The 56018-nt window shown below is 69.4% G+C and carries 51 protein-coding genes (2 of these 51 only partly in view); 27 read left to right on the top strand and 24 right to left on the bottom strand.

The annotated features are described in order from the left end of the window. On the bottom strand, window positions 1-297 hold the 5' portion of the coding sequence (locus ACFFII_RS09875) for an alpha-D-ribose 1-methylphosphonate 5-triphosphate diphosphatase (protein ID WP_377698712.1). It extends 843 nt beyond the left edge of the window; 297 of the gene's 1140 nt are visible here — the first part of the coding sequence; the start codon lies at window positions 295-297; its stop codon lies beyond the left edge, outside the window. A 76-nt stretch (window positions 298-373) separates the two neighbouring features. Between ACFFII_RS09875 and ACFFII_RS09870 the strand changes: the two genes are divergently transcribed. After that, complete coding sequence (locus ACFFII_RS09870) at window positions 374-1054, top strand: DUF1045 domain-containing protein (RefSeq protein ID WP_377698711.1); 681 nt, start codon at window positions 374-376, stop codon at window positions 1052-1054. Here the strand turns inward: ACFFII_RS09870 and phnN are convergent. Next, window positions 1030-1557 carry a phosphonate metabolism protein/1,5-bisphosphokinase (PRPP-forming) PhnN gene (gene phnN, locus ACFFII_RS09865; RefSeq protein ID WP_377698710.1) on the bottom strand — a complete coding sequence of 176 codons (528 nt, stop codon included), beginning with the start codon at window positions 1555-1557 and terminating at the stop codon, window positions 1030-1032. The genes ACFFII_RS09870 and phnN overlap by 25 nt on opposite strands. A 152-nt stretch (window positions 1558-1709) precedes the next feature. Here phnN and ACFFII_RS09860 point away from each other — a divergent pair, with 152 nt between their 5' ends. The 3 genes from ACFFII_RS09860 (at window position 1710) to ACFFII_RS09850 (ending at window position 3656) form a co-directional block, all read left to right on the top strand. After that, on the top strand, window positions 1710-2543 hold the full coding sequence (locus ACFFII_RS09860) for an alpha/beta fold hydrolase (RefSeq protein ID WP_377698709.1): 834 nt from the start codon (window positions 1710-1712) through the stop codon (window positions 2541-2543). A gap of 260 nt (window positions 2544-2803) precedes the next feature. Next, on the top strand, window positions 2804-3178 hold the full coding sequence (locus ACFFII_RS09855; protein WP_377698708.1) for a DUF6152 family protein: 375 nt from the start codon (window positions 2804-2806) through the stop codon (window positions 3176-3178). Window positions 3179-3182: 4 nt separating this feature from the next. Then, a complete protein-coding gene (locus ACFFII_RS09850; RefSeq protein ID WP_377698707.1) occupies window positions 3183-3656 on the top strand; it encodes a DUF2214 domain-containing protein in 474 nt (157 codons plus the stop codon). Window positions 3657-3847: 191 nt separating this feature from the next. On the opposite strand, the gene thyX is transcribed toward ACFFII_RS09850, so the two are convergent. Beyond that, on the bottom strand, window positions 3848-4753 hold the full coding sequence (gene thyX, locus ACFFII_RS09845) for an FAD-dependent thymidylate synthase (protein WP_377698706.1): 906 nt from the start codon (window positions 4751-4753) through the stop codon (window positions 3848-3850). An 88-nt stretch (window positions 4754-4841) separates the two neighbouring features. Between thyX and ACFFII_RS09840 the strand changes: the two genes are divergently transcribed. After that, window positions 4842-5264, top strand: a complete 423-nt coding sequence (locus tag ACFFII_RS09840) for a VOC family protein (RefSeq protein ID WP_377698705.1) — start codon at window positions 4842-4844, stop codon at window positions 5262-5264. 4 nt (window positions 5265-5268) lie between these two features. Here the strand turns inward: ACFFII_RS09840 and ACFFII_RS09835 are convergent, their stop codons facing one another. Continuing rightward, window positions 5269-5670, bottom strand: coding sequence for a winged helix DNA-binding protein (locus ACFFII_RS09835; protein ID WP_245688636.1), 402 nt, complete (start codon window positions 5668-5670; stop codon window positions 5269-5271). Between the two features lie 178 nt (window positions 5671-5848). After that, window positions 5849-6139 (bottom strand): FAD assembly factor SdhE, encoded by a 291-nt coding sequence (locus tag ACFFII_RS09830; protein WP_377698704.1) that lies wholly within the window; start codon window positions 6137-6139, stop codon window positions 5849-5851. A gap of 78 nt (window positions 6140-6217) precedes the next feature. Between ACFFII_RS09830 and ACFFII_RS09825 the strand changes: the two genes are divergently transcribed. Genes ACFFII_RS09825 through ACFFII_RS09815 form a run of 3 tightly spaced genes read left to right on the top strand, consistent with a single transcriptional unit; the run spans window position 6218 to window position 9438 of the window. Then, window positions 6218-7432 carry a pyridoxal phosphate-dependent aminotransferase gene (locus ACFFII_RS09825; RefSeq protein ID WP_377698703.1) on the top strand — a complete coding sequence of 405 codons (1215 nt, stop codon included), beginning with the start codon at window positions 6218-6220 and terminating at the stop codon, window positions 7430-7432. Between the two features lie 44 nt (window positions 7433-7476). After that, window positions 7477-7860 carry a host attachment family protein gene (locus ACFFII_RS09820; RefSeq protein ID WP_377698702.1) on the top strand — a complete coding sequence of 128 codons (384 nt, stop codon included), beginning with the start codon at window positions 7477-7479 and terminating at the stop codon, window positions 7858-7860. A gap of 45 nt (window positions 7861-7905) precedes the next feature. Next, complete coding sequence (locus ACFFII_RS09815) at window positions 7906-9438, top strand: phospholipase D family protein (protein ID WP_377698701.1); 1533 nt, start codon at window positions 7906-7908, stop codon at window positions 9436-9438. On the opposite strand, the gene ACFFII_RS09810 is transcribed toward ACFFII_RS09815, so the two are convergent. Next, on the bottom strand, window positions 9435-11561 hold the full coding sequence (locus tag ACFFII_RS09810; RefSeq protein ID WP_377698700.1) for a malate synthase G: 2127 nt from the start codon (window positions 11559-11561) through the stop codon (window positions 9435-9437). The two genes, ACFFII_RS09815 and ACFFII_RS09810, sit on opposite strands and share 4 nt — an antisense overlap. A gap of 102 nt (window positions 11562-11663) precedes the next feature. Here ACFFII_RS09810 and ACFFII_RS09805 point away from each other — a divergent pair, with 102 nt between their 5' ends. Next, window positions 11664-12443 carry an IclR family transcriptional regulator gene (locus ACFFII_RS09805; RefSeq protein WP_377698699.1) on the top strand — a complete coding sequence of 260 codons (780 nt, stop codon included), beginning with the start codon at window positions 11664-11666 and terminating at the stop codon, window positions 12441-12443. An 11-nt stretch (window positions 12444-12454) separates the two neighbouring features. Here the strand turns inward: ACFFII_RS09805 and ACFFII_RS09800 are convergent, their stop codons facing one another. From ACFFII_RS09800 to ACFFII_RS09785, 4 genes are all read right to left on the bottom strand, one after another. Continuing rightward, complete coding sequence (locus ACFFII_RS09800; RefSeq protein ID WP_377698698.1) at window positions 12455-13267, bottom strand: NAD-dependent epimerase/dehydratase family protein; 813 nt, start codon at window positions 13265-13267, stop codon at window positions 12455-12457. Next, window positions 13264-14091 carry a glycosyltransferase gene (locus ACFFII_RS09795; protein WP_377698697.1) on the bottom strand — a complete coding sequence of 276 codons (828 nt, stop codon included), beginning with the start codon at window positions 14089-14091 and terminating at the stop codon, window positions 13264-13266. The genes ACFFII_RS09800 and ACFFII_RS09795 overlap by 4 nt, the downstream gene beginning before the upstream one ends. Then, window positions 14091-15305, bottom strand: coding sequence for an NAD-dependent epimerase/dehydratase family protein (locus ACFFII_RS09790; RefSeq protein ID WP_377698695.1), 1215 nt, complete (start codon window positions 15303-15305; stop codon window positions 14091-14093). The genes ACFFII_RS09795 and ACFFII_RS09790 overlap by 1 nt, the downstream gene beginning before the upstream one ends. Before the next feature lie 124 nt (window positions 15306-15429). Further along, window positions 15430-16389, bottom strand: a complete 960-nt coding sequence (locus ACFFII_RS09785) for a GntR family transcriptional regulator (protein WP_377698694.1) — start codon at window positions 16387-16389, stop codon at window positions 15430-15432. 118 nt (window positions 16390-16507) lie between these two features. Between ACFFII_RS09785 and ACFFII_RS09780 the strand changes: the two genes are divergently transcribed. The 8 genes from ACFFII_RS09780 (at window position 16508) to ACFFII_RS09745 (ending at window position 23756) form a co-directional block, all read left to right on the top strand. Next, window positions 16508-17584, top strand: coding sequence for an Ldh family oxidoreductase (locus tag ACFFII_RS09780; protein ID WP_377698693.1), 1077 nt, complete (start codon window positions 16508-16510; stop codon window positions 17582-17584). A 123-nt stretch (window positions 17585-17707) separates the two neighbouring features. Then, window positions 17708-18394, top strand: coding sequence for a FadR/GntR family transcriptional regulator (locus ACFFII_RS09775; protein WP_090751575.1), 687 nt, complete (start codon window positions 17708-17710; stop codon window positions 18392-18394). Window positions 18395-18458: 64 nt separating this feature from the next. Further along, a complete protein-coding gene (locus tag ACFFII_RS09770; protein WP_377698692.1) occupies window positions 18459-19433 on the top strand; it encodes a sialic acid TRAP transporter substrate-binding protein SiaP in 975 nt (324 codons plus the stop codon). A gap of 70 nt (window positions 19434-19503) precedes the next feature. Continuing rightward, window positions 19504-20079, top strand: a complete 576-nt coding sequence (locus tag ACFFII_RS09765; RefSeq protein ID WP_377698691.1) for a TRAP transporter small permease — start codon at window positions 19504-19506, stop codon at window positions 20077-20079. Between the two features lie 3 nt (window positions 20080-20082). Beyond that, window positions 20083-21489: a TRAP transporter large permease gene (locus ACFFII_RS09760; protein WP_377698690.1), complete on the top strand. Its 1407-nt coding sequence runs from the start codon at window positions 20083-20085 to the stop codon at window positions 21487-21489. 11 nt (window positions 21490-21500) lie between these two features. After that, the gene (locus tag ACFFII_RS09755; protein WP_377698689.1) at window positions 21501-22544 is read left to right on the top strand and encodes an L-idonate 5-dehydrogenase; all 1044 of its coding nucleotides are present in this window, start codon (window positions 21501-21503) and stop codon (window positions 22542-22544) included. Between the two features lie 37 nt (window positions 22545-22581). Beyond that, entirely contained in the window at window positions 22582-22749 is a 168-nt protein-coding gene (locus tag ACFFII_RS09750) for a hypothetical protein (protein ID WP_377698688.1), read from the top strand. Beyond that, window positions 22746-23756, top strand: a complete 1011-nt coding sequence (locus ACFFII_RS09745; protein WP_377698687.1) for a zinc-binding alcohol dehydrogenase family protein — start codon at window positions 22746-22748, stop codon at window positions 23754-23756. The genes ACFFII_RS09750 and ACFFII_RS09745 overlap by 4 nt, the downstream gene beginning before the upstream one ends. A gap of 15 nt (window positions 23757-23771) precedes the next feature. Here ACFFII_RS09745 and ACFFII_RS09740 read toward each other — a convergent pair whose 3' ends face one another. From ACFFII_RS09740 to ACFFII_RS09710, 7 genes are all read right to left on the bottom strand, one after another. Next, window positions 23772-25439: an alpha-D-glucose phosphate-specific phosphoglucomutase gene (locus ACFFII_RS09740; RefSeq protein ID WP_377698686.1), complete on the bottom strand. Its 1668-nt coding sequence runs from the start codon at window positions 25437-25439 to the stop codon at window positions 23772-23774. Window positions 25440-25696: 257 nt separating this feature from the next. Further along, on the bottom strand, window positions 25697-26800 hold the full coding sequence (locus tag ACFFII_RS09735; RefSeq protein ID WP_377698685.1) for a flagellar basal body P-ring protein FlgI: 1104 nt from the start codon (window positions 26798-26800) through the stop codon (window positions 25697-25699). Beyond that, complete coding sequence (locus tag ACFFII_RS09730; protein WP_377698684.1) at window positions 26800-27813, bottom strand: flagellin; 1014 nt, start codon at window positions 27811-27813, stop codon at window positions 26800-26802. Before ACFFII_RS09730 ends, ACFFII_RS09735 begins: the two co-directional genes overlap by 1 nt. Continuing rightward, a complete protein-coding gene (locus ACFFII_RS09725) occupies window positions 27810-29255 on the bottom strand; it encodes a FlgK family flagellar hook-associated protein (RefSeq protein ID WP_377698683.1) in 1446 nt (481 codons plus the stop codon). Before ACFFII_RS09725 ends, ACFFII_RS09730 begins: the two co-directional genes overlap by 4 nt. Window positions 29256-29286: 31 nt before the next feature. Next, window positions 29287-30603: a flagellar hook protein FlgE gene (locus ACFFII_RS09720; protein ID WP_377698682.1), complete on the bottom strand. Its 1317-nt coding sequence runs from the start codon at window positions 30601-30603 to the stop codon at window positions 29287-29289. Between the two features lie 87 nt (window positions 30604-30690). Then, on the bottom strand, window positions 30691-31455 hold the full coding sequence (locus ACFFII_RS09715) for a flagellar motor protein MotB (protein ID WP_377698681.1): 765 nt from the start codon (window positions 31453-31455) through the stop codon (window positions 30691-30693). A 61-nt stretch (window positions 31456-31516) separates the two neighbouring features. Next, window positions 31517-33106 carry a GMC family oxidoreductase gene (locus tag ACFFII_RS09710; RefSeq protein WP_377698680.1) on the bottom strand — a complete coding sequence of 530 codons (1590 nt, stop codon included), beginning with the start codon at window positions 33104-33106 and terminating at the stop codon, window positions 31517-31519. Between the two features lie 107 nt (window positions 33107-33213). Between ACFFII_RS09710 and ACFFII_RS09705 the strand changes: the two genes are divergently transcribed. Genes ACFFII_RS09705 through ACFFII_RS09690 form a run of 4 tightly spaced genes read left to right on the top strand, consistent with a single transcriptional unit; the run spans window position 33214 to window position 37735 of the window. After that, window positions 33214-33951 (top strand): paraquat-inducible protein A, encoded by a 738-nt coding sequence (locus ACFFII_RS09705; protein WP_377698679.1) that lies wholly within the window; start codon window positions 33214-33216, stop codon window positions 33949-33951. Beyond that, the gene (locus ACFFII_RS09700) at window positions 33948-34622 is read left to right on the top strand and encodes a paraquat-inducible protein A (RefSeq protein WP_377698678.1); all 675 of its coding nucleotides are present in this window, start codon (window positions 33948-33950) and stop codon (window positions 34620-34622) included. Before ACFFII_RS09705 ends, ACFFII_RS09700 begins: the two co-directional genes overlap by 4 nt. Continuing rightward, window positions 34619-37006, top strand: coding sequence for a PqiB family protein (locus ACFFII_RS09695; RefSeq protein WP_377698677.1), 2388 nt, complete (start codon window positions 34619-34621; stop codon window positions 37004-37006). The genes ACFFII_RS09700 and ACFFII_RS09695 overlap by 4 nt, the downstream gene beginning before the upstream one ends. Before the next feature lie 3 nt (window positions 37007-37009). Next, window positions 37010-37735, top strand: coding sequence for a PqiC family protein (locus ACFFII_RS09690; RefSeq protein WP_377698676.1), 726 nt, complete (start codon window positions 37010-37012; stop codon window positions 37733-37735). Between the two features lie 3 nt (window positions 37736-37738). Here ACFFII_RS09690 and ferA read toward each other — a convergent pair whose 3' ends face one another. From ferA to ACFFII_RS09670, 4 genes are all read right to left on the bottom strand, one after another. Further along, window positions 37739-38284 (bottom strand): flavin reductase FerA, encoded by a 546-nt coding sequence (gene ferA, locus ACFFII_RS09685; protein ID WP_377698675.1) that lies wholly within the window; start codon window positions 38282-38284, stop codon window positions 37739-37741. Further along, window positions 38281-39102, bottom strand: coding sequence for a 3'(2'),5'-bisphosphate nucleotidase CysQ (locus ACFFII_RS09680; RefSeq protein ID WP_377698674.1), 822 nt, complete (start codon window positions 39100-39102; stop codon window positions 38281-38283). The genes ferA and ACFFII_RS09680 overlap by 4 nt, the downstream gene beginning before the upstream one ends. Further along, window positions 39089-40447 (bottom strand): TldD/PmbA family protein, encoded by a 1359-nt coding sequence (locus ACFFII_RS09675; RefSeq protein ID WP_377698673.1) that lies wholly within the window; start codon window positions 40445-40447, stop codon window positions 39089-39091. The genes ACFFII_RS09680 and ACFFII_RS09675 overlap by 14 nt, the downstream gene beginning before the upstream one ends. A gap of 74 nt (window positions 40448-40521) precedes the next feature. Then, window positions 40522-42180 (bottom strand): DUF2125 domain-containing protein, encoded by a 1659-nt coding sequence (locus ACFFII_RS09670; RefSeq protein WP_377698672.1) that lies wholly within the window; start codon window positions 42178-42180, stop codon window positions 40522-40524. Window positions 42181-42266: 86 nt separating this feature from the next. On the opposite strand from ACFFII_RS09670, the gene ACFFII_RS09665 reads away from it, so the two are divergent. Then, window positions 42267-42887: an enoyl-CoA hydratase/isomerase family protein gene (locus ACFFII_RS09665; RefSeq protein WP_377698671.1), complete on the top strand. Its 621-nt coding sequence runs from the start codon at window positions 42267-42269 to the stop codon at window positions 42885-42887. A gap of 4 nt (window positions 42888-42891) precedes the next feature. Here the strand turns inward: ACFFII_RS09665 and ACFFII_RS09660 are convergent, their stop codons facing one another. From ACFFII_RS09660 to ACFFII_RS09650, 3 genes are all read right to left on the bottom strand, one after another. Beyond that, entirely contained in the window at window positions 42892-43254 is a 363-nt protein-coding gene (locus tag ACFFII_RS09660; RefSeq protein ID WP_377698670.1) for a YbaN family protein, read from the bottom strand. Further along, window positions 43254-44657: an adenosylhomocysteinase gene (gene ahcY, locus ACFFII_RS09655; RefSeq protein ID WP_090751627.1), complete on the bottom strand. Its 1404-nt coding sequence runs from the start codon at window positions 44655-44657 to the stop codon at window positions 43254-43256. Before ahcY ends, ACFFII_RS09660 begins: the two co-directional genes overlap by 1 nt. A gap of 93 nt (window positions 44658-44750) precedes the next feature. Continuing rightward, window positions 44751-45176: a hypothetical protein gene (locus ACFFII_RS09650; RefSeq protein ID WP_090751630.1), complete on the bottom strand. Its 426-nt coding sequence runs from the start codon at window positions 45174-45176 to the stop codon at window positions 44751-44753. Window positions 45177-45428: 252 nt separating this feature from the next. On the opposite strand from ACFFII_RS09650, the gene ACFFII_RS09645 reads away from it, so the two are divergent. The 5 genes from ACFFII_RS09645 to ACFFII_RS09625 form a co-directional block, all read left to right on the top strand. Further along, a complete protein-coding gene (locus tag ACFFII_RS09645; RefSeq protein WP_377698669.1) occupies window positions 45429-47321 on the top strand; it encodes an autotransporter assembly complex protein TamA in 1893 nt (630 codons plus the stop codon). Further along, window positions 47321-52162 (top strand): translocation/assembly module TamB domain-containing protein, encoded by a 4842-nt coding sequence (locus ACFFII_RS09640; RefSeq protein ID WP_377698668.1) that lies wholly within the window; start codon window positions 47321-47323, stop codon window positions 52160-52162. The genes ACFFII_RS09645 and ACFFII_RS09640 overlap by 1 nt, the downstream gene beginning before the upstream one ends. Before the next feature lie 118 nt (window positions 52163-52280). Then, window positions 52281-53831, top strand: coding sequence for an OpgD/OpgG family glucan biosynthesis protein (locus tag ACFFII_RS09635; protein ID WP_377698667.1), 1551 nt, complete (start codon window positions 52281-52283; stop codon window positions 53829-53831). Between the two features lie 4 nt (window positions 53832-53835). Further along, entirely contained in the window at window positions 53836-55995 is a 2160-nt protein-coding gene (gene mdoH, locus ACFFII_RS09630; protein ID WP_377698665.1) for a glucans biosynthesis glucosyltransferase MdoH, read from the top strand. After that, on the top strand, window positions 55992-56018 hold the 5' portion of the coding sequence (locus ACFFII_RS09625) for an OpgC domain-containing protein (protein WP_377698664.1). Its footprint extends 1092 nt past the window's final position; 27 of the gene's 1119 nt are visible here — the first part of the coding sequence; the start codon lies at window positions 55992-55994; its stop codon lies off the right edge, out of view. The genes mdoH and ACFFII_RS09625 overlap by 4 nt, the downstream gene beginning before the upstream one ends.

Here is a 56018-nt window from a genome sequence, read left to right as displayed (position 1 = left end):
CAGCGCGTCGAAGACCGTGGTGATCCCGACACTGGCCAGTTCCGCGTCGTGGGCGATGATCGCGGCCTGGTGCGGCCAATCCACGCGCGGGCGCGGCTGGATATGGCGTTCCAGGTTGTCGGTGTGCAGCTCGACCAGCCCCGGCATGACCAGGTCGCCCTCGCAGTCGATGGCGCCCTGCGGGACGCCCGCGCCTTCGGCGATCTCGGCGATCCGGCCCCCGGACAGCCGGACCTGGCCGCGCAGGGTCTCGGTCGGCAGGACCAGGGTGGCATTGGCGAGGATCGTGTCGGTCATCGGGCAGTCCTGTCTTGCGGATGCGGAACGCCCCCGTCATGCGGGCCGTTCAGGGTCAGCATCCCGGGAGGTATGGATGAAACGCTTTGCCGTCTATTACGCGCCGCGCCAAGGAGAGTTTGCGTCCCGCACCGCCGCCTGGCTGGGCTGGGATCCCGAAGCGGGACGCGAGGTGGCGCAGCCCGACCTGCCCGGCCTGCCCCGCCCGGCGGTGGAACTCACGCGCGATCCGCGGAAATACGGCTTCCACGGCACGATCCGTGCGCCCTTCCGTTTGGGTGAAGGCGTCAGCCCTGACGATGCTGTGGCGGCGGTCGAGGCGCTGGCGGTCCGGCTTGCCCCCGTGACCTGCGAGGGGCTGCGAATGGTGGACCTGCATGGCTTCCTCGCGCTGCTCCCGGAAGCGTGCGACGACGCGCTGCAGGCCCTTGCCGCGGCCGTGGTCGAGGGCACGAACCCGCTGCGCGCGCCGCTGACGCAAGAGGAAATCGCTCGCCGCAAGCCCGAGCAGCTGTCGCCGCGCCAGCGCGAGCTGCTCGACCGCTGGGGCTATCCCTTCATCATGGAGGAGTTCCAGTTCCACCTGACCCTGACAGACAAGCTGTCCGAGGACCAGCGCGCCCCGGTCATGGCAGCCCTTCGGGACCACCTGTCCCCCGTCCTGCCGCGCCCCTTCGTGATCGAGGACCTGTGCCTTTTCGGCGAGGATACAGGGGGCCGCTTCCACCTGCTTCACCGCGCCGCTCTGTCCGGCTGAAGCGCCGCCAGCAGCCGCGCCACGCCGTCTTCCACCGCGCCGTCGTTCATGACCACCGTGGCGCAGGTGCCGGGCGGCAGGTCAAAAGAGGCGCGCCCGAGCCGCTCGCGGATGTCGGCCTCGCTTTCGCGGCCCCGCGCGGCAAGGCGGGCGGCCAGCACGGGGGGCGATGCGGTGACGAGGATCACCCGCAATCCGGGGAACAGCGCCTGCGCGGCGGGCAGAGCGGCACGGCTTCCGTTGAAGATCACGTCCCCTCCCTGCAGCTGGTCTTGGGGGATGCCGTAGCACAGGCCATGCGCCTTCCAGTCCAGCGCGAACTCGCCCCGCGCCTTGCGGGCGGCGAATTCCGCAGGCGTGACGCCCTCGAAATCCTCGCCTCCGGCCTCGGTTGGGCGGGTGATGACGCGGCGGGCAAGCCGCAGGTCGGGCCGACGCTGCAGGGCGCCTGCAATCAGCGTGTCCTTGCCCGCACCAGAGGGACCGACAACGGCGAAGATCATGCCCCTGCACCCCTTTGCAAAGCCGCCGCCGCGCCGCTGATCCCCTTTCCCTGCATCCGGCGGATGTGCCCCCGGCGGTCGCGCGGGTCAACCCGCTGTTGCCCCCGCCGGGCGCGCGCGTCAGGATGCCCGCCAGATCAGGGGGACGGTTCATGGACGTGCAGCATTTCACCGCCGCGGATGGCGCGCGGATCGCCTATCGGGACGAGGGCGAGGGGCTGCCGGTCCTGTGCCTCGCGGGACTGACGCGCAGCATGGACGACTTCGACTATCTCGCGCCGACGCTGGCCGACTGCTGGATGATCCGCATGGACTATCGCGGGCGCGGGCAGTCCGACTGGACGGGCGCCGCCACCTATACCGTCCCGCAGGAAGGCGCGGACGCGCTGGCGCTGCTGGATCACCTCGGGATTCAGAAAGCGGCCATCGTCGGCACCTCGCGCGGGGGGCTGATCGCCATGTACCTGGCAGCCGTCGCCAAGGACCGGCTGCTGGGCGTCTGCCTGAACGACGTCGGCCCCCAGCTTCGGCGCGAGGGGCTGGAGGCGATCATGGACTATGTCGGCCGCCGCCCCACGGCCCGGACGCTGGCCGAGGTGGCCGAGCGCCTGCCCCGCACGCTGCGCGGCTTCGGCGAGGTCCCCGAGGGCCGGTGGGAGGAGGAGGCCGCCCGCCTCTACCGCCAGGTCGAGGACGGCGTGAACCTGACCTACGACCCCGCCCTGCGCGAGGCCTTCCTTGCCGCCTTCAAGAACCCCGACGCCACCGCCTGGCCCCTGTTCGATGCGCTGGAGGGCCTGCCGATCGCGCTGATCCACGGCGAGGGCTCGGACCTGCTGGGCGAGGACGCGGTCGAGGAGATGCGCCGGAGGCGGCCGGACATGATCTACGGCAAGGTGCCGGGGCGCGGGCATATCCCTTGGCTGGATGAGGGGGAGAGTGTGCGGGTGGTCAGGGCGTGGGTGGCAAAGGTTCGAAGAACGTAGCCTGCGTGCTCTGCGGGGGTGGTGCATGCAGACCACGCGCCCTGGCCTTGGCCGGCGAGGACGTGGCAACGGAGATGCGGCGATTGCACGTGATCCATGGAAGGGCGCGCGGGCGGGCGGAGAGCATGCCCCGAGATGAAGGCTGTCGCTGGCCGTCGCGAAATGGGTTCGCCGCATGACCCGCGCGCCTCTCGCACCGATGTGAGCGCGGCGTTGCACCCAAGCGGCTAAGCTGAAGTCCAGAACGCGCGGAGGAGCTGATGATTCGCACGACCTGCCTTGCCGCCGCCACTGCTTTCGTGACGACAGCCGCGCTCGCGCATCACGGCTGGTCCTGGGCCGAGGACCAGCTTAGCCGCCTGACCGGGACCATCACCGAAATCACCATCGCGCCGCCCCACCCCACGCTGCTGGTCGAGGACGCGCAGGGCACGGTCTGGACGGTCGAACTGGGCAACCCGGGCCGCACCCGGCGGGCGGGTTTCGTGGAAGGGACCGCCGCGCCCGGCACCCGGGTCGAGGTCCTGGGGAACCGCGACCAGGACGCCTCGAAGGCGCTGATCAAGGCGGTGCGGATCACGATCGACGGCCGCGACTTCGACTTCTACCCCGAGCGCATCCCGCCCGGCGTCTGACCGGATGCAGGCACTCGCCGACCTGCTGACCTCCCTGCCCTTCGTCGGTCCGCTGCGCCGCTCGGTCTGGGCCTATGCGCTGGTGAACGCGGCCCATATCCTCGGCATCGGCCTGCTGCTGGGGGCGATCCTGCCCTTGGACCTGCGGCTGATGGGCTGGCGCCACGGCCCGCCGCTGTCCACGCTGGCCGCCTTCCTCAGCCGGATCGCGGCTGCGGGGCTGGCGCTGGCTGTCGTGACCGGAGCGGTGCTGCTGTCGGTCCAGCCGATGGAGTACCTGCCGATGCCGGTCTTCCGCACCAAGATGCTGCTGATCGCGCTGGCGCTGCTCAACCTGTCGGTCCTGCACCGGGCAAGATCATGGCGGACGGTGCAGGACGGCGGCGCAGTCACAAGCCGGGTGCGCTGGGCCGCGGGAATCTCGGCGCTGTGCTGGCTGGGGGTGCTGGTCGCTGGGCGGATGATCGGGTTTTTTTGAGAGGGTGCGCTGGAGGGACCTGCCCGTCGTGGTACCCGTGGTGGGGACTCGGACCTGCTGGAGGAGGGCGCGGTCGAGCAGGTGCGCCACCGCCGCTCGGAGATGATCTTGAGATCCGTAGGGTGCGTGCTTTGCACGCGCCATTTGGGATCGTCGGATGGCGCGTGCAAAGCACGCACCCTACGCTCCCTTCACCCCCACACCCCTTCAAACTCCCGCCATTCGCCCTTGCTCATCCCGCTGGTCTCCTGCGTGACCGTCTCGCCGGACAGCCGCCGCTTCAGCACCTCCACGGCTTTCCCGGACAAGGACACCCCCCCTAGCCGGTAGTCCTCGAAGGCGGCGTAGGCGAGCGGGACCCAGTCGGCCACGATGCGGCACATGGCCTCGGCATAGACGCGGATCTCGTATTGCGCGTGGGCGTCGGCGCGCAGGCGCAGGAAGTGGAACAGGTTGTGGAGGTCGGTCTTCCAGTACCACTGGGTATAGATGTTCGCGGGCAGGTTCATCCGCGCGAGTTCCCGGGCGAGGCCCTGCTGGCCCTCCTGGCTCAGCATGTCCTCGTAATGGTCATAAGACCGCGTGGCGTCCTCGCGCAGGATGTCCAGCACGCGCTGCGCCTCCTCCCCCGACAGCACCACGCCGCGGCCCTGGTTGTTCACCGTAGACTGGGCGGCAAGCTGCTCGGGTGCGGGAATGTAGAACTCGCGGTCGAGGATCGAGTAGCGGGCGGAATATTCGTTCACGTTCGCGGTCCGGTGGCGGATCCACTGGCGGGCGACGAAGACCGGCAGCTTGACGTGGAACTTGACCTCACACATCTCGAAGGGCGTCGAGTGCCAGTGCCGCATCAGGTAGCGGATCAACCCCTCGTCGTTCGACACGGCCTTGGTGCCGCGGCCATAGCTGACGCGCGCCGCCTGCACGATGGCGGAATCGTCGCCCATGTAGTCGATGACGCGCAGAAGCCCGTGGTCCAGCACGGGATGGGCCACATACAGGTGCCGCTCCATCCCCTCGCTGACGGCGCGCAGCGTCTGGCGCGGGGTGGCGCGGGCCTCGTCGATCTCGGCTTGCTGCTCGGGGGTCAGGGGCATGGCGTCCTCTCGGCTTCTCTTTCCCTGTCTCTAGCGATCCGCACCGCCGCGTGCCACCATTGCCGCCGCACCAAACGGGAGAAGCACGATGCGTTATCTGCACACCATGGTCCGCGTGAAGGATCTGGAGGCCAGCATGGCCTTCTATCGCCTGCTGGGGCTGGAGGAGATCCGGCGGGTGGAAAGCGAGCAGGGCCGCTTCACGCTGGTCTTCATGGCCCCGCCCGGCCAGCCGGAAACTCCGGTCGAACTGACGTACAACTGGGACGGCGACGAGGGCCTGCCCTCGGACAGCCGCCATTTCGGGCACCTGGCCTATGAGGTGGACGACATCTATGCCGCGTGCCAGCACCTGATGGACAATGGCGTGACGATCAACCGCCCGCCGCGCGATGGCCACATGGCCTTTGTCCGCAGCCCCGACAACGTCTCGATCGAACTGCTGCAGAAGGGCGGTTCCCTGCCGCCGCAGGAGCCTTGGGCCAGCATGGGCAACACCGGCCACTGGTAAGGGGTCAATAGATGTAGCGGATCTGATCGGCCCAGAAACGCTCGACCCGCCGCCATTGCAGGTTCACCTGCGGAAGCGGCGGGTCGTCCAGCACGCCCGAGGCCTGCAGACCCGCCGCGTGGCGCAGGAACATCTGCCCGATGATCTCGCGCACCTCCTCGCCGCGCGGGGTCAGGCGGACGCGGACCGAGCGGCGGTCCATTTCCGAGCGCTGATGGTGGACATAGCCCATCTGCACCAGCTTCTTGAGGTTGTAGCTGACGTTCGAGCCCTGATACATCCCGCGCGACCGCAGTTCGCCCGCCGAAACCTCGGCATTGCCGAGGTTGAACAGCAAAAGCGCCTGCACCGGCGTCAGGTCCTCGTGCCGCAGGCGCTCGAACTCGTCCTTGATCAGGTCCAGCATCAGCCGGTGCAGCCGGTCGAGGATCTGCAGGCTTTCGAGATAAGGCTCCAGCACCTCGGGCAGGTCGTCGGCAGGAGGCACAGGCGTCGCGGAGGGGCGCAGCACGGCAAGTCGGGTCATGACAGGCATCCGTTTGGCGTCTTTCCCGCCACCCTGACACCGACGTCCCAAGATTCGGTTAAGCGCCGCGGATTTCCCTCAGCCGGCCTTGGGCATGGGCCGCGATGCGGTCCAGCATGGGCGCATGGACCTGCGGTCCTGCCGTTCCGCCGCCCAGCCGCGCCGTGATCCAGGGGTAGAGGTCCTGGTCGTTTTCCTCCAGCAGCCGCTCGTAGGCGTCAAGGCTTTCGGCATCCATCGCGGCCAACTCGGCTTCTGCGAAGGGGCCGAGGATCAGGTCCATCTCGCGCGTGCCGCGCCGCCAGCTGCGCATGACGATCCGCTTCAGCCGGGCCTTGTGATCATCCATTCGCATTCCTCCTGCGCTTGCGACGGTGCCGCCCCGCGCCTATCACCACCCCGTCCCCCATGGTTCCGGAGCGCGCCGATGAGCTTTCTGTCGCAGACCCTGTCCCGCGTCAAACCCTCGCCTACCATCGCCATGACGAACCTGGCGCGCGAACTGGCGGCAGAGGGCCGAGACATCATCAGCCTGTCGGCCGGAGAGCCGGATTTCGACACCCCTGCCCATATCCGCGAGGCCGGCAAGGCCGCCATCGACGCGGGCCACACCCGCTATACCGCCGTGGACGGCATCCCGGAGCTGAAGCGCGCGGTCGCCGACAAGTTCCGGCGCGAGAACGGGCTGGACTATTCGCCCCGGCAGATCACCGTGGGCACAGGCGGCAAGCAGATCCTCTACAACGCGCTGATGGCGACGCTGAACCCCGGCGACGAGGTCATCATCCCCGCACCCTACTGGGTCAGCTATCCCGACATGGTGAGCTTGGGCGGCGGCACGCCCGTGATCGTCACCGGCAGCTTGGAAAACGGCTACCGCATCACGCCCGAGCAGCTTGAGGCGGCGATCACGCCGCAGACGAAATGGGTCATCCTGAACTCGCCCTCGAACCCCACCGGCGCGGGCTATGGCCAAGAGCACATGCGCGCCCTGACGGACGTTCTGCTGCGGCATCCCCATGTCTGGGTGCTGGCCGACGACATCTACGAACATCTCGTCTATGACGATTTCCGCTTCGTGACGCCGGCGCAGGTGGAACCGCGGCTGATCGACCGCACGCTGACCATGAACGGCGTCAGCAAGGCCTATGCGATGACCGGCTGGCGGATCGGTTATGGCGCGGGGCCGGTCGAACTGATCAGGGCGATGGCGAACGTGCAGGGGCAATCGACCTCGAACCCTTGCTCGATCAGCCAATATGCGGCGCTGGCCGCGCTGACCGGGCCGCAGGACTACATCACGGAAAGCCGAGCGGCCTTCCAGCGCCGTCGCGACCTGGTCGTCTCGGGCCTGAACCAGTGCGAGGGGATCGACTGCCCCACCCCGCAGGGGGCCTTCTACGTCTATCCCTCGATCGCGCGCCTGATCGGCCGCCGCACGCCCGGGGGCACGGTCATCGCCGACGACCGCACCTTCGCGATGGAGCTGCTGAACGCGACCGGCGTCGCCGTCGTCTTCGGCGAGGCCTTCGGCCTCTCGCCGCATTTCCGCATCAGCTATGCCGCCTCGGACGAGCAGCTGGCCGATGCCATCGCCCGTATCCGCGGCTTCTGTGGCAACCTGCGGCAGGAACCGGCGTGACAGGGGGGCGTTCTGGTCGGGAATAAACCCGAAAGGACAAGAACATGCTGTCTCGTGATGCGCTGGTCGTCGTTGCCGACGGGAAAAAGGCCGTGCTGTTCCGCAACACCGGCAAGTTCAGGATCGAGCTTGAGGAGGTCGAGCGGATCGGCCCTGCCAACCTGCAGGACGAAAGCCAAGGCCGGCAGCCCGACGACACGCCCCCCCGCGACGAGGACGAGGCGACCTTCGCCAAGCAGCTGACCGAGCGGCTGAACCTCATGGTTCTGCAGAACAAGGTGCAGGAACTGGCGATCATCGCCGATCCGAACACGCTGGGCGTCATGCGGAAGAACTATCACAAGATGCTGGAGCAGAAGGTGGTGAAGGAGGTCGCCAAGACCCTGACCGCTGCCAGTGCCGACGAGATCGCCCGCGCGCTGGCCTGACCGGGAGAATCGTCAGAACAGGGCGCCGCGGCGCGGATCATCCCCATGGAGCTTGCGGCCCTTTTCGTCATCGTCCCGGCGCTCGTCCTGGCGATCCTGCGGCTGTATTACCGCCCGCCCTCGCTGAGGAACCGCACGGTCAGCGAGGCGGTGCACCTGTCCGACGCCACCACGATCGGCCGCGCGGTCCTGGCGCATGGGGGCGCGCGGTCCAGCGTCAGCGGGGTCGTGGCGCTGCATGACGGGCTGGACGCCTTCGGCGCGCGCATTTCGCTGATCCGCGAGGCCGAGGTGGCGCTGGACGTCCAGTATTACATCTGGCAGCGCGACATGACCGGGCTCGTCCTGCTGGACGAATTGCGTCAGGCGGCGGAACGCGGCGTGCGCGTCCGGCTGCTTCTGGACGACAACGGCATCTCGGGGCTGGACGCCGATCTGGCCGCGCTGAACGCGCATCCGAATGTCGAGGTGCGGCTGTTCAATCCCTTCATCCTGCGCCGCCCCAAGCTGCTGGGCTATCTTTTCGATTTCCGCCGCCTGAACCGGCGGATGCACAACAAGCTGATGGTCGCGGATGGCGCGGCGGCGATCCTCGGCGGGCGCAACATCGGTGACATCTATTTCGCCTATGGCGAGGGGCCGCATTACCTCGACACCGACGTGCTGGCGATGGGCCGGGTGGCGGTGGACGCGGGCGAGGACTTCGACCGCTACTGGGCCAGCGGCTCGGCCTATCCAGCCGAGCTGATCCTGCCCGCCCCGGGCGAAACCAGCGCCCGCAGCGACCTGGACGTGCTGCTGGCGGACGACCGGGCGCTGGCCTACCGGCAGACCGTGGTGACGCGGCCCCTGGTGCAGGACATGGTGCAGGGGCGGCTGGCGCTGGACTGGACGCCGGTCACGCTGATCAGCGACGATCCCGCCAAGGGATTGGGCCGGCACCGCAACCGCGACCTGATGTTCGCGCGGCTGATGCGGATGATCGCCAGCCCAGAGGACTCGGTGGACATCATCTCGGCCTATTTCGTGCCCGGCAAGCGTTTCACCCAGCGTCTGGCGCGGCTGGTCGCCGAAGGGCGGCAGGTCCGCATCCTCACGAACTCGCAGGAGGCGACGGACGTGCTGGTCGTCCATTCAGCCTATGTGAAATACCGCCCGCGGCTGATCGACACTGGCGTGCGCCTGTACGAGCTGCGCGCCAACCGCGGCATGCCGCCCGAGCCGCGCACCCCCGGCACCTCGACCCGCGCGAGCCTGCATTCCAAGACGGTCTGCGTGGACCACGAGCGGATCTTCATCGGCTCGTTCAATTTCGATCCCCGCTCGATCATCTTCAACACCGAGATGGGGGTGATGATCGACAGTCCCCGCTTGGCTTCCGAGGTCAGCCGGGGACTGGACGAGGTGCTGCCGCTGGTCAGCTACGGCCCGCGCCGGGACAAGGGCGGGCGGCTGGTCTGGCACGAGCCTGCGGTGGACGACGCCGAGATCGTCCACCGCCGAGAGCCGGGCACCAATTTCGCCCAGCGCGCGTTGTTGTGGCTGATCGGCAGGTTGCCGATCGAGTGGCTGCTTTAGGCCCGGGCCTTGGCCGCCCGGCGCGCGGCGTGCAGCAGCGGCTCGGTATAGCCCGAGGGCTGTTCGGCCCCCTTCAGGATCAGGTCGCGCGCGGCGTTGAAGGCCGGGCCGTCCAGCGCCGGTGCCATCGGCTGGTACAGCGGATCGCCCGCGTTCTGGCGGTCCACCTTCTCGGCCATGCGCGCCAGCGAATCCTGCACCTGCGCTTCGGTGATGATCCCGTGCTTCAGCCAGTTCGCCAGATGCTGGGCCGAGATCCGCAGCGTCGCCCGGTCCTCCATCAGCGCCACGTCCTCGTAGTCGGGCACCTTGGAACAGCCGATGCCCTGGTCCACCCAGCGCACGACATAGCCCAGGATCGACTGGCAGGAGTTGTCGATCTCATAGGCGACCTCGTCGGGCGAGAGGTTCGCGCCCCCCAGCAGCGGCGGCGTCAGCAATGCGTCAAGCGAGGGCTTTTCGCGCGAGCGCAGCCCTTCCTGCACCTCGTGGACGGACACCTGGTGGTAATGCGTCGCGTGCAGCGTGGCGGCGGTGGGCGACGGCACCCAGGCGGTGTTGGCGCCCGCCTGCGGATGGCCGATCTTGGCCTTCAGCATGTCGGCCATGTCGTCGGGCTTGGCCCACATGCCCTTGCCGATCTGGCCCCGGCCCGCCAGACCCAGCGCAAGGCCGGTGTCCACGTTTCCGGCCTCGTAGGCCCCCAGCCACGCCTGATCCTTCATGCGCGCTTTCGGCACCATCGGCCCGGCTTCCATCGAGGTGTGGATCTCGTCGCCCGTGCGGTCGAGGAAGCCCGTGTTGATGAACACGACGCGGTCCTTCACCTGCGCGAGGCAGGCCGCGAGGTTGGCCGAGGTCCGGCGTTCCTCGTCCATCACGCCCAGCTTCACGGTGTTGGCGGGCAGGCCGAGAATACGCTCGACGCCGGCATAAAGCCGTTCTGCAAAGGCGACCTCGTCAGGGCCATGCATCTTCGGCTTCACGACATAGATCGAGCCGGTGCGCGAGTTCCGCCTGGCGGGCAGGTCATGCATGGCGCCGGCGACGGTCATCAGGGCGTCCATGATGCCCTCGGGCGTTTCCTGCCCGTCCAGCAGCACGGCGTCGGTGGTCATCAGGTGGCCGACGTTGCGGACCAGCAGCACGGCGCGGCCGGGATGGGTGACCTCGTTCCCCTGCGGGTCGGTATAGGTCACGTCCTCGGCCAGACGGCGCGTCATCTGCCGCCCGCCCTTCTCGAAGGTGTCGGTCAGGTCGCCGCGCATCAGGCCCAGCCAGTTGCGGTAGTTGGCGACCTTGTCCTCGGCATCGACGGCGGCGACCGAGTCCTCGAAGTCCTGGATCGCCGTCAGGGCGCTTTCCAGGATGACGTCCGAGATGCCCGCCTTGTCGTCGCGGCCGATGGGCGTGCTGCGGTCCACCTTCAGCCGGATCAGCAGGCCGTTCACGCGCAGGAACACGTCCTCGCCGCTGGTGCCCGCAAATTGGGCCGTATCGGCAAGGCCGGTCTCGCCCGCGCCCGTGGTCAGGACCAGACGGCCGCCCTCGGCCTTCATGCCCGTGATGTCGGCCCAGGAGGCGCCGTCCAGCGGCGCCACGGAATCGAGGTGCTTGCGCGCCCAGGCGATCACCTGCGCGCCGCGCCCGGCATCATAGCCGCCCGGAGCGGCTTTCCCCGGCAGCGCGTCGGTGCCGTAAAGCGCGTCATACAGCGAGCCCCAGCGCGCGTTCGCCGCGTTCAGGGCAAAGCGGGCGTTGCTGATCGGAACGACAAGCTGCGGGCCCGCGACCTGCGCCAGTTCCGGGTCCACGTTGGTCGTGCCGATGGTGAAGGGCGCGGGCTCGTCCACCAGATAGCCGATCTCGCGCAGGAAGGCGCGATAGGCTTCGGCGTCATGGGGCTGGCCGCGGCGGGTGCGGTGCCAGTCGTCGATCTGCGCCTGCAACTCGTCGCGGCGCTTCAGCAAGGCCCGGTTCTCGGGGGCAAGCTCGCGCAGCAGCGCGGCATAGCCGTCCCAGAAGGCTTGGGGCGTGACGCCGCCGGTCAGCAGGTCCTTTTCGACCAACTCGGCCAAGGGGGCTGCCACCTGCAAACCTGCGCGCTCAACGTGATCGGTCATCTTCAACCCTCCATCAGTGCAGCCGGTTGGATAGCAGGCGGGCGAAGCAAAGGTGACAATGCCGCCGGATTTTTCCATGATGCGGCAAACGGAGGAAGACCTATGGCGGAGAACGGGGTCCAGTCGGTCAGCCGCGCGCTGACGCTGCTGCGGCTGCTGGCGCAGGGGGACGGCAGTCGGCTCAGCGATCTTGCGCGGGGGGCGGGGCTGCCGGTGTCCACCGCGCATCGCCTGCTGACGACGATGGAGCAGCAGGGCTTCGCGCAGTTCGAGCCCGCATCGTCCGCCTGGCACGTCGGGCGCGACGCCTTTTCGGTCGGCATGGCCTATGGGCGCAGGCTCAGCTTCGTGGCCCCTGCCCTGCCGCTGCTGCGGCGGCTGCGCGACGCCACGCGCGAGACAGCGAACCTCGGCATTCTGGACGACGATCACCTGGTGACGGTCAGCCAGGTCGAAAGCCGTGAAATCCGGCGGGCGCTGTCCCCTCCCGGTCGCCGGGTGCCGGTGTTTTCCTCGGCCATGGGCAAGGCGATCCTGGCGACCTGGCGCGACGAGGACGTGCTGGCGCTGGCCGACCGCGCCGGTCTGCCGCCGCTGACCTCGAAAAGCCTGCGCACCCGCGACGCGGCCCTGGCCGACATCGAGCGCACCCGCGCACGCGGCTGGGCGCTGGACGACGAAGAGTTCAACCTCGGCATGCGCTGCCTTGCCGCCGTGGTCTGGTCGCCGCAGGGCGAGGCCGCCTGCGCCATCTCGATCTCGGGCGCGGCAGGGCGCCTGACGGATGACCGGATCGCGCCGCTGGGCACGCTGGTGGCGCAGGCAGCCGAGGAGCTGACGGCGCTGCTGGGCGGGGTGGCGCCAGAGGGCGGTGCTGGCTGATCTTCAGATGGTCAGGAACTGCGGGCAAGCATCGCAGGCAGGTTGTTCTGCAGCCTGGTCCAGCCTCCGGGTTGCCAGCCATGGGCAGACAGGCGCTCGCAGCTCATCACGGAAACCGGACTGTCTGCGCGAGGCGGCGGCGGGTGCGGGCATCCGGTCAGCCGCTGCACCTCGGTCAGCAGGTCATGGCGGTCGATCAGCAGATCCGAGGCGTTGAAAGCCCCTCGTGCGCCATTCCGCAGGATCAGAAGGATCGCGGCGGCGAGATCGTCGCCGTGCAGTTCCGTGGCAACGCGCGGCGCAATGGGACGGCCCGCGAGGTAATCGGCAAAGAGGCCGGTCCACTTGTGGCCCTCGCCGGGGCCATAGATGCCGGTGGCGCGGATGCTGGCCGTGGCGAAGCCGGGCCCATCCAACGCGGCAAGCCCCGCCTCGGCCTCGGCCTTCACCCGGCCATAAAGGCTTGCAGGCGCGACCGGGGTGCCGTCGGGCAGAGGCGTTCCTGCGGGCAACCCGTCATAGACCGCACGCGAGGACAGGAAGACCACTTGCCCCACCCTCGCTGCCTTCGCCTGCTCGAACAGCCGCAACGAACCGTCTCGGTTCAGCGCCACGAAACGCTCGGGATCGTCGCCCTCGCCGCCGCGATACTTGCCCGGCACATGGGCGAAGGCGGCGTGGACCAGCGCCTCGGAGCCCTCCAGCGGCGCGGGCTGGCCCAAGCGCCAGCCGGGCAGAGTCTCGACCTGATGGCCCTCGGCTTGGAAGGCGCTCAGGAGGAAGCGCCCGACCAGACCGCTCGCGCCGGTGAGGGCGATCCTCATGCAGGATCGGGCAGGCTGCGCGGGTCCGGCACCGGGCCGTCTCCGGCATAGGCGCGCCAGAGGTCGATCAGCGGGCGCACCCGGTCGGCCTTGGCGTGGTCCTGCCACGGCTTCTCATACTGGAAATGCAGGATCTTCACGTCCTGCCAGCGCCACAGTTCGGGCATGGCGAACCAGACATATTGCAGCATGTTGAAGAACACCGGCAGCCCGTGCCAGTCGGGGAAGTAGTGTTCCAGAAAAGTCTGGTCGGTCCTCCGCCAGAACACGCCCGGCACGTCCAGCTTCGCCAGCATGTCAGCGAATGTCGCCGGGTCGGGCCGCGCCGTGAAGACGCCCGAGTTCATCCGGTGAAAGTCCGCGAGGCTTTCATAGACATTCGGCGCCGCGCAGAACTGCGGATAGTCGAACAGCTTGTCCACGTTCTGCAGGACTAGTGCATCCGCGTCGATGAAGACCACCCGCTCATAATCCAGTTGCCACAGCCGCAGCTTGGCGAAGTTGTCCAAGGGCGTGTGGAAGGGCGGCTTCTCGCCCTTGGTGAAGGCGGCGCGGCCATGCAGCGCAGCCTTCGCATGAGTCGCGTTGAACTCGGGCGAGGTCGGCAGCAACTCGCAGCGGACCAGCCGTGCGCCGAGGGCCGACAGCGGCGCAAGATGCGCCTCCGCCACGTCGGTGTGCAGGACGCAGATGTCGGCCTGCGTTCCCGACAGCACGATGGACCGCACCAGCGCCTTGGCGCCCAGCGCGTAATCGGCATTTGTCACCAGCGTGACAAAGGCGCGGTCGGACCGCGCGGGGCGGTCCGGCGTCAGTCCCTGCATCAGACCGCCTTGAGCTTCTTGCCCTCGGGGTCGTGATCGACGCGCTTGGCGATGTCCTTGGTCCAGGCCGAGACGGCGGGCACGCGCGAGCGGTCGATGCGGTGGGCGTATTTCTTCGCCACGTCCACGACCTCGGCCAGCAGGCCCTCCTGCAGGGTGATCGGGTTCAGTCCCAGCGACAGGAACTGGTCGTTCTTCACGATCAGGTCGTTCTCGTCGGCCTCTTTGCGCGGGTTCGGCAGCATCCGAACCTCGGCCCCGGTCATCCGGGCGACCAGATGGGCCAGGTCGCGGACGCGGTGCGTCTCGGTCATCTGGTTGAATATCTTCACCCGCTCGCCCGCCTTGGGCGCATCCGACAGCGCCAGCTCGATGCAGCGCACGCAATCTTGGATGTGGATGAAGGCGCGGGTCTGGCCGCCCGTGCCGTGGACCGTCAGCGGATAACCGATCGCCGCCTGGATCAGGAAGCGGTTCAGCACCGTGCCATAGTCCCCGTCATAGTCGAAGCGGTTGATCAGCTGCTCGTGCCGGCGGGTCTGGTCGGTGTGGGTTCCCCAGACGATTCCCTGGTGCAGGTCGGTGATCCGCAGCCCGTCGTTCTGGGCGTAGAACTGGAACAGGATCTGATCGAGGCTCTTCGTCATGTGATAGACCGAGCCGGGGCGGGTGGGGTACAGGATCTCCATCCCCTTCTTGCCCGAGGGCGTGTCGATCTCGACGTCCAGATAGCCCTCCGGGATCGGCGCCCCGACCGAAGAATAGCCGTAGACGCCCATGGTCCCGAGATGGACCAGATGCGCATCGATGCCGGTTTCCACCAGGGCCGCCAGCAGGTTGTGGGTGGCGTTGACGTTGTTGTCGACGGTGTAGACCTTGTGGCGGTCCGTCTTCATCGAATAGGGCGCGGCGCGCTGCTCGGCGAAATGGATCACCGCGTCGGGCTTGTGGTCCGACAGCCACTGCTTCAGCCGCTCGTATTCCTTGGCGAGGTTCAGCAGGTGGAAGTGGATCGTGTTGCCGCTTTCCTGCTTCCAGATGCGGCAGCGTTCCTGGATCGAGTCCATCGGCGTCAGGGACTGAACGCCCAGTTCCGTGTCGATCCAGCGGCGCGACAGGTTGTCGACAATATGGACCTCGTGGCCCAGGTTGGACAGGTGCAGCGAGGTGGGCCAGCCCACGAAACCGTCACCGCCGAGAACCGCGATCCGCATGATCCATTTCCTTCTGTCCATCTGCGTCGCGCGCCGATTACCCCGGCGGCAGGCCGCTGTCGAATGAACATATGGCGACAGATGACGGCTTCGTGAAGCCCCGCCCCTGTTCGGGTGTCTTGGCTCAGGCGGGTTCCAGCCGCACCAGGTAGGGCAAGGGCTCGGGCTGGATCAGGTCGCGGACCGCCTCGACCCGCAGCATCGCCCGCCGGCGCGAAATCCGCAGATGCGCGACCAGCGCATCCCTGGCCCCCGCGACATCGCCCCCCTCCAGCCGCGAGACGATCTCGAGATGCTCGGTCAGGAAGGGCTCGGTTCCGAACAGGTCCAGCGTCCAGCGGTAAAGGACGTGATGGGCGACCAGCAGCGACTGCGCGAGGTTCATCGCCTGCATCAGCGCGGCATTGGCGCAATGGGACAGCAGATCGACATGCAATTGCTGTTCCAGCCGGTCCAGCACGGCGCTGTCGCGCAGCGCGCCTTCGGCCATCGCGGCCTGCAGGTCGTCCTTCAGCCCGGCGAGATAGCCCGGCGGCAGGCGGGGCGCGGCCTTTTCCAGCGCCACGGGTTCGAGCACCCAGCGCAGCTCGTAAAGCTCGTCGGTGTAGTCGGGCGTCAGCCCCGGCGCGATCCAGCGGCCCGAACCGTCCTTGCGCAGGATGCCGCGCTGGTGCAGCCGGGCCACCACCTCGCGCGCGACGGTGCGGCTGACGCCGTGGTGGCGGGCCAGTTCAGCCTCGTTCACCCGCCAGCCGCCCAAGGGCGTGCGGGACATGATGGCAAGCTCGATGTCGGGATAAAGCCGCTCCCATCCCGCAGGAACGGTCAGTTGCCGGGGCGCGGGGGTCCGGGGGGCGCGGGGGGCGCCTTCCACGGGGGCCACAGCCTCGCCTTCGATCAGCCCGGCCTCGCGCAGCCGGTCCAATGCGCGGCGCGCGGGCGTGCGGCTGACTCCAAATCGGCGCGCGACCGCTGTGGGGCTGAGAGCCGTGCCCGGCGGCAGGACGCCGCGCGCGATCTCGTCGGCCAGCGCCTCGGCGGCGGCCTGCCACAGATGCGTGGGGCTGGGCGATGCTCCGGGCAAGGCACTCTCCGTCATCCTGCGCCCAAGGGGGCCTTTTGTGGAATAGCACGCCTCGGCCATTGCCAGCGAGCATGACGTGGTGAACAGTGTATGCAGAAAACTGGCAAGGACCATCCCCATGACCGCCGAAACGCCGCGACCGAAGCTGCCCCTGGCCGAACTGGACCGCTTCTGCCGAGAGGCCTTCCGGGCGGTGGGCGCGGATGAGCAGACGGCAGACGCGGCGACCCGCGGCATGATGCACGCGACCGAGCTGGGTGTGGACAGCCACGGCGTCCGCCTGCTGCCGCATTACCTGCGCGCGCTGGAAGGCGGGCGGCTGAACCGCAATCCGCAGCTGCGCAAGACCGGCGGCTTCGGTGCGGTCGAGGTGATCGACGCCGATCACGCCCAGGGCGCGGTCGGGGCCTTCCACGGCATGGACCGGGCTGTCGAACTGGCCCGGCAGTTCGGCCTCGGCGCGGTTGCAGTCCGCAACAGCTCGCATTTCGGGCCGGCGGGCGCCTATGCGCTGGCGGCGGCGCGGCAGGGCTTCATCGGCATGGCCTTCTGCAATTCGGACAGCCTTGTGCGGCTGCACGACGGGGCCGCGCGCATCCATGGCACGAACCCCATCGCCGTGGGCGTGCCCGTCGCGGGCGAAGAGCCGTGGGTGCTGGACATGGCAACCAGCGCCATCCCCTACAACCGCGTGCTGCTGTATCGCAGCCTGGGGATCGAACTGCCGCAGGGCGTGGCCTCGGACACAAGCGGGCACGACACGCGCGACGCCATGCAGGCCGAGATGCTGGCGCCGCTGGGAGGTGAGTTCGGCTTCAAGGGCGCCGCGCTGGCGGGCGTGGCCGAGATCCTGAGCGCGGTGCTGACGGGCATGAAGCTCAGCTTCGACATCCCCTCGATGGAGGGGCCGGATTTCAGCACGCCGCGCCACCTGGGCGCCTTCGTGCTGGCGCTGAACCCTGACGCCTTCCTGGACCGCGGGAGCTTCGACGCGGGAATGCGCCGCTACCTGGACACGCTGCGCAGCTCGCGCCCCGTCGCGGGCAGCCGCGTCATGGCGCCGGGCGACCGCGAATGGCGCGTCGCGGCCGAGCGGCGGCAGGAGGGCGTGGCCCTCGACCCCGCGACCGAAACCGCTTTTGCCGAGATTGCCGCGCGCTTCGGCCTGCCCCTGCCTGCGGCGACCCAAAGGTGAGGGGCGAAGAAATCGCTTGACCGGTCCGGCACCGCTGCGGCTAATGCCAGAAGTGGTCTGACCACTTGCCCGGATCACCGCGAGAGGAGCGCGGCCCGGGAGCAGGGAAGAGGAGAAGCAGCCTTGCAGGGCGACAAGCCGCGCCGGCCTTATCGGGTGATCGCCGACCAGATTCTGGATCTGGTGGCCGACAACGGGCTTGCGCCCGGCGACCGCCTGCCGGCCGAGCGCGACCTGGCGGAACGCTTCGGTGTCTCGCGCCCCTCGCTGCGCGAGGCGCTGATCGCGCTTGAGGTCGAGGGGCGGCTCGAGATCCGCATGGGCTCGGGCATCTATGTCGGCGCCTGCCCTCGGGCCGGGGCGATCGAGGGCGAAAGCCCCTTCGAGGTGCTGCAGGCCCGCGCCATCGTCGAAAGCGCCATCGCCGAGGAAGCCGCGCGGCGCTGCGACCCCAAGGCCGTGGCCGCGATGGACCGCATCCTGTCCCGGATGGCCGAGGCAACGGGCGATCCCGCGCGCTCGCTGGATCTGGACGGGGCGTTCCACATCGCGGTGGCAATGGGAACGGGCAACGGCCTGCTGGCCGACATGACGGCCGACATCTACCGGCTCCGGCTGTCGCCCTTCTTCAGCCGCCTGGCCGCCCATTTCGAGGGACCGGGCACCTGGCGGCTGGCGCTGGCGGAACATGGCGCGATCCGTGACGCCATCGCGGCCGGTGACACGGGCGCCGCACGCGAGGCAATGCGCCATCACCTGACCGAATCCCAGCGCCGCTTCTGCGGCGCCTTCGCGGCCGACGCCGCATGACCGCCTTGCCCCCGCCGCCTGCGGCCGGGGCCAATGACGACCGCATGCAAACGGGAGGAAAAGCATGACGTTCACGATCCGCGGGTGGCTGGGTGCGGCCGCCTTCATCATGGCCGGCACGGTGGCCGCGCAGGCGCAGACCACGCTGAAATGGGCCCATGTCTACGAGGCGTCCGAGCCGTTCCACACCGAATCCGTCTGGGCCGCCGAGGAAATCGCCAAGCGCACCGAGGGACGCTACAAGATCGACGTCTTTCCGGCCTCGCAGCTGGGCAAGGAAACCGACCTGAACCAGGGACTCAAGCTCGGGACGGTGGACATCATCATCTCGGGGGCCAGCTACGCGGCCCGCGACTATCCGCGTATCGGGATCAGCTATTATCCCTACATCTTCCGCGACCCCTCGCACCTGCTGTCTTACGCGAAAAGCGATGTCTTCAAGCAGCTGGCGCAGGGCTACGAGGAAGCCACCGGCAACCACATCACCGCCATGACCTATTACGGCACGCGGCACACGACGGCGAACAAGGACATCAAGGCCTGCGCCGACATGCAGGGCCTGAAGATGCGCGTGCCGGACGTGCCCGCCTATCTGGCGATGCCCCGCGCCTGCGGCGCCAACACCACGCCCATCGCCTTTGCCGAGGTCTACCTGGCGCTGCAGAACGGCACGGTCGAGGCGCAGGAAAACCCGCTGACCGCCATCGACGCCAAGAAGTTCTACGAGGTGCAATCGCATATCTCGCTGACGGGCCACATCGTCGATGCGCTGAACACGATCGTGTCGAAGAACGTTTGGTCGCAGCTTTCGGACGAGGACAAGCAGATCTTCACCGAGGTCATGCTGGAAGCCGCCGAGCGGGGCACCCGCATCGTCGAGGAACGCGAGGCGGCGCTGGTCGAGGACTTCCGTTCGCGCGGGCTGACCGTGACCGAGCCTGACCGCGCCGACTTCGAGCGCGCCGTGCTGGACAAGGTGCCGCTGTCGGACTTCGGCTACGAACAGGCCGACTACGACGCGATCCGCGCCCTGCAGTAAGCCCAAGCCCGTGCCGGTGCCCTGGGGGGCGCCGGCCCCCACCTTTCCCCAAAATCCAAGGTTGCGGCCGATGACCCATGACCCCGTCACGCCGATCAGCGTGGAAGAGATGGCGCATGCCTTCGAGGACGACGAGGCCCATGAGGTGGACCTGTCCATCTACGCCGTCGAGGACTGGCTGGTGCTGGCGCTGTTCTGGGGCATGGCGCTCTGCGTCTTCCTGCAGTTCTTCACCCGCTACGCGCTGAACAACAGCCTTGCCTGGACCGAGGAGATCGCGGCCAACCTGCTGGTCGTCATCGTCTTCGTGGGCGCGGCCATGTGTGTGCGGCTGGGTCGCCACATCGCGGTGGACCTGCTTTACCGCTTTCTCAGCCGCCCTGTGCGCCGCGTGCTGCAGGTGATCGTGGACCTGATCTCGATCGTCTTCTTCGCCTACATGTCTTGGCTTCTGTGGCGCTATGTCGGGATTGTCGGCTCCGAGCGGATGGTGACGGTCGACCTGCCGCGCGGCCTTGTCTTCTATTCCGTCCTTGCGGGCTTCGTCCTGATGACGCTGCGCGCATTGCAGAACTTTGCCCGCGACCTTCGCAGCCGCCGCACCGTACGCGAGCAGGCCGAAGACCTTGGCCCCACCGGAGTCTGACCCATGCTGCTGCTGATCGGTTCCTTTCTGCTGCTGATGGTCATCGGCGCGCCCGTCGCGGTGGCGATGGCTGCGGCCTCGCTGCTTTACCTCGGCATCTACGACGTGGCCCCCGACATCATCGCGGCCCAGCGGATGATCGCGGGCGTCGAAAGCTTTCCGCTGATCGCCGTGCCCTTCTTCATCCTGGCGGGCAACCTGATGAACATCGCGGGCGTGACCGGCCGCATCTATCACTTCGCCCTGTCGCTGGTCGGCTGGATGAAGGGGGGCCTCGCGCAGGTCAACATCATCGGCTCGGTCGTCTTCTCGGGGATGTCGGGAACCGCGCTGGCCGACGCCGCCGGCATCGGCACCATCGAGATCAAGGCGATGAAGGACCACGGCTACCCGGTCGAGGCCGCCGTGGGCGTCACCGCCGCCTCGGCCACGCTGGGGCCGATCTTCCCGCCGTCCCTGCCCTTCGTGATCTACGGAATGATGGCCAATGCCTCGATTGGGGCGCTGTTCATGGCGGGCATCATCCCGGGTATCGTGATGACCTCGCTGATGATGCTGACGGTCTGGATCTTCGCCCGCCGCTACGGCTGGGGCTCGGACACGCCCTTCGACCTGCGCGAACTGCTGGGCGCCTTCCTCGAGGTCGTGATCGTCCTCTGCTTCCCGCTGTCGGTCTGGCTGCTGATCCAGGCGGGCCTGTCGATCAACATCGCCGTCTTTCTGGCGCTGGGCGCGCTGATCGCGCTGGACTGGTATTTCGACTGGCACGCGGTCATGGCCCTGATGGCGCCGGTGCTGCTGATCGGCGGCATGACCATGGGCTGGTTCACGCCCACCGAGGCCGCCGTCGCCGCCGTCCTGTGGTCGCTGTTCTTGGGGCTCGTGCGCTATCGCACCATGACCTTCCGCACGCTGGCCAAGGCGTCCTTCGACACGATCGAGACGACCGCCTCGGTGCTGTTCATCGTCACCGCCGCCTCGATCTTCGCCTGGCTGCTGACGGTCAGCCAGGCGGCGCAGCTGTTTTCCGACTTCATGTTCGGGCTGACGGACAATTGGTGGACCTTCCTGATCGTGGTCAACATCCTGCTGCTGATCGTGGGGGCGTTCCTGGACACGATCGCCGCGATCTCGATCCTGGTGCCGATCCTGATGCCGGTGGCCGCGCGCTACGGCATCGACCCGGTGCATCTGGGACTGATCCTGACGCTGAACCTGATGATCGGGCTGCTGACGCCGCCGGTGGGGATGGTGCTGTTCGTGCTGTCGCGAATCGCCAAGATGTCGGTGGAACGGACGGCGCTGGCGATCCTGCCCTGGATGATCCCGCTGTTCGTGGCGCTGCTGCTGATCACCTTCATTCCGGCGATCACCCTGTGGCTGCCGACGCAACTCGGCCTGATCCGATGAAAGGGAACCCCATGCGCAGCCGCGTCGCCCGCCTGTACGCCGCCCACGACCTGCGGGTCGAGGAGGACGAGGTCCCCGCCCCCGGCCCGGGCGAGGTCCTGCTGCGCATGGCCGCGGGCGGGATCTGCGGGTCGGACCTGCATTACTACCACGACGGCGGCTTCGGCCCCGTGCGGGTGCGCGAGCCGATCATCTCGGGGCACGAGGCCTCGGGCCGGGTCGCGGCTCTGGGGGAAGGCGTAAAGGGTCCGGCACCCGGCACGCTGGTCGCCGTCAGCCCCTCGCAGCCCTGCGGCGATTGCGAATACTGCCGTGCGGGCCAGCCGATCCACTGCCTGTCCATGCGCTTCATGGGCAGCGCCATGCGCCTGCCGCATGAACAGGGGATGTTCCGCGACCTGCTGGTGGTCCCTGCCGCGCAGGTCCACGCCTTTCCCGACACGATTACTCCGGCTGAGGCGGCCTGCGCCGAGCCGCTGGCCGTCTGCCTTCATGCCGCGGCACAGGCGGGTGGGCTCGCAGGCAAGCGCGTCCTGATCACCGGCGCGGGTCCCATCGGGCTTCTGGTGCTGGCCGCCGCGCGCCATGCGGGCGCCACCGACATCACCGTCACCGACCTGACCGACGCGGCGCTGGAGCGTGCGCGCGAGATGGGCGCCAGCCAGGCGATCAACGTGGCAACCGACGCGGACGCGCTGGCGCCGCTGACAAGGGACAAGGGCCAGATCGACATCGCCTTCGACTGCTCGGCCGCCGGATCCGCGCTGCGCAACGCATTCGCCGCGCTGCGCCCGCGCGGCACGCTGGTGCAGGTCGGCGTGACCGGGGATGTCACGATCCCGCTGAACGCGCTGGTCGGGAAGGAAATCACCTGGCGCGGCTCTCAGCGCTTCCACCCCGAGTTTGCCGAGGCCGTACGCCTGATAGGCCAGCGCGCCATCGACGTGCGCCCGATCATCAGCCACTCCCTGCCGCTGGAACGCGCGGCCGAGGCCTTTGATCTCGCCTCGGACCGCAGCCTCGCCTGCAAGGTCCAGCTGAGCTTCGCCGGATGAGGCTGGGTGCGCAGATGACCCGCACCGGGACGAACTGATGGCGGCCGCCGAAACCATGACCGGCGACCAGCCCTCGACCCCTTTCCTGGCGCTGGAGGCGCTGTTTCCCGCGATCCTCGCCATCAATGCCGAATGGCGCGCCCCCGTCGACGACGCGATCCGCGCCGACCTCGCGCGCACCCAGCCAGCCGGAGCCACGCCATGAAAGCCCTTGTCTGCGACGAACCCGGCCGCCTGAGCCTTGCCGAACGGCCCGAACCCGTGCGCGCAAGTGGCGAAGTTCTGGTCCGCATCCGCCACGTCGGCATCTGCGGCACGGACTTCCACATCTTCGGCGGCAAGCACCCCTTCCTCGAATACCCTCGCGTCATGGGGCACGAACTGTCGGGCACCGTTGAGGAAGCCCCGCCCGGCAGCGTGCTGAAGCCGGGCGATTCGGTCTACATCGTCCCCTACCTGTCCTGCGGCACCTGCCAGGCCTGCCGGATCGGGCTGACCAACGCCTGCTGCAACATCCGCGTGCTGGGCGTCCATTGCGACGGCGGCATGGCCGAGCTCGTCTCGGTCCCCGAACCCAACGTGATCCCGACCGGCGACATCCCCTTGGCGGATGCCGCGATGATCGAGTTTCTTGCCATCGGCGCCCATGGCATCAGACGCGGCGGCGTCACCGCCCGCGACCGCGTGCTTGTGACCGGCGCCGGACCCATCGGCATGGCGGCGCTGCTGTTCGCCAAGGCGCGCGGCGCCGGGGTGACGGTGATGGACACCCGCGAGGATCGCCTTGCCTTTGCCCGCGACCGCTTGGGCGCGGACGCCGTCCTGCTGGCCGATGCGGATGCCGAGGATAACGCCCGCAGCCTCACCGGGTCAGACTGGTTCGACGTGGTTGTGGACGCCACCGGCGCCGCGCCCCCGATTGAGCGCGGCTTCGGCTTCCTCGCCCACGGCGCGCGCTATGTCCTGCTGTCGGTCGTGCGCGACCGCATCTCCTTCTCGGACCCCGAGTTCCACAAGCGTGAGGCCACGCTGCTGGCCAGCCGTAATGCCCAGGCCGACGACTTCGCCGAGGTTGTCTGCCAGATGCAGGCCGGCCGCGTCCCGACGCGGGCGCTGAACACCCACCGCGGGCAACTGGCCGACGCGGTGGAGCTGTTCGGCGAATGGTCGCGGCCCGAGGCGGGGGTGATCAAGGCGATCCTCGACCTTTGAGGATCGCCCCCTTGCTCAGGTGGTGACGTCGGGCCGGTCGCGGCCGGTATGCTCGCGGATCAGCGCCAGTTCCTCGGCCGCCGCGATCACGGGGGCCAGCGCCGTTTCCGGGTCAAGGTCATGCGGCTGGCCCGCGCCGGCATAGCGTTCCAGATAGACGCGCAGGGTCGCGCCCTCGGTCCCCGTTCCCGACAGGCGCAGCACGACGCGGCTGCCATCCTCGAACATCACGCGGATGCCCTGACGGGCCGAAGTCGAGCCATCCACCGGGTCGAGATAGGCGAAGTCATCCGCCGCCTGCACCCGAAGCTGCCCGACGGTCTGCCCCGGCAGCGTGTCCAGCATCCCCCGCAGCCGGTCCACCAGAGCATTGGCGCGATCCGAGGCCACCGCTTCGTAATCGTGGCGGCTGTAATAGTTGCGCCCGTACTCGGCCCAATGCGCCCTCATGATCTCGGCCACCGACTGCCGGCGGACGGCCAGGATGTTCAGCCACAGCAGCACCGCCCAGAGCCCGTCCTTTTCGCGGACATGGTCCGAGCCGGTGCCTGCGCTTTCCTCGCCGCAGATGGTGACGCGGCCGGCGTCCAGCAGATTGCCAAAGAACTTCCAGCCGGTCGGCGTCTCGTGCATCTCGATGCCCAGGGCCTCGGCCACCCGGTCGGCGGCGCGGCTGGTCGGCATCGACCGTGCGATCCCGCTGATGCCCTTCGCATAGGCAGGCGCGAGATGCGCGTTCGCGGCCAGCACCGCAAGGCTGTCCGAGGGCGTGACATAGATCCCGCGGCCCAGGATCATGTTGCGGTCCCCGTCCCCGTCCGAAGCGGCGGCGAAGTCCGAGGCATCCGCTCCCATCATCAGATCGACGAGTTCCTTCGCCCAGACCGGGTTCGGGTCGGGATGGCCGCCGCCGAAATCGGGTTGCGGCACGGCATTGACGACGGTTCCCGGCGCGGCGCCCAGGCGGCGCTCGATGATCTCGCGCGCGTAAGGCCCCGTGACCGCGTGCATGGCGTCGAAGCGCATGGAAAAGCCCGATGCGAAGAGCGACCGGATCGCACCGAAGTCGAACAGCCGCTCCATCAGCGCGGAATAGTCGGCCACGGGGTCGATCACCTCGACCGCCATTCCGCCCAGTTGACGCTCACCCAAAGCCGAGAGATCAACGTCGGGCGTGTCGAGCGTGCGGTATTCCGCGATCTCGCCCGTCCGCGCGAAAATCGCGTCGGTGACGCTTTCAGGCGCGGGACCGCCATTCGGTCCGTTGAACTTCATGCCGAAGTCCTCATCCTCCCCGCCGGGGTTGTGGCTGGCCGACAGGACGATCCCGCCATCAGCGCGGCGGATGCGGATCAGGTTCGAGGCGGCGGGGGTGGAAAGGATTCCCCCCTGCCCCACGATCACCCGCGCCGCGCCATTGGCTGCGGCCATGCGCATGATGACCTGGATCGCGCGGTCGTTGAAGAAGCGCCCGTCGCCCCCCAGCACCAGCACCTTGCCCGCGATCCCTCCGATCGCGTCGAACAGCGACTGGGTGAAGTTCTCCAGATACCCCGGCTGCATGAAGACGCGGGTCTTCTTGCGCAGGCCCGAGGTGCCGGGCTTCTGCCCCTCGAAAGGCCGGGTCGGCACGGTGCGGATGTCGAGGGTCACGGGAAATTCGGTGTCGGAAAGCGCGGTCATCGGGAGCAAATCCTTGCGGCATTCAAGCTGACAAAGGTGCAATAGCGCAGTTGCGGGGGACACGACAGAGGCCGCGGGGACGAGGGCGGGACCTGCCGTCTCGTGCCAAAGTCGCCGAGCGTCCGGCCCGGCGGTTCGTTGCCAGAAGCTGAGGCCAAGATGGCCCTCATCCTGCGGCCCGAAGCAGCGATGCGCCCCCCTCGCTTCATTGCATGGCTGATCGGCAGCCTGGCAAGACCCGTGGCAAATCTCCTCCCTCAGTTCACGATGAACTCGGCATGCAGCGCGCCTGCGGCATGGACCGCCTTGAGGATGTCGATCAACTCGCGCGGCCGGACCCCCAGCGCGTTCAGGCCCGCGACCACGTCGGAAAGCGAGGACTCGCCGCTGACCTCGGCAAAGCCGATCCCCGGTTCCTGCGTGATCTCGGCGTCCGTGCGGGGCACGACCACCGTCTCGCCGGGCGAGAAGGGATTGGGTTGCGACACCATGGGCGTCTCGCGCACCCGCAGCGTCAGGTTGCCCTGCGAGACCGCGACCCGCGAGATCCGCACCTCCTCGCCCATCACGATGGTGCCCGAGCGGTGATCGACCACGACACGGGCGCGGCTTTCCGGCTCGACCGAGATGTTCTCGATGCGACCCACCAGTCGCGCCGGGTTCACCGTGCCGAGGCTGGTGGAATCAATCGAGATCGTTGTCGCATCCAGCAGCGTCGCCACGCCGTCGCCCAGGTCATCGTTGATCGCCTTCTCGATCCGCGCCGCCGTCGTGAAGTCCGCCGAGCGCAGCGCCAAGCGAAAGCTCGACATCTGGCTGAAGTCGAAATCGACTTCGCGCTCGACCCGCGCGCCCGAGGGGATGTGCCCCGAGGTCGGCACCCCCTGGACGACCGAGGCGGCATCCCCCTCGGCCGAGGCGCCCCCCGCGATGATCGAGCCCTGCGCTACCGCATAGACCTCGCCATCTGCGGCATTCAGCGGCGTCATGATCAGCGTGCCCCCTAGCAGGCTTTTCGCGTCCCCAATGGCCGAAACCGTGACATCGATCTGCCCGCCTGCGCGGGCAAAGGGCGGCAGCGTGCCCGTCACCATGACGGCCGCGACGTTCTTGGGCCGGAAGCTCTCGCCCGTGACGTTGACGCCCAGCCGTTCCAGCAGGCTGCCCAGCATTTCCTCGGTGTAAGGCGTGTTGCGCAGGCTGTCGCCGGTGCCATTCAAGCCGATCACAAGTCCATAGCCCAGAAGGTCGTTCCCCCGGACGCCATCCACGGTGGCCAGGTCCTTGATCCGGACCGGGGCCGCCCAGGCAAGGCAGGGCAGCAGCAGGACAAGCGTGAAAAGCCGTGCGAATGCCGCCATCAGAGGTAATCCGTCAGCGAAAGGCGCGACAGCCGCGCCGTCAGGGCGTAAAGGTTCTGCAGGCTGGCCTCGGCCTGGGTCAGGGCCGTGGCGGTCTCATAGGGATCGGCGGTCAGGATGTCGGACCGCGCCAGCGACATCGCCGTGGTTTCGGCCGCGTTCCGTGTCGAGGCGCGCTCGACCGTTTCCTCCAGCAGGCCCACCTCGGCGCGGCGCGCCGTCAGCGCGGTCCCTGCGCCGCTCACCTGCCTCCCTCCCTCGGCCAGCAGCGCCGCCTTGCCGTCCCGCGTCATGCCAAGGTCCGCGTCATCCGCGAGCGCCGCCATTGCCAGCCCCTTCAGAAGCCCACGAAAGGATGGATCGAGTGCCCCGAGATCCTGCCGGACCGTCGTGTCAGGCGAGACCGCAACCTCACGCGGGTCCGTGTTTCCATGAAACCGGCTGTCCGCGAACCCGCCTGCCCCGGCCGGCGCATCGAACCACGCCGCGATTGCCGAGGCGATGTCGGCAGGCGAGGTCAGCCCGGCCACCTGCGCCTTCGCGGCGGCAAGGATCTCCTCGGGTCCCGAGAGAGGCGGTTTGTCCACGGCCGTCCCCGACAGCAGGTAGCGGCCGCCGACATCGGCGTTGAGCAGGCGGACAGCCGACCGGAAATCCTGCCCTGCCTCCTTGGCCCGGAGCGAAAGGCTCGTGTCGTCCCCCATCGTGCCTGCCGTCTGCAGGCCCGGCCCCATCTCGACGGCGATCGCCTCAAGCCCCCCCATCGCGACCTGCAGCCCGCCCAGTTCGGCCTGCGCGAGTGCCGCGTTCCGGCCATGGGCCGACAGTGCCGACAGGCGTGCCTGCACCTGCGCCAACCGCCCCATCTGTCCGTTCGTCGCGGCAGGCACGTCGGCCTTGAGACCCATGGCCGCCTCCTTCGTCAGTGTCGCCAACTGCGACTTGAGTTGTCCGCTTGCCTGGCGAAGAAGCGTGGTGCGGGCCAGATCGCCCACCGAAACAGGATTGCTCATGTCAGCCTCAGCATTGTCTGGAGCATCTCGTCGACGGCCTGCAGCACCTTGGCGTTCGAGGCATAAGCCCGTTCCAGTGCCAGCAGCGTCTCCATCTCGCGGTCGCTGTCCACGCCGTCCTGCTGGCGCATCGTCTCGAAGGTCGAGGATTGCGCGGTCGCGCCGCCCAGCACGCGCTCGGCCTCGATCCGCCCGGAGGCCGCCCAGGAACTGAGATCGGCGACCAGAGTCGCGGCGGTTCGAGGCGCCGACACCATTCCAGCCAGCGAGGAAGGTCGCAGGGCACCCAGCGTTTCCTGCATCCCGAGCAGCAGGCCGGCGTTGCCGACCGGTCCGGGCGCGACCGCCTGAAGGCCGTCGCGCAACCGCCAGAGCGCGCCACCCCCGGCAGGATCGGCGGCGGCGTTGATCGTCAGGCGCTGGGCCAGGCCCGGCACGGCGATCGCCGTGCCGCCGGCGTCGGTGAACAGGCCTGGCGCTCCTGCCGGAAGCGTGGGGTCGGTGCCCCCAAAGCGGTCGTGCAGATCGCGAGCTGCGGCATCAAGGCTTGCCTGCGCACCCGGCCCGTCGAGGTCGCGGATCTGGAAGTTGGCGGCCAGCCGACCTCCGGCGAAGCGGCCCATCTGGGCGGGCGGAATCTCCTGGCCGTTCAGCCTCAGCAGGCCGAGTGCGGGTGCGCCCACTGCCTCGGCGGTCATCACCGCGACCGCAGAGAACTCGAACCGCGCGGGCGTCGTGCCGTCCAGAAGCGTGCCGCCAGTGGCCGTGAACAGCGCGACCTTCCCATTGTCGCGCGGCAACTCCTTGATCGGCACGATCTCGGACAGGCCGTCGATGATCCGCTGGCGCTCGTCCAGAAGCGCATTGGCGTCGTCGCCACCGCTCATCTGGATGGCGATCTGCCGGTTGAGATCCGCGACCCGCGCCAGCCCCGTGTTCAGCCGATCGACGTCGGCTGCAATGGCGCGGTCTGCGGCGCTCCGTGCCTCCTGCACCTGGACGCCCAAGGCGTTGTAGGTTCCCGCAAGCGTACGGGCGGCCGAGATGACGCGCCCGAGGCCCGTCTCGCTTTCGGGCCGCGCCGCGGCCGCCACCAGCGCGCCGTCGAGATCCGACAGCGCCGTGGCCAACGCCCCCGCCTCTCCCGGAACGCCGACCGCGTCGGACAGGGTCTTGTGGAACGCCGCGAGCGTTCCGGCCCGCGCCGTCTCGGCCCCCGCCAGGCGGCCCTGCGCCACGACAGAGTTGCGCAGGACGCGGGTCACGCCTTCGACCTGGACCCCGCCCCCGCCTGCCACCACGGGGCGCGAGGTCAACTGCAACTCGCGCCGGGCGAAGCCGGGCGTCATGGCGTTGGCAAGGTTCGAGGCCACGACCTCGGTCCCGCGCGAGGCGGCGGCAAGGCCGGAAAGGGCATTGGACAGGGCGTTCGACAGGCTCATCTTCGGTCAACCCGCTGCATTGCGCGGCCCCTCAGCGCTTGATGTTGGTGGTTTCCTGCAGCATCTCGTCCACGGTCTGGATGACCTTGGCGTTCGAGGAATAGGCGCGCTGGGTCTGGATCAGGTCGGTCAGTTCGGCCGCGACGTCGGTGGTCGAACCCTCGCGCGCATAGCCCGCGATCGCGCCCGTCGGCCCGTCGCCCGCATCCCACAGGAAGAACGACCCCGAGGTGGTCGACACCTGGTAGGTCTGGTTGTTCAGCGCAGTCAGCCCGTTCAGGTTCGGGACATCGACCAGCGGGATCTGGTACAGCGTGCGGATGAAGCCCGTGTCGTAGGTCGCCCGCAGCATTCCCTGCTCGTCGATCTCGACCGTCGCAAGGTTGCCCACCGGAGAGCCGTTCTTGGTAATGTTGGTCGGCGCGAAATCGGCCGCGAACTGCGTCAGCCCGTTGCGGTCCCCCAGCCGGCCGATGCCGATCGTCATCGGCCCGCCCTGAACCTGCAGCGGAAGCTCACCCGTTGCCGGATCATAGGCCGGGCCCGTGAGCGTCGTCACCGAGGCCAGGGTGCCGCTGCTCGGTGGCTGGTCGTTGAAGACAAGCGCATAGCTGCCGATCAGGTTGGACGCAGGGTCCATCGCGGCGTCCCTGATCTCCATCGTCCAGCCGTTGGAGGCCAGCGCGCCGGTCGCGGGCGTGGGGGTGAAGGTGACCAGCAGATTCTCGGAGGTGCCGAGATTGCCGAAATACTCGATCGAGCTGGTTTCGGGCGTAGGGGCCGCACCCGGCCGCGTGGCCCCGGCCGGCAGGTTGATCCCCAGCGACATGCGCGTGGTCGGGTCGGCTGAGGTCTGGTTGGCGTTCAGGACGACCGGCCGCAGCCCGCCCACCGCGTCGCGGGTCTGGACCGGGATCGTCCCGTCCGCGTTCGCGGGCCAGCCCATCAGGACCAGCCCCGAGTCGGTCCTGAGCACTCCTTCCGCATCGGGCCGGAAAGACCCGGTCGAGGTCATCATCATGGGCCGGTCGCCCATCCCCACGTCCAGAAGGACCGAAGGCATGACCGGCAGCATCCCGCGCCCTGTGGTGGCGATGTCCAGCGCGTTGGAGGACGTGACCAGCGCGCCCTTTTCGTCGATCAGCCGCGTGCTCATTCCCCGGACGCCGCCTGCCGAGTAAAGCCCAGCCCCGCGGGCCTGGCTGATGACCATGCTTTCGAATTCGGTGTTCACCCGCTTGTAGCCGTAGGTGCCAGAGTTCGCGATGTTGTCCGAAATGCCGGCCAGCCGCGTCGCATTCGCGGCGAGGCCGGCGATTCCGGCATTGAGGGACGAGGAAATCGACATTCGGATCACCTTGGTTGTGAGTCGCCGTTGAAGCGCAGGATGCAGGCAAGGGTTTAATTTCCCGCTAACGCGGGCGGCCGAAGCCGGTCATCTGAGCAGGATCACCTCGATCCGGTTGTTGGCCGGATCCATGACGTTGGAGTTGCGGGGCTTCTTGTCGCCGAAGGCTGTGACGCGCTGGATCCGGCCTTCGTCCAGGCGGCCCCGCACCAGCAGCTCGCGCACCGCATGGGCGCGCTGGTCGGACAGGGGCCAGACCGGATTGTCGATCATCATCCGGGGAAAGGCCCGGACATGGCCCGTGATCGCCACCTGGTTCCTGGCCCGCCCCAGGACCGAGGCAAGGATCGCCGTCAGCTCGCGCAGGGCGGGGGTGGGCTCGGCCGTCTCGCCCTCGAACAGGGGCTCGTCCACGACGTCGCCCAGTTCGATCACCAGCCCCTCGTCGGTCATGCGGGTGACGACATGGCGCAACAGGTTCACCCGCTGCATCGATTCGCCGCCGCGCGCCGTCAGCGCGTCCTGCAAGGCGCGGGCAAGCTCCTGCATCTCGGCCTCGCTTGCCGAAGCAGGAACGGATTGGTCCGCCGGAGGGTCGAGCGACCTTCCTCCGTCCACTCCCTGCGCTCCGCCCGACCGGGCATGCGAGATCGTGGGGTCGAAATACTCGGCCAGGCCCTGCCGCTGTTTTTCGGTTGTGGCGTTCAGCAGCCACATCAGCAGGAAGAACGCCATCATCGCGGTCACGAAATCCGCATAGGCCACCTTCCATGCGCCGCCATGGTGGCCGGTCTCGCCCCCGCCCTGCACGCGCTTGATGATGATCGGCGAAGCAGTCCTGTCAGCCGGCATCGGCACCCCCGTTTCCTGGGGAAAGCCTTAGCAGGAGGGGACTTGCGCGGGAGTTAACGGATCAAATGCCGCGCATTTCCTCGGCCATCATCACGGCCGCCTTTTCCGCGATCATGATCGTCGGCGCATTGGTGTTGCCGGAGGTGATCACGGGCATGATCGAGGCATCCACGACCCGCAGCCCTTCCACCCCGCGCACGCGCAGGCGCGGGTCCACCACCGCGCCCTCGTCCGCGCCCATGCGCGCGGTGCCCACGGGATGGAAGATGGTCGAGCCGACCACCCCGGCCGCATGGGCCAGTTCCTCATCACTCTGGTATTCGGGGCCGGGCTTGAACTCCTCGGGGCGGTATTTCGCCAAGGGCTGCTGCGCCATGATCCGGCGCGTCAGGCGGATCGCGCGGGCAGCGGTCAGGCGGTCCCCTGGCGTGGACAGGTAATGCGGCGAGATCACCGGCGGCCGCATCGGATCGGGCGAGCCGATCCGCACATGACCCCGGCTTTCCGGCCGCAGGTGGCAGACGCTGGCCGTGATGGCCGCGAAGTCGTGCAGCGGTTGCCCGAATGCCTCGAGGCTCAGTGGCTGCACGTGCCATTCCAGATCGGGCGTCGCGACGTCGGGCGACGAGCGGGCAAAGGCGCCAAGCTGGCTGGGGGCCATGCTCATCGGGCCGGTGCGGCGCAGGAGATATTCCGCGCCGATCATCCCCTTGCCCCACCAGCGGCGGGCCAACTGGTTCAGCGTCCGCGCCTCGGACACCTTCCAGCTGCAGCGCAGTTGCAGGTGATCCTGCAGGTTCTCGCCCACGGGCGCATCCCGCAGGACCGGAATCCCCATCTCCTGCAAAAGCGCACCGGGGCCGATGCCGGACAGCTGCAGGATCTGCGGCGTGTTGATGGCACCCGCGCTCAGCACGATCTGGCCGCCGCGCACCACCTCGGCCCGTCCGTCGGCGTAAAGCTCGAGGCCCACGGCGCGGGTGCCCTCGAAGACCACGCGGCGGACATGGCGGCCGGTCAGGACCGTCAGGTTCGGGCGCCGCATCGCGGGGCGCAGGAAGGCGCGGGCGGCCGAGACGCGGAAGCCCGACTTCTGGCTGACCTTGAAGTAACCCACGCCCTCGTTGTCGCCGGTGTTGAAGTCGTCGGTTGCGGGGATGCCGACCTCGTTCGCGGCCTTCGCCCAGTCGTCGAGGATGTCCCAGCGCAGGCGCTGCCGCTCGATCCGCCACGGGCCGCCCGCGCCGTGATGCTCGGAAGGGCCCTCGAAGTAATCCTCGGATTTCAGGAACAGGGGCTTCACGTCGTCCCAGCCCCAGCCGGTGCAGCCCATCTGCCGCCAGCCGTCGTAATCGGCGGCCTGCCCGCGCAGGTACAGCATCCCGTTGATGGAACTGCAGCCGCCCAGCACCCGCCCCCGCGGATAGATCAACTGCCGCCCGTGCAGCCCCGGGTCGGGCGCCGTCTTGTACATCCAGTCGGTGCGCGGGTTGCCGATGCAGTAAAGATAGCCGATCGGGATGTGGATCCAGGGATAACGGTCACTGTCGCCCGCCTCGATCAGCAGGACGCGCAGGCGCGGGTCCTCGGACAGCCGGGCGGCCAGCACGCAGCCGGCGCTGCCCGCCCCTGCAATGACGACATCGTGCATCCTGGCACCCCTCTCCCCCTCGTGGCGGGTGATGCTAGCAGGGCCGCCAGCCGGAGCAAGCGCAGCGGCGCGCTTGCGCGGCGGCGCGCCCGGCTTATCTTGGGCTCATGATCGAGGCGGGGCAGTATGACATGCGGACCGGCGCGGGGCTGATCGCCTGTCCGCGCTGCGACGCGCTGCATGTGGAAACCGAGCTGCTTGACGGCGAAAAGGCGGCCTGCATCCGCTGCGGCCATGTGCTGGCCCGCCCGCGCGAGGGCGCCTTCACCCAGATCGTGGCGCTGTCTTTCACCTCGCTGGTGCTGATGGTGGCGGCAGTGTTCTTTCCCTTCCTCGAGATCTCGCGGATGGGGCTGGGGAACGCGACCTCGCTCTTCGGGGTGGCGATGGCCTTCTCGCAGGGCTGGCTGATGCCGCTGACGGTGGCCATGCTGGCCTTCATCGTGGGCCTGCCGGCGCTGCGCGCCGCGCTGCTGGTCTATGTGCTGCTGCCGATGCGCGGCCAGGGACGGCCGGCGCGCCACGCGGGCCAGGCCTTCCGGCTTTCGGAGCTGCTGCGGCCCTGGTCGATGGCGGAGATCTTCGTGATCGGCACCTCGGTCGCCCTGGTCAAGGTCGCGGGACTGGCGACGGTCAGCCTGGGTCCCGCCTTCTGGGCCTTCTGCGCGCTAATCATCGTGGGCGCGGCCAGCGACGTCTTCACCTGCGCGGCCACGATCTGGGACACGCTGGAGGACCGCGGCGCCTTCACCGACGGGCGCGAGGTCGTGCCCGATGCCGACGCCGCCGCCCGCGAGCGCCGGATCGCCGAAGGCGCCCCCCCTGCCCCGGACAGCGCCGGATGAGCGGTCCCGACGGGCTATCCGATCACGCCCCGGTCCTGACCGCGCATCGCGCGGGGCTGGTGGGTTGCCGCGGCTGCGGGCGCGTCTGGCCCGAGCACGCGGAGGTCTGCGGCCGCTGCGGCGCGCGGCTGGCCTCGCCCGACCGGCGCAGCCTGCAGGCGGTCTGGGCCTGGTGGCTGGCCGGGCTGATCTTCTACATCCCCGCGAACCTGTGGCCGATGCTGCGGACCCAGTCCTTCCTGGGGCTGGCCGGGAACACCGAAGCCACCATCCTGGGCGGTGTGGTGGACCTGATGCATTACGGCAACTACGGCATCGCCGCGATCGTCTTCGTGGCCTCGATCGTGGTGCCCATCGGCAAGTTCGTCGTCATCGCCTGGCTGGCGCGCGTGGCGGGCAAGCCCGCCAGCGTCGAGGCCGCCCACACCCGCCTGCGCGCGCTGGAGGCTGTCGAGTTCATCGGCCGCTGGTCGATGATCGACGTCTTCGTGGTGGCGATCCTGTCGGCACTGGTACAGCTGGGCTTCGTCGCCTCGATACACCCCGGCCCCGCCGCCGTCAGCTTTGCGCTGTCGGTTGCCTTCACCATGCTTTCGGCGCTTAGCTTCGACCCGCGGCTGATCTGGCGCGGATTGCCGCTTCGCACGCGCAGGGACAGAACAGCCGAATGACCGACACGCCTCCGACCGACGACAGGTCCCGCGCGGACGCCGCACCCCTGCGTCCTGCCAGCCCCGTCCGCCGCACCGCCGCCCGGGCCGCCCGCGCGGGCGTGTCAGTCATCTGGGCCGTGCCGATCATCGCGCTTCTGGTCACGATGGCGCTGGCCTGGAACGCCTATGCCGGGCGCGGCACGCTGGTCTCGGTCGCCTTCAACGACGCGACCGGCATCACTCCCGGCGAGACCGAGCTGCGCTTCCGCGAGATCCCCGTGGGCCGGGTCGAGGCCGTGCGCTTCACCCACGACCTGCAGCGGGTGATCGTGGACATGCGGGTGGACAAGGACATCGCCCAGTTCATCGACGACGATGCCGAGTTCTGGATCGTCCGCCCCGAGGTCTCGGCCCAGGGCATCTCGCGCCTCGACACGGTGCTGACCGGCGCCTTCATTGAGGGCTGGTGGGACAACGAGCCCGGCGGCGCCGATCTAGTGGTGCACGAGGGGCTCGAGCGCGCGCCCCTGACGCGCAGCAACGAACGGGGCACCTGGGTCACGCTGACCGCCAACGATGCCTCGGGGATGACCGAGGGCGCGCCGATCTTCTATCGCGGGCTCACGGTCGGGCGGATGCAGAACCTGCGCCTGGCCGAGGGCGCCGAGTCGGTCGTGGCCGACGTCTTCATCGAAGCGCCGCACGACCAGCAGCTGACCACGACCACCGTCTTCTGGGACACCTCGGGCTTTTCGGTTTCGCTGGGGACCAACGGCATCTCGCTGGACGTGGCCTCGGTCTCGTCGCTGCTGCAGGGGGGTGCCGAGTTCGCCACGCTGTCCTCGGGCGGCCAGCCCGTGCAGCCGGGCCATGTGTTCCAGCTTCAGCCCGACCGGCAGACGGCGCAGAACAGCCTCTTCGCGGCCTCGCCGCAGGACGAGCTGCGCCTGACCATGCTGATGACCGAAGCGGTGCGCGGGCTGACCGAGGGCGCCGAGGTCCAGTTCCAGGGCCTGACCGTGGGCCGGGTCACCGGCCTGTCGGTGCGCGTCGTGCCCGGCCCCGAGGGCCAGCCGGGCCAGGTGCTGCAGGACATCACGCTGGCGGTTTCGCCCCAGCGCATGGGGCTGCCCGAGGATGCCGGCCCCGACGAGGCACTGGCCTTCCTGTCCCGCGGCGTCGAGGAAGGCCTGCGCGCCCGCATCACCGGCGCAGGGTTCTTCGGCACCTCGCTGATGGTCGAACTGGTGGACCTGCCCGGCGCGGCGCCTGCGCGGATCGTCGCGGATGCCCAGCCCTATCCGGTCATCCCCTCGGCCCCGCCGGACCTGTCGGACATCTCGACTACGGCGCAGGGCTTCATGGCGCGGATCGGCAACCTCAAGCTTGAGGAACTGCTGAAATCCGCGACCGACATGCTGAACAGCGTCACGGCCATCGCCAGCTCGCAGGACACCCGGGCGATCCCGGAATCGCTGCGCCGCACCATTGACGAAGCCAATGTCACAATGACCGAACTGCGCGAGGCCACGCAGGAGCTGCGCGCCTCGGGCGTGGTGGAGAACGTGGCGGGCGCGACTGCTGCCGCCAACGAGATCGCGGGCAAGCTGAACGGCGTGGCCGACCGGCTGCCGCGCATCGCCGAGAACGTGGAAACCGCCACGACCTCGATCCGGGACGTGGATTTTGACGGCATCGGCGATCAGATCACCCAGGCGCTGGCCGACATCCGGGGCGTTCTGGGAACGGAAGCCGCGCGCAGCCTGCCCGACCGGCTGGGCAATGCCGTGGATAGCCTGGGCTCGGCGGCGGGCGACGTGGGCGCCATCGCCTCGGACCTGCGCGGGCAGAACCTCGGGCCGCGCGTGGGCCAGTTCATGGACGAAGCCTCTGCCGCCGCGACGGCGGTGCGCGAGGCCGCCGCCGACGTGCCCGAGATGGTCCTCCAGGTGGACGAGGCCGCGGCCTCGGTGGACGAGTTCGACTTCGCCGGGGTCAGCGCCTCGGCCCGCGGGCTGATCGAGGATCTGCGCGCCATGCTGGGGACCGAGGATGCCGAGCAGCTTCCGCGCAACCTTTCGGACACGCTGCAGGCGGCCTCGGGGCTGCTGAACGACCTGCGCGAAGGGGGCGCGGCCGGCAACCTGAACGCAGCCCTGCAATCGGCGCGCCGCGCGATGGACCAGGTGGCGCAGGCGGCCACTACCCTGCCGGGCCTGTCGCAGCGCTTCCAGGCGCTGGCCGCCCGCGCCGAGGCCGTGATCGCCGCTTATGGCGACCGCGGGACCTTCAACACCGAGACCATCAACACCATGCGCAGCCTGCGCCGCGCAGCCGAAGCCTTCGGCAGCCTCGCCTCCACCATCGAGCGCAATCCCCGCGCCTTTATCCTGGGACGATAGACCATGCGCCTTGCCTTCCCCCTTCTGGTCCTCGCGGCGCTGGCGGGCTGTTCCAACCCCGAGAAGACGGGCCGCTACCTGATCGATCCGCCGACGCCGCAGGCCCGCGTCGCCAACAACCTGGGCACGGCGGAACTGCGGGACGTGTCGCTGCCCGAATACGCGGCCTCGGGCGAGGTCGCCTGGCAGACGGCCGACGGCGCGGTGCGGTCGAACCCGCGCAACCTGTGGGCCGACAACCCCGAACGCGCCTTCACCCTGACCCTGGCGCGGGCGATTTCCGACATGTCGGGAGCGACGGTGATCGCCGAACCCTGGCCCCTGGCCGAGCCGCCCCGGCGCCGGGTCGAGGTGAGGGTGGAAAAGGCGCTCGCGCAGCTGGACGGGATCTATCGCCTCAGTGGGCGCTATTACGTTTCGCAGGACAGCGCGGGCGGGACCAACCATGCGCGCAGCTTCGACATCGCCGTGCCGCTGCCGGTGACGCAAGGCTCGGCCAGCAGCCTGTCGCGGGGCGGGGCACGGAGGGTCGAGGCCTCTCCGCCTGCCATCGCGGCCGCGCAGAACGCGGCCATCGCTCAGCTTGCGGCGCAGATCGCCACGCTGGGCGGCCCCGGCGGCACGATTCGCACCACGGCGCCGCAGCTTGACCCGATCTTCTCGACGCCGCTGGAACCGCTGGCGCCCTTGGAGCCGCTGCCCGAGGTCAGCATCGAGCCGCTGGGCTGAGGCTCAGCCCTCGCCCGGCTCGAAGGCCCCGAAACGGCCTGCGGCGAAGACCAGCGGGTGGTCATCCGGGCCGCCGACCGTGACCTGCGCCACGCGCCCAACCAGAACGCTGTGGTCCCCGCCCTCATGCACCGCATGGGCATGGCAGTCGAAGCGCGCCGCGACCCCCGGGATCAGCGGCGTGCCCAGCGCGGTCATGCCGAGCTCCAGCCCCTCGAACTGCGGGCCGCCGCGCGTGAAGCGCAGGCAGATGTCCAGTTGCTCGGCCCCCAGCACGTGGATCGACCAGGCCCTGGCCTGCGCGAAGATGTCATGGCGCGACGAGGACCGTGCCGGGCACCACAGCACAAGCGCCGGGTCCAGCGACACGCTGGTGAAGCTGTTGACCGTCATTCCGACCGGACCCTTCGGCCCCCCGACGGTGACAACGGTGACGCCCGTGGCGAAGCGGCCCAGCGCCTGGCGGAACAGGCGGCCGGGCTCGGTATCGGGATGAAAGCTGATGGCATCGGCCAGGCGGTCGAGCGACTCGGGCGGCAAACGGTTCATCCTGCGGCCCTTCCCGGTCCTGCCTGCGCGGGTTCTGGCGGCTCAACGTCCAGCGCCGCGATCAGTTCGTGATGCAATCCCGGCGGGGCCACGATCAGTCCGTCGCCTAGGGGCGGCATCCGGTTGAAACCCAGGGGCCGCCCGCGCCTGTCCGTGACGGTGCATCCTGCCTGCACGGCAATGAGGCTTGCCGCCGCGACGTCCCATTCCCAGACGGGCCGCATCGACAGGGTGGCGTCGAACCGCCCCTCGGCGACAAGGCACAGCCGCCAGGCGAGCGACGGCCGGAAGCTGCGCCTGATCCGGGGCACCCGGCGCCCTCGCCAGAAGGCGGGGTCCAGCGCGGCCTTGGTGGTCAGCACCTCGGCGCCCTCCAGCCGTGCCTTGCGGGGGCGGATCAGCTGGCCGTTGCGCGTGGCGGGCTGCCCGGCTGCGGCCGCATAGGTCACGCCGCGCGCGGGCTGGTGGACGACCCCCGCGACAGGTTGGCCGTCTTCCACCACGGCCACGGCCACGGCGAACCCATCTTCGCCCGAGATGAATGCGCGGGTGCCGTCGATCGGGTCGATGACGAACACGCGGGCGGCCGTCGCGCGGCGGGGGTCCTCGGGGCTTTCCTCGCTGAGCCAGCCGTAGTCGGGCCGGGCAGCGCGCAGCGCCTGTTCCAGCGCGGCATTGACGGCCAGGTCGGCCTCGGTGACCGGCCCCGCGCCTTCGTCCTTTTCCCAGTGGCGGAAGGTGCCGCGCCAATGGGCCAGCGCGATCTGTCCCGCCTTTTCGGCGGCCTGGACGATGAGCTCGAGGTCAGCTTCCGGCAACGGTCATTCCTTCGACAAGAAGGCTCGGGACGCGCAGGCTGCGCCAGTCGGGCAGGTCGCTGGCCGCCGTGATCCGCATCAGCATCTCGCGCAGGTTGCCCGCGATGGTGCATTCGTTGACGGGATAAGCGATCTCTCCGTTCTCGACCCAGAAGCCCGCCGCCCCGCGCGAATAATCCCCCGTGGTCGCGTTGATCGAGGCGCCCAGCATCGAGGTCACGACCAGCCCCCGCCCCATGTCGCGGGCCAGGTCGGCGGGCGAGGCCGTCCCCGCCGTCAGCGCCACGTTCGTCACCCCCGGCGAGGGCGGCGAGGAGGTGCCCCGCACCGCATTCGCCGTCGAGGCCATGCCCAGCTTGCGCGCGGTCGCCAGGTCCAGCGTCCAGCCCTGCAGCACGCCGCCTTCCACGATCATGCGGCACGCGGTCGGCAGCCCCTCGCCGTCAAAGGGGCGCGAGGCGCCGTGGCGCGGCAGGCGCGGGTTCTCGGTCAGGTCGAAGCCTCCCGGCAGGACCGGCTGGCCCAGGTCATTGCGCAGCCAGCTCGACCCGCGCGCCACCGCGCTGCCGTTCACGGCCGACAGCAGGTGCGAGATCAGGGTCGAGGCGACCCGCTCGTCGTAAAGGATCGGGAAGGCGCCGGTCGGGGGCTTGCGCGCGCCGCGCCGCGCCACCGTGCGTTCGCCCGCGCGGCGGCCGATCTCCTCGGGCGAAGGCAGGTCCTCGGCCCAGACGCGGCTTTCCCCGGCCCAGTCGCGTTCCATCCCCAGCCCCTCCCCGGTGATGGCGACGGTGGAAAGGCCATGGCTGCTGCGCCTGTAGCCGCCCGAAAAGCCGTTGGTGCCGGCGATCCAGCTGCGGCGGTGCATGACCGAGGCGCTGGCGGACTCGACCATGCTGATGCCCTCGACCTCCAGCGCCGCCGCCTCGGCCCGCAGGGCCAGGTCCAGCAGCGCCTCCGGCTCGGGGGCGGGCGCGCCGTCGTCCAGTTCCAGCATCGCCGGGTCCGGGTCGCGGGCAAGCTGGGCGGGATCGGCGAGCCCCACGTTGTCGTCCACGGGAGCCTCGCGCGCCATGGCCACGGCGCGCTCGGCCATCTCGCGGATCGTGCGGTCGGACCGGTCGCTGGCCGAGACACAGGCCTGCCGCCCGTTCACGATGACGCGCAGGCCGATCTCGACCCCATCGGCGCGCTCGGCATGTTCCAGCGCGCGGCTCCGTACCTCGACCGAAAGGGACTCGCCCGCGACCGCCACCGCGTCGGCCTCGGTCGCGCCCGCGGCACGGGCAGCGGCCAGCAGGGCCTCGGTCAGGGGCGCGAGATCTTCGGGCGCGGGTCGGGTCATGGAGAGGGCCTTTCCGTGGATGCGCAAAGGGGGCCGGACACTGCCCGGCCCCCGGTATTCGCCGTCAGGTGGTGTTACTTCACCTGCTGGCCATTGGCAAAGATCTGCCCGCCTTCGCGGAACTCGAACTGGCCGACCAGCGCATCGCCACCCTCGGGGGCAGGACGGGCAAAGAGCGCCAGCATCATCCGGTAGCCCGCGACCTCCTCCTGCGAGATGGCGCCCAGTTGCACCAGGCGGTCGATCAGGCCGTTCACGCCCTCGAACCGGGCCTGCACCTGGCCCACCGGCTGCTCGGGGTTGCCGCCCTCGGGCACGGACAACTCGCCCGAGGCATCCAGGCTGGCGCCCGCCGCCGCGAGGGCCAGCTTGTTGATCGACAGCTGCACCGGCTCGAAGGGGTTGGGGGTCTCGGCGGGAAGCTCGGCGCTGTCCTCGGCGGGGGCCGCGTCGGCTCCGGCCGAGGGCGCGGTGACAGGAGCCGCCGGGTCGCCCTCGGCAGCGGGGGCATCACCATGCGCGTGCGCCTCGCCGGCGGCCTCGGCCTCTTCCGCAGCCTCCATCAGCGCGGGATCGAACAGGTCCATGGTCACACGGACCAGCCCGGTAAGGTCGATGTCCAGGCTCGCCGGGTCGCGCGGCAGCACGCGGGCGCTGTCGAACATGTTCCAGACGCTGTCGGCCAGCGTCAGCCCGCCAATGGAATAGGCGAACTTGAAGGGCTGGGCCTCGGCGGCCTGCATCACCGGGAACTGCATGTCGAAGCTGGCCTCGGTCACGGTGTAGCCGACCGGCGCGGGCAGGTCGCTGACCGTCATCTCGGTTGAGGTCGAATCGAGCCCGCCCTGGTACTTCAGCCCTTCGGGACCCACGGCGACCGTGACGTCCAGCCCCTGCAGGGTGGTGTTCGCCCTGGCCGTGTCCTGCTGGCCCTGGTCGTCCGTTCCCGCGAAGTCGAGGTCCAGCCGCCCCTGCCCCGCCGACAGCGCCGCCGTCACGTCCATGCCCGCCCGCAGGGCCGTGTGCATGGCCTTGGTGATGTCCACATCCTTGGGCAGGCTGCCTGCGCTGGTGGCTTGCAGGTTTTCCAGCGAACCGTTCACCTTGATGCGTCCCGGCGCCTCGGTGCCCTCGGCATCGGCATAGTCGGCCACGATCTCCATCCGGTCGGCGGCCATGGTCGCGTCGAAGCGCATCATCTCGGCGTCGGTGATCTGCTGGCGGCTGGTGGCATTCACCAGCTTGACCGAGGCGGGAACCTCGCGCGTGCCCTCGGCCGTCTGGACCGTCTGCAGCGCCAGCGTCAACTCGCCCGAGCGGCTTTCATGGGTCATGTCGGCGGCCGTCCCGCCCGACACGATCTCGGTGTCGCGGGCGAGGAGCGAGCCGTTCAGCGTGACCTGCCCGCCCTCGGAGTCGCGGAAGGTCGCAGTCACGGGCGAGGTTTCCGCCAGCGTCGTGCGCACGCGCCCGTCGCCCGTCGCGGTCATGGTGATCTCGGGGGTGCGGAACTCGACCCTTGTGCCCTCGTCGGGCTGGGCGTAGCCCACCACCACGTCGCGCAGGGTCAGCGTCTCGCCCGCCTCGTCGCGCGCGCCCTCGGTGACGGTGTAGCCGTTCGCCTTGTAATACTCGACCCAGTTCTGCCAGACTTCCGAAGGCGTCACCTCGGCCAGCGCAGGGGCGGCGAAAGCGACGACGGCAAGGACAGAGGTGGTCGTCCGCAAGAACATGGGTCGATTCCTTCGAAGAATTACGGCGATGCGACAATAGACGGCACATCGTTGCACATCCACGCGCCGTGTCACAGGAGACAGTCTTGATCGAAACGAATTCTTCCCGCGAGGGGTTCTTCACGATCGCGTTGAACCGGCCCGACAAGGCCAATGCCCTGACCCCCGAGATGATCGTCCAGCTGATCGCGGCCCTGCGCTCGGCCGTGGACGGCGGCGCGCGGGCGATCGTGCTGACAGGCCGGGGGCGCGTCTTTTCCGCCGGCGCAGACCTGGAAGCCGCGCGGGCGGGACTTGCGACCTCGCCCTTGTGGGAAGAGCTTTCGGGCGCGATCGCCGAAGCCCCGGCGCTGACCATTGCCGCGCTGAACGGCACGGCCGCGGGGGGCGCGCTGGGGATGGTGCTGGCCTGCGACCTGCGGATCGCGGTGCCCGAGGCGCGGATCTTCTATCCGGTGATGAAGCTGGGTTTCCTGCCCCAGCCTTCGGACCCGGCGCAGCTGGCGGCACTGGCGGGGCGCTCGCGCGCGGCGATGATCCTGATGGCGGGCCAGAAGATCGAGGCCGAAACGGCGCTGGGATGGGGCCTTCTGGACCGGATCGTTCCGTCCGATGCACTGATCGAGACAGCCGGGGAACTGGCCGCCGACGCACTGAGCGCGGCGCCCGCCCACGTGGCCGGGATCAAGCGGATGATCCGCGGCTGAGGGCTCAGGGATGCGTCGGCGGGTTCGCGCGGGTCACGATGAAGACCGCCACCGCCGACAGGACCGCCACCTGCACCGCCCAGTAGGGATGGGGCAGGATGAACCAGCTGACGCAAAGTCCGATGGCCATGCTGACGCAGACGATGACCTTGACACGCGGGTCGATGGCCCGGTGTTCCTGCCAGTCCCGGATCTGGGGGCCGAACACCGGATGCGTCATCAGCATGTTGTGGAACCGCGGCGACGAGCGGTTGAAGGCGAAGGCCGCCACGATCAGGAAGGGCACGGTGGGCATGATCGGCAGCACCGTCCCGGCAAAAGCCAGGACGACGGCAAGAATCCCGATCGCACCCCAGAGAAGCCGCATCAGTAGCGGTAATGCTCCGACTTGAAGGGCCCCTCGACCGGAACGCCGATATAGTCGGCCTGGTCGGGGCGCAGCTGGGTCAGCTTGACCCCGATCTTGTCCAGGTGCAGCCGCGCGACCTTCTCGTCCAGGGCCTTGGGCAGGATATAGACGCCGGGCTGGTATTCGTCGCCCTTGGTCCACAGTTCGATCTGCGCCAGCACCTGGTTGGTGAAGCTGGCCGACATGACAAAGGACGGGTGGCCCGTGGCGTTGCCGAGGTTCAGCAGGCGGCCCTGGGACAGAAGGATGATGCGGTTGCCCGAGGGCATCTCGATCAGGTCCACCTGGTCCTTGACGTTGGTCCACTTGTGGTTGCGCAGGGCCGCGACCTGGATCTCGTTGTCGAAATGGCCGATGTTGCCGACAATGGCCATGTCCTTCATCTCGCGCATGTGCTCGATGCGGATCACGTCCTTGTTGCCGGTGGTGGTGACGAAGATGTCGGCGGTGGACACCACGTCTTCCAACAGCACGACCTCAAAGCCGTCCATCGCGGCCTGCAGCGCGCAGATCGGGTCCACTTCCGTGACCTTCACGCGCGCGCCCGCGCCGCGCAGGCTTGCGGCCGAGCCCTTGCCCACGTCGCCATAGCCGCAGACTACGGCGACCTTGCCCGCCATCATCACGTCGGTCGCGCGGCGGATGCCGTCCACGAGCGATTCCTTGCAGCCGTACTTGTTGTCGAACTTGGACTTGGTGACGCTGTCGTTCACGTTGATCGCCGGGAACGGCAGGCGGCCCTGCTTGTGCAGGTCGTACAGGCGATGGACGCCCGTCGTGGTTTCCTCGGACACACCGCGGATGGCGTCGCGCTGGCGGGCGAACCAGCCCGGCGACTGCGCGAGCCGCTTGCGGATCTGGGCGAACAGCGCCTCTTCTTCCTCGGACTGGGGCACGGCGATCAGGTCGGTCTCGCCCGCCTCGACCCGCGCGCCCAGCAGGATGTACATCGTGGCGTCGCCGCCGTCGTCAAGGATCATGTTCGCGCCTTCCGGGAACTGGAAGATGCGGTCGGTATAGGCCCAGTATTCCTCCAGCGTCTCGCCCTTGACGGCGAAGACGGGAATGCCGGCGGCGGCGATGGCCGCGGCGGCGTGATCCTGGGTGGAATAGATGTTGCAGGAGGCCCAGCGCACCTCGGCGCCCAGCGCGACCAGCGTCTCGATCAGCACGGCCGTCTGCACCGTCATGTGCAGGCTGCCCGCGATGCGCGCGCCGGTAAGCGGCCTGGCCGCGCCGAACTCCTCGCGCAGGGCCATGAGGCCCGGCATCTCGGTCTGCGCGATGTCCAGCTCCTTCCGGCCGAAATCGGCCAAACCGATGTCGCGCACGAGATAGTCTTGGGGAGCTACCTGATTCATCGAGGGCCTCGCGGGGAAATGGAACAGGGCGGCCTTGTCACAGACCGCCCTCGAAGGCAACGCAGCTTGGGTGAAACGCAGCGTTTTTCCCGCTCAACCCAAGCCGACCTTTGCGTAGAAGGCGCCGGGATCGACCCCGTCCTGGTAGCCGATGCCCGAGGCGATCACGCAATGGGTGTCGCCGCGCTCCAGAAGAACCGTCCAGGTGCCCATCATGTCCGAGCCCCAGAGCTGCGTCCCGTCGGCGCGGCGCGCCACCAGGTTCTCGTCGAACTCGGATTTCAGCGCGGTGCTGACAACGGGCGCGGCATCGCACCAGGGCAGGTTGCCGCTGGCCTCGGTTGTCTGGGCAGGCAGGCTGCGCACCAGCTCGACCACTTCGGGACCGGACATGCCGGCGACGGCGGTCCATCCGCGGACGGGCGCGTTCAGCACGGGCGAGGGGACGACGGCGGACTGGGCGGCGCCCACGGAAAGGGTCGCGGCGAGGGCGGCAAGGGCAACTCGATGGAAACGCATAGGAAGCGCCTTTCCTCAAACATCGTCAAGTAGTTTCATTTGGCTCGTGACCAAAACACCACAATCCGGGCGCAGTTCCTGATCCCTTTCGGATGGACTCTTGACAAACCCGTGAAGGCTTGCCGTGGCGGTTGTTTTTCCATCACAATCCTGCCTCGAAAAATCCGCCTGCCTTGCGGCAGAGGGTAGCAATCGCTGTCCCGTCCTGCGACACTCGGGTCAAAACAAGACATCAGGCGGCGGGCAGGGCAGATGACGAACTGGTGGAGGATGGCGGCAGCGGCCACCGCGGCGGGCTGCATGCTGGCCGGCACGGCCGCGGGGCAAAGCGGCAGCGGCTCGGGGTCGTCGGCCTCCTCGCCCTTCTCGGGGCTGCTCTCGCGCGGCGACCCGGTCGCGAACTCGCCCGTGGATCTGCAATTCCGCGTCACGACCGGGGACGAGGACCTGGAACGGCGGCTGCGCAACACCTCGCGCATCACCGGCGCGCTGGTCGAGGGACGCTATACGGCCCAGGACGTGCTGGCGGCGGCGCGCGCGGATTATTCGCGCCTGCTGGGGCTGCTTTACGACGAGGGCTTCTACGATTCGATCGTCGAGATCCGGCTGGACGGGGTCGAGGCGGCGGGGATCGCGCCCCTGGACGCGCCGGAGATCGTGCGCCAGGTGGTCGTGACCGTCGATCCGGGGCGGGCTTTCCGCTATTCGCGCGCCGAGATCGCGCCCGTCGCGCGCGGCACCGAACTGCCCGAGGATTACCGGGTGGGCGAGATTGCCCGCACTTCGGACATGCGGACGGCCGCCCGGGCCGGCGTCACCGGATGGCGCGACCAGGGCCATGCCAAGGCCGAGGTCGCCGAAACCGAGATCATCGCCGACCACGAGATCCACCGCGTCGAGAGCCGCATCGCCCTGTCCCCCGGCCCGCAGGTGCGCTTCGGCCAGTTGCGCGCGACCGGCAACCAGCGGCTTAGCACCCGCCGGCTTTACAAGATCGCGGGCTTCCCCGAGGGCGAGCGCTTCGACCCCGAAACTCTGGAGGAGGTCCGCCGCCGCCTGCGCCGCACCGGGGTCTTTTCCTCGATCACGCTGGAAGAGGCCGAGACGCTGGGCCCCGGCAACACGCTGGACGTCAACCTGACCGTGCTGGAACAGCGCCTGCGCCGGATCGGCGGGGGCTTCGAGATCAGCAGCACCGACGGGGCGCTGATCTCGGGCTACTGGATGCACCGCAACCTGCTGGGCGGGGGCGAGCGGCTGCGCGTGGACGCCGAGGCCAAGGACATCGGCTCGGGCACCTCGGGGCGCGACTACCGCCTGGGCGTGCGGATCGACCGCCCCGCGACGATCACGCCCGACATCACCGCCTCGGTCGAGGCGCGGGCCGAGCGGCTGCGCGAGGAGGACTATGACCTCGACCTGGGGGTCCTCGGCTTCGGCCTGACCTGGCTGCCCAGCGAGCGGCTGACGGGCCAGACCACGCTGGAATACCGCCGCTCGCGCGTGCGCGACGACACGGGGATCACCGATTTCGAGATTCTGGCGCTGCCGACCTCGGTCACCTGGGACCGCCGCGACGAGCCCACGGACGCTAGGCGCGGCTATTGGCTGACCGCGACGGGCACGCCCTTCTACGGGCTGAACGAGGCCGGGTCCGGCCTGCGGCTGGTGGGCGAGGGCCGCGCCTACCGCAGCTTCGGCACGGACAACCGCTTCACCCTGGCCGCGCGGGCGCGAGCCGGGTCGATCTGGGGGTCGGACATCGCCGAAACCCCGCGCGAATTCCTGTTCTATTCGGGCGGCGGCGGCTCGGTCCGGGGCCAGCCCTACGAGTCCCTCGGCGTGCGCGTGATCGAGGGGCCCGACGGCGTCACGGTCAAGACCGGCGGCATGAGCGTGGCCAACCTGACGGCCGAGGCGCGGGTGCAGGTCCGTCCGCGCATCGGCGTCGTGGCCTTTGCCGACGCGGGCCGGGTGTGGGCCGACAGCTCCTTCGAGGGGCAGACCGACTGGCACGCGGGCGCGGGTCTCGGCGTGCGCTACAACACCCCCATCGGCCCCTTGCGGCTGGACGTCGCTGGACCCGTGGGCGGCGACACCGGCGAGGGCGTGCAGCTTTACCTTGGACTGGGGCAGGCCTTCTGATGAAACAGCTTCTGGCCGCCTTGGCCCTTGTTCTTCTGCTGCCCGGCGCGCCGGTCATGGCGCAGGAACCCCCGGTTCCGCCCGCTCCCGCAGCCACCGCAGAAGCGGAAGGCGGCATCGCCGCCGGGGCCGCCGAGATTTCCGCCGAGGTCGAGGACGATCAGGGCTTCATCACCCGCTTTCTGGAACGCAACCTGTCCAGCGCCGGCCGCCAGGTCGAAATCCGGGGCTTCCAGGGGGCATTGTCCTCCCGCGCGACCTTCACCGAACTGACCATCGCCGATGACCAGGGCATCTGGATCACGCTGCGCAACGGCGCGATCCAGTGGAACCGCTCGGCGCTGTTCGCCCGGCGCATCGATATCCAGGAACTGTCGGCCGAGGAGATCCTGCTGCCCCGCCTGCCCCAGGGAGAGGGCGACGCCCGCACCCCCGAGGTGCGCGAATTCGCTCTGCCTACCCTGCCCGTCGGCATCAACATCGCCCGCATCGCGGCGGGCCGGGTCGAGTTGGGCCAGCCCGTCATCGGCGAGGCGGCCGTGGTCTCGCTCGACGGCGCGATGAACCTTGCAGGCGGCGAGGGCGCGGCGCGGCTGGCCATCAACCGCGTGGACGGCAAGCGCGGCACCTTTGCCGTGGACGCGGGCTTTTCCAACGCCACCACCGTCCTGCGGCTGGACGTGAAGCTCGACGAGGCGGAGGACGGGCTGTTCGCCAACCTCGTGGGTCTTTACGGCCGCCCGGCCGTGCAGGCCGAGATCCGGGGCGAGGGGCCGCTGCGCGATTTCATGGCCGAGGTCCGGCTGGCGACGAACGGGCAGGATCGCGTGACCGGCCGCGTCTCGGCCCGCACCGAGGCCGGACCGGACAACACCCCCGGCACCGCCTTCCGGCTGGAACTGGGCGGGGACGTCGCAAGCCTTCTGCCACCCGAGAACGCGCCCTTCTTCGGCCCCCAGTCCCAGGTGCTGGTCGAGGGCTGGCGGGGCGAGAACGGGCGGCTGTCGTTGCCGGTCCTGCTGATCGACACGGAATCGCTGAACCTGACCGGCTCGGTCACGACCAACGAGCAGGGCGCGCCGCAATCCGTGGTGCTGCTGATGTCGCTGGGCGAGGACGCGGGCGCGACCACCCTGCCCGCCCGCCTGCCCCTGCGGGGCGAGCCCATCGACGTGCAGTCGGGCAACCTGCAGATCAGCTATGACGCGGCGCAAAGCGATGCTTGGACCCTGAACGGGCGCCTGGGCGACGTGACCCGGGGGACCAACCGCATCGGCGCGCTGACGCTGGAGGGCGGCGGCTCGGTCCGGCTGGGCAACGGAGAGTTGCGGGCCGTGCTGGGCCGCATCGGCTTCGGCACCCAGGGACTTGCACTGGCCGACGCCGGGCTGCAGGCCGCGCTGGGGGCCGAGATCACCGGCGAGACCGGTTTCGACTTCACCCCCGGCAATGCGCTGGAACTGGCGGGTTTCAGCCTGTCGGGACGCGACTACGGCCTCAGCGGGGACATCCTGATCGACGGGTTGCGCTCGGGGATCACTGTTTCGGGCGAACTGGATGCGGCCTACGAGGACGTGTCGCACCTGTCCGCGCTGGCCGGGCGGCCGCTGACCGGGCAGGCCTCGGGGCGGGTCAGCGGGCTTTATACCGTGCTGACCCGCGGCTTCGACGCCGAGGTCGAGCTGAACGGCACCGACATCACCCTGGAACAGGAACAACTGGACCGCCTGCTAGCGGGCGAGGCCGCGATCACCCTCAGCGCGCGCCGCGACGAGACGGGGATCGAGATCCGCGAACTGACAGTTGACGGACAGCGGCTGACTGCGCAGGCGCAAGGGCTCGTCAGTTCGACCGCGACCGACCTGCGCGCGACGATGCGGCTGGCCAGCCTGACCGACGCCGACCCCGCGATGGCCGGCGCGCTTGAGGCCGAAGCGACGGTGACCGGCGCCCCCGGCGCGCGTCGCGTCAGCGTCTCGGGCATGGCCACGGACCTCGTACTGGGCTTCGAACAACTGGACCCGGTGCTGCAGGGCCGGACCGAGCTTCTGGCCGTCGCGCAGGAACGCGAGGGCAGCTTCGTCATTGACAGCTTCCGCCTGGCGAACCCGCAGATTGCGGCGGAAGGCAGCGGCAGCTTCGGCGAGATCCTGGACGCCACCCTCGACCTGAACATCCCCAGCCTGACCGCCCTGCGCCCCGAGATGTCGGGTGCCGTCCAGGCGACGGCCCGCGTCAGCGGCCGCGACGGCGCGCGCCTGTTTGAGGTCAGCGGCACCGGCGAGGACCTGCGGCTGGGCCAGCAGGACGTGGACGGGGCGCTGACCGGCACGACCGAGTTCCGCCTGTCCGCCGAGCAGGCATCGGACAGCCTGACCATCAACGACCTGCGCCTGACAAACCAGCAGATGCAGGCCACTGTCGCGGGCACCGTGGGCGAGAACGTCACCGACCTCAGCGGGAACCTCGACATCCGCTCGCTGGCCGCCTTCGGACGCGGCTGGCGCGGCGCGCTGCAGGTGAGCGGCAGCCTTCAGGACGACGGCAGCGGCGTCCGGCGGCTGGTAGTGGATGGCACGGGGCAGGACCTGTCGCTCGGCCAGCGCAACGTGGACGGGGTGCTGGCGGGCGAAACGCGGCTGACCCTGCGCGGCAGCCAAGCCGGCCAGCTTTTCACCATCGAGCAGGCCATCCTCGACAACCCCAGCGCGCGGGCCGACATCTCGGGCGTCATCGGGAACGGCAGCACGGATGTCAGCGGGCAGGTGGACCTGCGCGACCTGTCGGCGCTGGGACTGGGCTGGCGCGGGTCCCTCGCGGCCCAGGGCAGCTTTGCCGATGACGGCACCGGCACCCGGCGGCTGGTCGTGGACGGAACCGCGAACGACCTGTCGCTGGGGCAGGCGCAGGCCGACGCTGCGCTGGCCGGCGAAACCCGCCTGACCTTGCGCGGAGCCGAGCGCGAGGGCGTGCTGACGATTGACGAGGCCGTGGTGGACAACCCGCGCCTGAACGCCACGGCGCAGGGCACCCTGGGCGCGGGGCGGACCGACGTGACGGCGCAACTGCGCGCCGACAGCCTCGCCTTCCTAGGGCGCGGCATCGGCGGCGGGCTGAACGCAAGCGCGCGCCTGACCGACACGTCCCAAGGCCGCCGCGTCACTGCCGAAGGGACGGCCAGCGGGCTGCGGATCGGCAACGAGCAGGTGGACCGGCTGCTGTCGGGCGCCACCCGGTTCGACGCGGCCGCCACCCTGCCCCGCCAGGGCCCGATCGCCATCGAGCGGCTGAACGCGAGCAACCCGCAGCTGCGGATCAGCGCGGATGGCTCGGCCACGGCGCTGAACGTCGATGCGGGGCTGGCGAACACGGGCCTGCTGGTGCCGGGCCTGACGGGACCGGCGACCGTGACCGGCAGCGTCCGGCAGACGGGCGGCAACTACGCGCTGGACTTGGCCGCGACCGCGCCGGGCGGCACCCGCGCCACCGTGGCGGGCAGCCTGGCCGCGGATTTATCAAGCGCCGACCTCCGCGTTTCAGGCGTCAGCGACGCGGCGCTGGTGAACCCGCTGCTGCGCACGCGCTCGATCGCCGGGTCGGTGGACTTCGACCTTGCCCTGAACGGGCGCCCCGCGCTCGAGAACCTGTCGGGCCGGATCAGCCTGCCCAATGCGCGGCTAGCGGACCCCAACATCGGCCTGTCGGTCGAGAACCTGTCGGCCACGGCCGACATCGCGGGCGGGCTGATCACCGTCAATGCGACGGGGGCCATCGCGGACGGCGGCACCCTGACCGTCACCGGCCCGGTGGACCTGCGCAACGGCACGCAACTGGACCTGCAGGCGCGGCTGAACCAGGTCGTCCTGCGCGATCCCAACCTGTACGAGGCGGTTGCGGACGGCACGGTCTCGATCTCGGGCAACCCGGCCGACGGGCCGCTGGTCACGGGCGCGCTGACCTTGGGGCCGGTCGAGTTCCGCATCCCCAACACGGGCCTGGGCGGCCGGGCGATCCCCGACATCGTGCACCTGAACGACCGCCCTCCGGTCCGGGCCACCCGTGCCAAGGCGGGGCTGCTGCCCTTTCCCAGCGCCGACAGCCGCATCGCGGGCATGGTGGCGCCCCCTGCCACGCCGCCCGCGAATCCCGCGCGGCTGGACCTGACGATCAACGCGCCGAACCAGGTCTTCGTGCGCGGGCGCGGCGTGGACGCGGAACTGGGCGGGCAGATCCGCCTGACCGGCACCGCCCGCAACGTCGTGCCTATCGGCTCGCTGCAGCTGATCCGGGGGCGCGTGGACCTGCTGGGCCGCCGCTTTGACATGACCGAGGGACTGATCGAGATGCAGGGCAGCCTCGTGCCTGTTCTGCGTCTGGTTGCGCAGACGCAATCTGACGGGATCACCACCCGCATCGTCATAGACGGCGATCTGCGCGACCCCGAGATCACCTTCCAGTCCGACCCCGAGTTGCCCGAGGAAGAGGTGCTGTCGCAGCTGCTGTTCGGGCGCGGCCTTGAAACCATCTCGCCCCTGCAGGCGGCGCAGCTGGCCAATGCCGTGGCTGTGCTGGCGGGACGGGGTGGCGAGGGGCTGGTCGGCAACCTGCGCAACGCCGCCGGGCTGGACGATCTGGACCTGACCACGGACGACGAGGGCAACGTCTCGGTCCGTGCCGGGCGCTACCTGTCGCGCAACCTTTACAGCGACGTTTCGGTGGATGCCGACGGCAAGTCCCGGATCAACCTCAACCTGGACGTGAACGACGCGATCACGGCGCGCGGCTCGGTCGCCAGCGACGGCGAAAGCACGCTGGGGGTCTTCTACGAGCGCGATTACTGAGGCGGCGCCCCGGCCACGGGTCCGGGGCGTCGATCCTTGCCAACATTCTGGAATCTTGCGGGAAGCAGGGGCATTCTCTAATGTCCTTGGCAAACCGCACCATCGGATCGAGACACGCTTGGAACGTCGCTTCTTCATCGGCACGATGACTGCCGCGCTGGCTGGCGCCATGCTGCATCCCCGGACCGGGCGGGCACAGGACATCACGGCCCCGGCCGAGGCCGAGCCCGTCCTGTTCAGCTTCGAGGAAGTGGCGCGGATTGCCGCCGACCTTGCCCGCGCGCCCTATGTCGAGCCTCCCTCGACGCTGGACCCGCCCTTCCGCGACCTGGGCTATGACGCCTATCGCGGCATCCGCTTCCGGCGCGAAGCCGACCCTTGGGCCGGCATCCCGGGCTTCGGGCTGGACCTGCTGCCGCCGGGAATGCTGTTCACCCAGCCCGTGCGGATCAACCTGGTCGAGGCGGGGGTCGTGCGCCCCTTCCCCTTCGATCCGTCGGTCTTCGATTACCACGAGAACTCCTTCCCGCCCGACGCCGGCCAGATGCCGCCCGGCAACATGGGCTGGTCGGGCTTCCGCCTGCGGACGGTGATGAACCACCCCGGCTTCCTGGACGAGATGGCTGTCTTCCAGGGCGCGAGCTATTTCCGCGTCCTCGGCCGCGGCAGCCGCTACGGCCTGTCCGCCCGCGGCCTTGCCATCGGCACCGGCAGCCGCGAAGGCGAGGAGTTCCCCGCCTTCCGCGAGTTCTGGATCCACACTCCCGACCAGACCGGCCAGAGCGTCACGGTTCACGCGCTGCTGGACAGCCCCTCGGTCGCGGGCGCCTTCGAGTTCATCCTGGCGCCCGGCGACGACACGGTGGTGGCGACCCGCGCGGCGCTGATCCCGCGCCGCGACCTGGCGGACGTGGGGCTTGCGCCGCTGACCTCGATGTTCTGGTTCGGTCCCGGCGACCGAGGAAGTTTCGACGACTATCGCCCGGCTGTCCATGACAGCGACGGGCTGGAGATGGTGACGGGTGGCGGGATGCGGCTGTGGCGCGCGCTGTCCAACCCCGCGACGCTGCAGATCTCGGCCTTTGCCGACCGCAACCCGCGCGGCTTCGGCCTGATGCAGCGCGGGCGCGACTTCGAGGTCTACCAGGACGCCGAGGCCCGCTATGAGCTGCGTCCCTCGGGCTGGATCCAGCCCGCGCCGGGCTGGGGCGACGGGTCCGTGGTGCTGGTCGAGATCCCCGTCCAGTCCGAGTTCCACGACAACATCGTGTCCTTCTGGAAGCCAGCCCAGCCGCTGGTCGCGGGCGTGCGCCACGACTTCGCCTATGAACAGCGCTTCGGCATGGCGCCGGGCGACGGCTTTCCGGTCGCGCGGGTGCGCCAGACCCGCTCGGGGCGGTCGGTGAACGCGCAAGGGGCGCGCAGCTATTTCATCGATTTCGACCTGGACCTGTTCCAGGACCAGCCAGACCCCGTCGCCGTGGTCAGCGCCTCGGCCGGCAATGTCGAGCATCCCTATGTCGTGCGCCTGCCGAGCGAAGGGCTGCTGCGCCTTGCCTTCGAGTTCCGGCCCGAACGCACCGACCTGGCCGAGATCACCGCCCGGCTGGAAACCCCGGATGGCAGCCCGCTGAGCGAGACCTGGCTGTACCGCTGGACAAGGGAATGATCGGTTGGAACGGACCGATCCACCCCTGCTGACCGACCGGGACGCCCCGGCCGGGATGACCCACCGCCCCGCGCCCATGCCTCCGGTCGCAGGATCGGGCTGGCTGGGCCGCATGCCTCCGGTCCCGCCGGAAGCGCCCCTGCCCATGCCCGCGCAGGACTTCCGCGCGGCCCCTCCTCCGGGTCCCGCGCGCGAGCCTGCCACGGCCAGCGTGCTGACAGCGCGCCTGATCGCCTTCGGCGGCGCGGCGCTGATCACGGCCATCGGCTTCTGGCAGATGCTGATCGTCTTCAGCGACGGCATCCAGCCGCTGCAATGGGCGCTGCTGGCCTTCTTCACCCTGACCTTCGGCTGGGTCGGCTTCAGCTTCTGTTCGCTGATCGCGGGGCTGGTCGCCCGCCCGACCGTGACGCCCGCCGATCCGGGGACCGCCCGGGTCGCCATCGTGATGCCGATCTATCACGAGGACCCGGCCGACAGCATGGGGATGCTGGGCGCCCTGGCCGAGCAGCTGGCCGAAGCGGGCATGTCCGACCGCGCCGAGATCTTCGTCCTGTCCGACAGCCGCGACCCCGAGTTCTTCGCGGCCGAGACGCTGGCCGTCGCCGCCCTGCGCGACCATTGCCCCCTGCCTGTCTGGTATCGCAGGCGCACCGACAACACCGGGCGCAAGGCGGGCAACATCGCCGAGTTCGTGCGCCGCTGGGGCGGGCGCTATGACCAGATGGTGGTGCTGGACGCCGACAGCGTCGTCAGCGGCGACGTCGTGCGCCAGATGAGCGCGCGGATGAGCGCCGATCCCGCGATGGCCCTGATCCAGACCCTGCCGATGCTGGTCGGCGGCCAGACCCTGTTCGCCCGCGTGATCCAGTTTGCAGGCCGGGTCTATGGCCCGCCCATCGGGCGCGGGGTCGCCGCCTGGTCGGGCGACAACGGCAACTTCTGGGGCCACAACGCGATGATCCGCGTCAGGGCCTTCGCCGAATGCTGCGGCCTGCCGGAACTGCCCGGCTCGCCCCCCTTCGGCGGCACGATCCTGTCGCATGACTTCGTCGAGGCCGCGCTGCTGCGCCGCGCCGGCTGGAAGGTCCGGCTCGACTGGGACCTGCGCGCCAGCTACGAGGGCTGCCCGCCGACGCTGCTGGACATGGCCGTGCGCGAGCGCCGCTGGGCGCAGGGCAACCTGCAGCACCTGCGCCTGATCGGGGCGCGCGGCTTCACGGCCATCAGCCGGGTCCATTTTCTGATCGGAGTCCTCGGCTTCCTGATGAGCCCGGTCTGGCTGGCCATGATCCTTGTCGGCCTTGCGCTGACCGCCAACGTGATCCTGTCGCGGCCCGAATATTTCCCCAACAGCTACCAGTTGTTCCCCGACTGGCCGACCTTCGACGCGGCACGCATGACCTGGCTGTTCGTGGCCGCCATGACGCTGCTGCTGCTGCCCAAGTTCGTGGCGCTGGGACGGGCCTGGCGGCGGCCGCTGGCCTCGGACGTGGGCGGCCGGCCCCGCATCCTGCTGAGCGCCCTGTTCGAGATCGTGCTGTCGGCGCTGATCGCCCCCGTGCAGATGCTGATCCAGACCCGCCAGATTCTCGAGATCCTGCGCGGCCGCAATTCGGGCTGGGAAAGCCAGGTCCGCAAGGGCTCGATGCCGCCTTGGGGGCTGGTGCTGCGCCGCCACGCCATCCACGTCGTCTCGGGCGTGGGCACCCTTCTGGTGGTGACGATGCTGTCCCCCAGCCATGCGCTGTGGCTGTCGCCGATCCTGGCCGGGCTGATCCTCGCACCCGCCATCTCGCGCTGGACCGCCTCGCCCGTCTTCGGCCGCTGGGCGCGCATGGCGGGCCTGCTGGTCACGCCCGAGGAACGGGTGCCTCCCGCCATCGTCGTCGCCAGCATGGCCCATGCGCGCCGGCTGCGCCATGTCGAGGGCACCACCCCGGCCCTGGGCCGGGACGCGCAGGCGCGGGCCCGCCATGTCGCCCTGCTGCCGCCCCTGCCCGACCTGCCGGTGGTCGAGCGCCTGCCCGCCATCGCGGCCGAGGCCAAGATCAGTGCCGCCGACTCGCAGGCGCAGGCGCTTGGTTTCCTTGACCGGGCCGAGCGGGCCGCCCTGCTGTCCGATCCGCGGCTGCTTGAACGCTGGGCCGCGCTGCCAAGATGAGCCGGATCGTTTCGCTTGATATG

Origin of the sequence: Paracoccus niistensis (assembly GCF_042432925.1) — a bacterium.
GTDB lineage: Bacteria > Pseudomonadota > Alphaproteobacteria > Rhodobacterales > Rhodobacteraceae > Paracoccus > Paracoccus niistensis.
Note: the sequence above shows the minus strand (reverse complement) of the source record. Positions and strands in the feature narration are given on the sequence as shown.

What these genes read in the sequence shown, in the direction of transcription:
- ACFFII_RS09870 (WP_377698711.1), top strand. Translation starts at nt 374, where the DNA reads ATGAAACGCTTTGCCGTCTATTACGCGCCGCGCCAAGGAGAGTTTGCG.
- phnN (WP_377698710.1), bottom strand. Translation starts at nt 1,557, where the DNA reads ATGATCTTCGCCGTTGTCGGTCCCTCTGGTGCGGGCAAGGACACGCTG.
- ACFFII_RS09860 (WP_377698709.1), top strand. Translation starts at nt 1,710, where the DNA reads ATGGACGTGCAGCATTTCACCGCCGCGGATGGCGCGCGGATCGCCTAT.
- ACFFII_RS09855 (WP_377698708.1), top strand. Translation starts at nt 2,804, where the DNA reads ATGATTCGCACGACCTGCCTTGCCGCCGCCACTGCTTTCGTGACGACA.
- ACFFII_RS09850 (WP_377698707.1), top strand. Translation starts at nt 3,183, where the DNA reads ATGCAGGCACTCGCCGACCTGCTGACCTCCCTGCCCTTCGTCGGTCCG.
- thyX (WP_377698706.1), bottom strand. Translation starts at nt 4,753, where the DNA reads ATGCCCCTGACCCCCGAGCAGCAAGCCGAGATCGACGAGGCCCGCGCC.
- ACFFII_RS09840 (WP_377698705.1), top strand. Translation starts at nt 4,842, where the DNA reads ATGCGTTATCTGCACACCATGGTCCGCGTGAAGGATCTGGAGGCCAGC.
- ACFFII_RS09835 (WP_245688636.1), bottom strand. Translation starts at nt 5,670, where the DNA reads ATGCTGGACCTGATCAAGGACGAGTTCGAGCGCCTGCGGCACGAGGAC.
- ACFFII_RS09830 (WP_377698704.1), bottom strand. Translation starts at nt 6,139, where the DNA reads ATGGATGATCACAAGGCCCGGCTGAAGCGGATCGTCATGCGCAGCTGG.
- ACFFII_RS09825 (WP_377698703.1), top strand. Translation starts at nt 6,218, where the DNA reads ATGAGCTTTCTGTCGCAGACCCTGTCCCGCGTCAAACCCTCGCCTACC.
- ACFFII_RS09820 (WP_377698702.1), top strand. Translation starts at nt 7,477, where the DNA reads ATGCTGTCTCGTGATGCGCTGGTCGTCGTTGCCGACGGGAAAAAGGCC.
- ACFFII_RS09815 (WP_377698701.1), top strand. Translation starts at nt 7,906, where the DNA reads ATGGAGCTTGCGGCCCTTTTCGTCATCGTCCCGGCGCTCGTCCTGGCG.
- ACFFII_RS09810 (WP_377698700.1), bottom strand. Translation starts at nt 11,561, where the DNA reads ATGACCGATCACGTTGAGCGCGCAGGTTTGCAGGTGGCAGCCCCCTTG.
- ACFFII_RS09805 (WP_377698699.1), top strand. Translation starts at nt 11,664, where the DNA reads ATGGCGGAGAACGGGGTCCAGTCGGTCAGCCGCGCGCTGACGCTGCTG.
- ACFFII_RS09800 (WP_377698698.1), bottom strand. Translation starts at nt 13,267, where the DNA reads ATGAGGATCGCCCTCACCGGCGCGAGCGGTCTGGTCGGGCGCTTCCTC.
- ACFFII_RS09795 (WP_377698697.1), bottom strand. Translation starts at nt 14,091, where the DNA reads ATGCAGGGACTGACGCCGGACCGCCCCGCGCGGTCCGACCGCGCCTTT.
- ACFFII_RS09790 (WP_377698695.1), bottom strand. Translation starts at nt 15,305, where the DNA reads ATGCGGATCGCGGTTCTCGGCGGTGACGGTTTCGTGGGCTGGCCCACC.
- ACFFII_RS09780 (WP_377698693.1), top strand. Translation starts at nt 16,508, where the DNA reads ATGACCGCCGAAACGCCGCGACCGAAGCTGCCCCTGGCCGAACTGGAC.
- ACFFII_RS09770 (WP_377698692.1), top strand. Translation starts at nt 18,459, where the DNA reads ATGACGTTCACGATCCGCGGGTGGCTGGGTGCGGCCGCCTTCATCATG.
- ACFFII_RS09765 (WP_377698691.1), top strand. Translation starts at nt 19,504, where the DNA reads ATGACCCATGACCCCGTCACGCCGATCAGCGTGGAAGAGATGGCGCAT.
- ACFFII_RS09760 (WP_377698690.1), top strand. Translation starts at nt 20,083, where the DNA reads ATGCTGCTGCTGATCGGTTCCTTTCTGCTGCTGATGGTCATCGGCGCG.
- ACFFII_RS09755 (WP_377698689.1), top strand. Translation starts at nt 21,501, where the DNA reads ATGCGCAGCCGCGTCGCCCGCCTGTACGCCGCCCACGACCTGCGGGTC.
- ACFFII_RS09750 (WP_377698688.1), top strand. Translation starts at nt 22,582, where the DNA reads ATGGCGGCCGCCGAAACCATGACCGGCGACCAGCCCTCGACCCCTTTC.
- ACFFII_RS09745 (WP_377698687.1), top strand. Translation starts at nt 22,746, where the DNA reads ATGAAAGCCCTTGTCTGCGACGAACCCGGCCGCCTGAGCCTTGCCGAA.
- ACFFII_RS09740 (WP_377698686.1), bottom strand. Translation starts at nt 25,439, where the DNA reads ATGACCGCGCTTTCCGACACCGAATTTCCCGTGACCCTCGACATCCGC.
- ACFFII_RS09735 (WP_377698685.1), bottom strand. Translation starts at nt 26,800, where the DNA reads ATGGCGGCATTCGCACGGCTTTTCACGCTTGTCCTGCTGCTGCCCTGC.
- ACFFII_RS09730 (WP_377698684.1), bottom strand. Translation starts at nt 27,813, where the DNA reads ATGAGCAATCCTGTTTCGGTGGGCGATCTGGCCCGCACCACGCTTCTT.
- ACFFII_RS09725 (WP_377698683.1), bottom strand. Translation starts at nt 29,255, where the DNA reads ATGAGCCTGTCGAACGCCCTGTCCAATGCCCTTTCCGGCCTTGCCGCC.
- ACFFII_RS09720 (WP_377698682.1), bottom strand. Translation starts at nt 30,603, where the DNA reads ATGTCGATTTCCTCGTCCCTCAATGCCGGAATCGCCGGCCTCGCCGCG.
- ACFFII_RS09715 (WP_377698681.1), bottom strand. Translation starts at nt 31,455, where the DNA reads ATGCCGGCTGACAGGACTGCTTCGCCGATCATCATCAAGCGCGTGCAG.
- ACFFII_RS09710 (WP_377698680.1), bottom strand. Translation starts at nt 33,106, where the DNA reads ATGCACGATGTCGTCATTGCAGGGGCGGGCAGCGCCGGCTGCGTGCTG.
- ACFFII_RS09705 (WP_377698679.1), top strand. Translation starts at nt 33,214, where the DNA reads ATGATCGAGGCGGGGCAGTATGACATGCGGACCGGCGCGGGGCTGATC.
- ACFFII_RS09700 (WP_377698678.1), top strand. Translation starts at nt 33,948, where the DNA reads ATGAGCGGTCCCGACGGGCTATCCGATCACGCCCCGGTCCTGACCGCG.
- ACFFII_RS09695 (WP_377698677.1), top strand. Translation starts at nt 34,619, where the DNA reads ATGACCGACACGCCTCCGACCGACGACAGGTCCCGCGCGGACGCCGCA.
- ACFFII_RS09690 (WP_377698676.1), top strand. Translation starts at nt 37,010, where the DNA reads ATGCGCCTTGCCTTCCCCCTTCTGGTCCTCGCGGCGCTGGCGGGCTGT.
- ferA (WP_377698675.1), bottom strand. Translation starts at nt 38,284, where the DNA reads ATGAACCGTTTGCCGCCCGAGTCGCTCGACCGCCTGGCCGATGCCATC.
- ACFFII_RS09675 (WP_377698673.1), bottom strand. Translation starts at nt 40,447, where the DNA reads ATGACCCGACCCGCGCCCGAAGATCTCGCGCCCCTGACCGAGGCCCTG.
- ACFFII_RS09670 (WP_377698672.1), bottom strand. Translation starts at nt 42,180, where the DNA reads ATGTTCTTGCGGACGACCACCTCTGTCCTTGCCGTCGTCGCTTTCGCC.
- ACFFII_RS09660 (WP_377698670.1), bottom strand. Translation starts at nt 43,254, where the DNA reads ATGCGGCTTCTCTGGGGTGCGATCGGGATTCTTGCCGTCGTCCTGGCT.
- ahcY (WP_090751627.1), bottom strand. Translation starts at nt 44,657, where the DNA reads ATGAATCAGGTAGCTCCCCAAGACTATCTCGTGCGCGACATCGGTTTG.
- ACFFII_RS09650 (WP_090751630.1), bottom strand. Translation starts at nt 45,176, where the DNA reads ATGCGTTTCCATCGAGTTGCCCTTGCCGCCCTCGCCGCGACCCTTTCC.
- ACFFII_RS09645 (WP_377698669.1), top strand. Translation starts at nt 45,429, where the DNA reads ATGACGAACTGGTGGAGGATGGCGGCAGCGGCCACCGCGGCGGGCTGC.
- ACFFII_RS09640 (WP_377698668.1), top strand. Translation starts at nt 47,321, where the DNA reads ATGAAACAGCTTCTGGCCGCCTTGGCCCTTGTTCTTCTGCTGCCCGGC.